This window comes from Neobacillus sp. 19 (assembly GCF_049463095.1).
Taxonomy (GTDB): Bacteria; Bacillota; Bacilli; order Bacillales; family Cytobacillaceae; genus Neobacillus.
This window is the reverse complement of sequence record NZ_JBMPZU010000030.1, coordinates 1-57,671: the sequence shown is the minus strand read 5'-3', so window position 1 is coordinate 57,671 and position 57,671 is coordinate 1. Positions and strand designations below refer to the sequence as shown.

The 57,671-nt window shown below is 40.9% G+C and carries 56 protein-coding genes, 3 pseudogenes and 2 riboswitches (1 of these 61 running past the window's edge); of the genes and pseudogenes, 49 read left to right on the top strand and 10 right to left on the bottom strand.

The window, feature by feature from the left end:
* The 4 genes in view from ACO1D1_RS07740 to ACO1D1_RS07725 are tightly spaced (at most 16 nt apart) and all read left to right on the top strand, a layout consistent with a single transcriptional unit that may run on beyond the window.
* Positions 1 to 235: the end of a GerAB/ArcD/ProY family transporter gene (locus ACO1D1_RS07740; RefSeq protein ID WP_423335483.1), read on the top strand. It extends 839 nt beyond the left edge of the window; the window shows 235 of its 1,074 coding nt (coding positions 840-1,074); the start codon falls outside the window, past its left edge; its stop codon occupies positions 233 to 235.
* Positions 232 to 390, top strand: a complete 159-nt coding sequence (locus tag ACO1D1_RS07735) for a hypothetical protein (protein ID WP_423335482.1) — start codon at positions 232 to 234, stop codon at positions 388 to 390. Before ACO1D1_RS07740 ends, ACO1D1_RS07735 begins: the two co-directional genes overlap by 4 nt.
* On the top strand, positions 345 to 1,331 hold the full coding sequence (locus ACO1D1_RS07730) for a Ger(x)C family spore germination protein (RefSeq protein WP_423335481.1): 987 nt from the start codon (positions 345 to 347) through the stop codon (positions 1,329 to 1,331). Before ACO1D1_RS07735 ends, ACO1D1_RS07730 begins: the two co-directional genes overlap by 46 nt.
* 16 nt (positions 1,332 to 1,347) lie before the next feature.
* Complete coding sequence (locus ACO1D1_RS07725) at positions 1,348 to 2,043, top strand: DUF421 domain-containing protein (protein WP_423335480.1); 696 nt, start codon at positions 1,348 to 1,350, stop codon at positions 2,041 to 2,043.
* Between the two features lie 106 nt (positions 2,044 to 2,149).
* On the opposite strand, the gene ACO1D1_RS07720 is transcribed toward ACO1D1_RS07725, so the two are convergent.
* Positions 2,150 to 3,331: a TIGR04053 family radical SAM/SPASM domain-containing protein gene (locus ACO1D1_RS07720; protein ID WP_423335649.1), complete on the bottom strand. Its 1,182-nt coding sequence runs from the start codon at positions 3,329 to 3,331 to the stop codon at positions 2,150 to 2,152.
* 285 nt (positions 3,332 to 3,616) lie between these two features.
* Here ACO1D1_RS07720 and ACO1D1_RS07715 point away from each other — a divergent pair, with 285 nt between their 5' ends.
* Together ACO1D1_RS07715 and ACO1D1_RS07710 are read left to right on the top strand one after the other, a co-directional pair.
* On the top strand, positions 3,617 to 4,705 hold the full coding sequence (locus ACO1D1_RS07715; RefSeq protein WP_423335479.1) for an ATP-binding protein: 1,089 nt from the start codon (positions 3,617 to 3,619) through the stop codon (positions 4,703 to 4,705).
* Between the two features lie 88 nt (positions 4,706 to 4,793).
* Positions 4,794 to 5,423, top strand: a complete 630-nt coding sequence (locus ACO1D1_RS07710; RefSeq protein WP_423335478.1) for a TVP38/TMEM64 family protein — start codon at positions 4,794 to 4,796, stop codon at positions 5,421 to 5,423.
* Positions 5,424 to 5,512: 89 nt separating this feature from the next.
* On the opposite strand, the gene ACO1D1_RS07705 is transcribed toward ACO1D1_RS07710, so the two are convergent.
* Entirely contained in the window at positions 5,513 to 5,863 is a 351-nt protein-coding gene (locus tag ACO1D1_RS07705; RefSeq protein WP_423335477.1) for a hypothetical protein, read from the bottom strand.
* Positions 5,864 to 5,959: 96 nt separating this feature from the next.
* Between ACO1D1_RS07705 and ACO1D1_RS07700 the strand changes: the two genes are divergently transcribed.
* Together ACO1D1_RS07700 and trhA are read left to right on the top strand one after the other, a co-directional pair.
* Positions 5,960 to 6,565, top strand: coding sequence for a LysE/ArgO family amino acid transporter (locus ACO1D1_RS07700; RefSeq protein ID WP_423335476.1), 606 nt, complete (start codon positions 5,960 to 5,962; stop codon positions 6,563 to 6,565).
* 302 nt (positions 6,566 to 6,867) lie between these two features.
* Positions 6,868 to 7,515, top strand: a complete 648-nt coding sequence (trhA, locus tag ACO1D1_RS07695; RefSeq protein ID WP_423335475.1) for a PAQR family membrane homeostasis protein TrhA — start codon at positions 6,868 to 6,870, stop codon at positions 7,513 to 7,515.
* Between the two features lie 56 nt (positions 7,516 to 7,571).
* Here trhA and ACO1D1_RS07690 read toward each other — a convergent pair whose 3' ends face one another.
* From ACO1D1_RS07690 to ACO1D1_RS07675, 4 genes are all read right to left on the bottom strand, one after another.
* Positions 7,572 to 8,951 (bottom strand): MFS transporter, encoded by a 1,380-nt coding sequence (locus tag ACO1D1_RS07690; RefSeq protein WP_423335474.1) that lies wholly within the window; start codon positions 8,949 to 8,951, stop codon positions 7,572 to 7,574.
* Positions 8,952 to 8,965: 14 nt separating this feature from the next.
* The gene (locus ACO1D1_RS07685; protein WP_423335473.1) at positions 8,966 to 9,451 is read right to left on the bottom strand and encodes a hypothetical protein; all 486 of its coding nucleotides are present in this window, start codon (positions 9,449 to 9,451) and stop codon (positions 8,966 to 8,968) included.
* Positions 9,432 to 9,920, bottom strand: coding sequence for a hypothetical protein (locus ACO1D1_RS07680; RefSeq protein WP_423335472.1), 489 nt, complete (start codon positions 9,918 to 9,920; stop codon positions 9,432 to 9,434). Before ACO1D1_RS07680 ends, ACO1D1_RS07685 begins: the two co-directional genes overlap by 20 nt.
* A gap of 67 nt (positions 9,921 to 9,987) precedes the next feature.
* Entirely contained in the window at positions 9,988 to 11,529 is a 1,542-nt protein-coding gene (locus ACO1D1_RS07675; RefSeq protein ID WP_423335471.1) for a multicopper oxidase family protein, read from the bottom strand.
* Between the two features lie 131 nt (positions 11,530 to 11,660).
* Here ACO1D1_RS07675 and ACO1D1_RS07670 point away from each other — a divergent pair, with 131 nt between their 5' ends.
* From ACO1D1_RS07670 to ACO1D1_RS07655, 4 genes and pseudogenes are all read left to right on the top strand, one after another.
* Complete coding sequence (locus ACO1D1_RS07670; RefSeq protein WP_423335470.1) at positions 11,661 to 12,674, top strand: XdhC family protein; 1,014 nt, start codon at positions 11,661 to 11,663, stop codon at positions 12,672 to 12,674.
* A 54-nt stretch (positions 12,675 to 12,728) separates the two neighbouring features.
* Positions 12,729 to 15,048, top strand: a pseudogene (locus tag ACO1D1_RS07665) (xanthine dehydrogenase family protein molybdopterin-binding subunit).
* Entirely contained in the window at positions 15,048 to 15,881 is an 834-nt protein-coding gene (locus ACO1D1_RS07660; RefSeq protein ID WP_423335469.1) for an FAD binding domain-containing protein, read from the top strand. The pseudogene ACO1D1_RS07665 and the gene ACO1D1_RS07660 overlap by 1 nt, the downstream one beginning before the upstream one ends.
* Positions 15,882 to 15,924: 43 nt before the next feature.
* Positions 15,925 to 16,356, top strand: a complete 432-nt coding sequence (locus ACO1D1_RS07655; RefSeq protein ID WP_149872661.1) for a (2Fe-2S)-binding protein — start codon at positions 15,925 to 15,927, stop codon at positions 16,354 to 16,356.
* Between the two features lie 54 nt (positions 16,357 to 16,410).
* On the opposite strand, the gene ACO1D1_RS07650 is transcribed toward ACO1D1_RS07655, so the two are convergent.
* Positions 16,411 to 18,480, bottom strand: a complete 2,070-nt coding sequence (locus ACO1D1_RS07650; protein WP_423335468.1) for a peptidoglycan D,D-transpeptidase FtsI family protein — start codon at positions 18,478 to 18,480, stop codon at positions 16,411 to 16,413.
* Between the two features lie 90 nt (positions 18,481 to 18,570).
* On the opposite strand from ACO1D1_RS07650, the gene ACO1D1_RS07645 reads away from it, so the two are divergent.
* Positions 18,571 to 18,963: a hypothetical protein gene (locus tag ACO1D1_RS07645; RefSeq protein ID WP_149869837.1), complete on the top strand. Its 393-nt coding sequence runs from the start codon at positions 18,571 to 18,573 to the stop codon at positions 18,961 to 18,963.
* 49 nt (positions 18,964 to 19,012) lie between these two features.
* Here ACO1D1_RS07645 and ACO1D1_RS07640 read toward each other — a convergent pair whose 3' ends face one another.
* The 3 genes from ACO1D1_RS07640 to ACO1D1_RS07630 are packed head-to-tail and all read right to left on the bottom strand — an operon-like array spanning position 19,013 to position 22,669.
* Positions 19,013 to 19,492 carry a (2Fe-2S)-binding protein gene (locus ACO1D1_RS07640; protein WP_423335467.1) on the bottom strand — a complete coding sequence of 160 codons (480 nt, stop codon included), beginning with the start codon at positions 19,490 to 19,492 and terminating at the stop codon, positions 19,013 to 19,015.
* On the bottom strand, positions 19,489 to 20,328 hold the full coding sequence (locus ACO1D1_RS07635) for an FAD binding domain-containing protein (protein ID WP_423335466.1): 840 nt from the start codon (positions 20,326 to 20,328) through the stop codon (positions 19,489 to 19,491). The genes ACO1D1_RS07640 and ACO1D1_RS07635 overlap by 4 nt, the downstream gene beginning before the upstream one ends.
* Entirely contained in the window at positions 20,315 to 22,669 is a 2,355-nt protein-coding gene (locus tag ACO1D1_RS07630; RefSeq protein ID WP_423335465.1) for a xanthine dehydrogenase family protein molybdopterin-binding subunit, read from the bottom strand. The genes ACO1D1_RS07635 and ACO1D1_RS07630 overlap by 14 nt, the downstream gene beginning before the upstream one ends.
* 244 nt (positions 22,670 to 22,913) lie before the next feature.
* Between ACO1D1_RS07630 and ACO1D1_RS07625 the strand changes: the two genes are divergently transcribed.
* From ACO1D1_RS07625 to ACO1D1_RS07450, 36 genes and pseudogenes are all read left to right on the top strand, one after another.
* On the top strand, positions 22,914 to 24,458 hold the full coding sequence (locus ACO1D1_RS07625) for a carboxypeptidase M32 (RefSeq protein WP_423335464.1): 1,545 nt from the start codon (positions 22,914 to 22,916) through the stop codon (positions 24,456 to 24,458).
* A gap of 269 nt (positions 24,459 to 24,727) precedes the next feature.
* Positions 24,728 to 25,510 carry a TerC family protein gene (locus tag ACO1D1_RS07620; RefSeq protein WP_149869842.1) on the top strand — a complete coding sequence of 261 codons (783 nt, stop codon included), beginning with the start codon at positions 24,728 to 24,730 and terminating at the stop codon, positions 25,508 to 25,510.
* Positions 25,511 to 25,640: 130 nt separating this feature from the next.
* A complete protein-coding gene (locus ACO1D1_RS07615; RefSeq protein WP_423335463.1) occupies positions 25,641 to 26,312 on the top strand; it encodes a phosphatase PAP2 family protein in 672 nt (223 codons plus the stop codon).
* Positions 26,313 to 26,336: 24 nt separating this feature from the next.
* Positions 26,337 to 27,038 (top strand): CDP-diacylglycerol--serine O-phosphatidyltransferase, encoded by a 702-nt coding sequence (gene pssA, locus ACO1D1_RS07610; RefSeq protein ID WP_190284864.1) that lies wholly within the window; start codon positions 26,337 to 26,339, stop codon positions 27,036 to 27,038.
* Between the two features lie 104 nt (positions 27,039 to 27,142).
* Complete coding sequence (locus tag ACO1D1_RS07605; protein WP_149869844.1) at positions 27,143 to 27,445, top strand: iron-sulfur cluster assembly accessory protein; 303 nt, start codon at positions 27,143 to 27,145, stop codon at positions 27,443 to 27,445.
* A gap of 152 nt (positions 27,446 to 27,597) precedes the next feature.
* The gene (locus ACO1D1_RS07600) at positions 27,598 to 29,316 is read left to right on the top strand and encodes an ABC transporter ATP-binding protein (RefSeq protein ID WP_149869845.1); all 1,719 of its coding nucleotides are present in this window, start codon (positions 27,598 to 27,600) and stop codon (positions 29,314 to 29,316) included.
* 153 nt (positions 29,317 to 29,469) lie between these two features.
* On the top strand, positions 29,470 to 30,219 hold the full coding sequence (locus ACO1D1_RS07595; protein ID WP_149869846.1) for a Cof-type HAD-IIB family hydrolase: 750 nt from the start codon (positions 29,470 to 29,472) through the stop codon (positions 30,217 to 30,219).
* A 133-nt stretch (positions 30,220 to 30,352) separates the two neighbouring features.
* Positions 30,353 to 30,554 (top strand): annotated as a pseudogene (locus tag ACO1D1_RS07590) (cold-shock protein).
* Positions 30,555 to 30,798: 244 nt separating this feature from the next.
* A complete protein-coding gene (katA, locus tag ACO1D1_RS07585) occupies positions 30,799 to 32,259 on the top strand; it encodes a catalase KatA (RefSeq protein WP_149869848.1) in 1,461 nt (486 codons plus the stop codon).
* Between the two features lie 116 nt (positions 32,260 to 32,375).
* Positions 32,376 to 32,762: a CBO0543 family protein gene (locus ACO1D1_RS07580; protein ID WP_149869849.1), complete on the top strand. Its 387-nt coding sequence runs from the start codon at positions 32,376 to 32,378 to the stop codon at positions 32,760 to 32,762.
* A 287-nt stretch (positions 32,763 to 33,049) separates the two neighbouring features.
* Entirely contained in the window at positions 33,050 to 33,517 is a 468-nt protein-coding gene (locus ACO1D1_RS07575; protein ID WP_190284865.1) for a GyrI-like domain-containing protein, read from the top strand.
* Between the two features lie 96 nt (positions 33,518 to 33,613).
* A riboswitch (FMN riboswitch) is annotated at positions 33,614 to 33,761 on the top strand.
* Positions 33,762 to 33,891: 130 nt separating this feature from the next.
* The gene (gene ribE / locus ACO1D1_RS07570; protein WP_149869851.1) at positions 33,892 to 34,551 is read left to right on the top strand and encodes a riboflavin synthase; all 660 of its coding nucleotides are present in this window, start codon (positions 33,892 to 33,894) and stop codon (positions 34,549 to 34,551) included.
* Positions 34,552 to 34,594: 43 nt separating this feature from the next.
* Complete coding sequence (locus ACO1D1_RS07565; RefSeq protein ID WP_149869852.1) at positions 34,595 to 35,788, top strand: bifunctional 3,4-dihydroxy-2-butanone-4-phosphate synthase/GTP cyclohydrolase II; 1,194 nt, start codon at positions 34,595 to 34,597, stop codon at positions 35,786 to 35,788.
* 39 nt (positions 35,789 to 35,827) lie between these two features.
* Positions 35,828 to 36,295 carry a 6,7-dimethyl-8-ribityllumazine synthase gene (ribE, locus tag ACO1D1_RS07560; RefSeq protein ID WP_149869853.1) on the top strand — a complete coding sequence of 156 codons (468 nt, stop codon included), beginning with the start codon at positions 35,828 to 35,830 and terminating at the stop codon, positions 36,293 to 36,295.
* Positions 36,296 to 36,571: 276 nt separating this feature from the next.
* Positions 36,572 to 37,735, top strand: coding sequence for a M24 family metallopeptidase (locus ACO1D1_RS07555; RefSeq protein WP_423335462.1), 1,164 nt, complete (start codon positions 36,572 to 36,574; stop codon positions 37,733 to 37,735).
* Between the two features lie 357 nt (positions 37,736 to 38,092).
* Entirely contained in the window at positions 38,093 to 39,397 is a 1,305-nt protein-coding gene (locus ACO1D1_RS07550) for an MFS transporter (RefSeq protein ID WP_149869855.1), read from the top strand.
* Positions 39,398 to 39,514: 117 nt separating this feature from the next.
* Entirely contained in the window at positions 39,515 to 40,270 is a 756-nt protein-coding gene (locus ACO1D1_RS07545; protein ID WP_149869856.1) for a sigma-70 family RNA polymerase sigma factor, read from the top strand.
* A gap of 57 nt (positions 40,271 to 40,327) precedes the next feature.
* Positions 40,328 to 41,038, top strand: a complete 711-nt coding sequence (locus ACO1D1_RS07540) for a FadR/GntR family transcriptional regulator (RefSeq protein ID WP_149869857.1) — start codon at positions 40,328 to 40,330, stop codon at positions 41,036 to 41,038.
* A gap of 32 nt (positions 41,039 to 41,070) precedes the next feature.
* The gene (gene meaB, locus ACO1D1_RS07535; protein ID WP_149869858.1) at positions 41,071 to 42,003 is read left to right on the top strand and encodes a methylmalonyl Co-A mutase-associated GTPase MeaB; all 933 of its coding nucleotides are present in this window, start codon (positions 41,071 to 41,073) and stop codon (positions 42,001 to 42,003) included.
* A gap of 23 nt (positions 42,004 to 42,026) precedes the next feature.
* Positions 42,027 to 43,736, top strand: a complete 1,710-nt coding sequence (locus tag ACO1D1_RS07530) for an acyl-CoA mutase large subunit family protein (protein ID WP_149869859.1) — start codon at positions 42,027 to 42,029, stop codon at positions 43,734 to 43,736.
* Between the two features lie 40 nt (positions 43,737 to 43,776).
* Positions 43,777 to 44,169: a cobalamin B12-binding domain-containing protein gene (locus tag ACO1D1_RS07525; RefSeq protein ID WP_149869860.1), complete on the top strand. Its 393-nt coding sequence runs from the start codon at positions 43,777 to 43,779 to the stop codon at positions 44,167 to 44,169.
* A gap of 113 nt (positions 44,170 to 44,282) precedes the next feature.
* On the top strand, positions 44,283 to 45,677 hold the full coding sequence (locus ACO1D1_RS07520; RefSeq protein ID WP_149869861.1) for a phenylacetate--CoA ligase family protein: 1,395 nt from the start codon (positions 44,283 to 44,285) through the stop codon (positions 45,675 to 45,677).
* A 62-nt stretch (positions 45,678 to 45,739) separates the two neighbouring features.
* Complete coding sequence (fabG, locus tag ACO1D1_RS07515) at positions 45,740 to 46,477, top strand: 3-oxoacyl-ACP reductase FabG (protein ID WP_149869862.1); 738 nt, start codon at positions 45,740 to 45,742, stop codon at positions 46,475 to 46,477.
* A gap of 67 nt (positions 46,478 to 46,544) precedes the next feature.
* Positions 46,545 to 46,736, top strand: a riboswitch (cobalamin riboswitch).
* 176 nt (positions 46,737 to 46,912) lie between these two features.
* On the top strand, positions 46,913 to 47,878 hold the full coding sequence (locus tag ACO1D1_RS07510) for an ABC transporter substrate-binding protein (RefSeq protein WP_149869863.1): 966 nt from the start codon (positions 46,913 to 46,915) through the stop codon (positions 47,876 to 47,878).
* Positions 47,844 to 48,903: pseudogene (locus ACO1D1_RS07505) on the top strand (FecCD family ABC transporter permease). Before ACO1D1_RS07510 ends, ACO1D1_RS07505 begins: the two are co-directional and overlap by 35 nt.
* Positions 48,904 to 48,909: 6 nt before the next feature.
* A complete protein-coding gene (locus ACO1D1_RS07500) occupies positions 48,910 to 50,376 on the top strand; it encodes an adenosylcobinamide amidohydrolase (RefSeq protein WP_423335461.1) in 1,467 nt (488 codons plus the stop codon).
* Positions 50,373 to 51,338 (top strand): adenosylcobinamide-phosphate synthase CbiB, encoded by a 966-nt coding sequence (gene cbiB / locus ACO1D1_RS07495; RefSeq protein WP_423335460.1) that lies wholly within the window; start codon positions 50,373 to 50,375, stop codon positions 51,336 to 51,338. The genes ACO1D1_RS07500 and cbiB overlap by 4 nt, the downstream gene beginning before the upstream one ends.
* The gene (locus ACO1D1_RS07490; protein WP_423335459.1) at positions 51,313 to 51,894 is read left to right on the top strand and encodes a bifunctional adenosylcobinamide kinase/adenosylcobinamide-phosphate guanylyltransferase; all 582 of its coding nucleotides are present in this window, start codon (positions 51,313 to 51,315) and stop codon (positions 51,892 to 51,894) included. The genes cbiB and ACO1D1_RS07490 overlap by 26 nt, the downstream gene beginning before the upstream one ends.
* A 43-nt stretch (positions 51,895 to 51,937) precedes the next feature.
* Positions 51,938 to 52,783 (top strand): cobyric acid synthase, encoded by an 846-nt coding sequence (locus tag ACO1D1_RS07485; protein ID WP_423335458.1) that lies wholly within the window; start codon positions 51,938 to 51,940, stop codon positions 52,781 to 52,783.
* Positions 52,783 to 53,574 (top strand): adenosylcobinamide-GDP ribazoletransferase, encoded by a 792-nt coding sequence (gene cobS / locus ACO1D1_RS07480; RefSeq protein ID WP_423335457.1) that lies wholly within the window; start codon positions 52,783 to 52,785, stop codon positions 53,572 to 53,574. Before ACO1D1_RS07485 ends, cobS begins: the two co-directional genes overlap by 1 nt.
* Positions 53,532 to 54,122 (top strand): histidine phosphatase family protein, encoded by a 591-nt coding sequence (locus ACO1D1_RS07475; protein ID WP_423335456.1) that lies wholly within the window; start codon positions 53,532 to 53,534, stop codon positions 54,120 to 54,122. The genes cobS and ACO1D1_RS07475 overlap by 43 nt, the downstream gene beginning before the upstream one ends.
* Positions 54,094 to 54,528, top strand: a complete 435-nt coding sequence (locus tag ACO1D1_RS07470; RefSeq protein WP_423335455.1) for a bifunctional adenosylcobinamide kinase/adenosylcobinamide-phosphate guanylyltransferase — start codon at positions 54,094 to 54,096, stop codon at positions 54,526 to 54,528. The genes ACO1D1_RS07475 and ACO1D1_RS07470 overlap by 29 nt, the downstream gene beginning before the upstream one ends.
* A gap of 13 nt (positions 54,529 to 54,541) precedes the next feature.
* On the top strand, positions 54,542 to 55,126 hold the full coding sequence (locus ACO1D1_RS07465) for a cob(I)yrinic acid a,c-diamide adenosyltransferase (protein WP_423335648.1): 585 nt from the start codon (positions 54,542 to 54,544) through the stop codon (positions 55,124 to 55,126).
* The gene (locus ACO1D1_RS07460; RefSeq protein WP_423335454.1) at positions 55,127 to 55,621 is read left to right on the top strand and encodes an ECF transporter S component; all 495 of its coding nucleotides are present in this window, start codon (positions 55,127 to 55,129) and stop codon (positions 55,619 to 55,621) included.
* The gene (locus tag ACO1D1_RS07455) at positions 55,618 to 56,331 is read left to right on the top strand and encodes an ATP-binding protein (RefSeq protein ID WP_423335453.1); all 714 of its coding nucleotides are present in this window, start codon (positions 55,618 to 55,620) and stop codon (positions 56,329 to 56,331) included. Before ACO1D1_RS07460 ends, ACO1D1_RS07455 begins: the two co-directional genes overlap by 4 nt.
* 128 nt (positions 56,332 to 56,459) lie before the next feature.
* Positions 56,460 to 57,671 (top strand): IS1182 family transposase (locus ACO1D1_RS07450; protein WP_423335452.1); only part of this gene is annotated, 1,212 nt, incomplete at its 3' end.

The window sequence follows — 57,671 nt, the reverse complement described above, 5'->3', positions numbered from 1 at the left end:
AGTTCATTGGCATGTCACCTATGAATTAATTAAGGGAACCTTTAAGGGGAAAATGAGTAAAAAAATGAATTGGACTATTCTTGCTTTCTTTACGTTATTTTCGGTCGCAGGAGTTATTTATCTAAATACAGTTTTATTAAACAAGGTGACTGTCTATTGGATGATGCTGCGTCTAGGCTTGGAAATCATGATAGTTGCGATATTTTTCATTTGGACTAGGAGGCGGAATGCTTGAAATCCTTTATCAAATGGGAATACTTAATCATTGTTCTTTTATCAGTATCATTGTTAAGCGGCTGTGGTTTCAAAGATATTGATAAACGCTTTTTGTTGTCAGCATCGGTGTGGATCCTGCCAAAAACAGCTCGAAGAAATATCTCGTCAGCCTGAAATTTGCGGTACCAAGTGAGTCAAAGGGAACCAATACTGATTTCATCATTGTTTCGGAAAAAGCGGACTCAATGTCTGAAGCAGTAAGAATTATTAAAACCAAAGTAGAAAAAGAGATTGATTTCAGTCATGCAAAAGCCGTTGTGTTCGGGGAAGATATTGTAAAACAAAATGGGAATGCCGGGATCAATTATTGGTTTACGAGAAGAAGGGATATCCAAGGGATTGCATGGGGGGCGATTGGGAAACCAAGCGCATTGGATGTACTGAAGGTTAAGCCAAAATCGGAGCGTATCCCATCGAATGCCATGTTCTTAGCATTGGGGAAGGATGGATCCGAGACCCCGTATGTTATTTCGGAGTTCCTCTTTGATTACAAGTATCGCTTAATAGAACGGGGAATAGATCCGATGCTGCCGATCATTGAAGCAAAAAAGGACTTATTAGAAATTAATACGGTCGGGCTTTTTAACAAAAGTCAAATGAAGCTGACTCTAACTCCTGAAGAAACAAAAATTCTTAATTTCATCCGAAAACGTGAGGAAAAAAGTGCAAACAAAATCAAGAAGGGAAAGACGACAATCGTCATTGACACACACAAAGTGAAGACAAAATATAAAATTTATACGCCTAAAGGAAAAACTCCCTATATTAAAGTGAAAGTTTCGCTTGAGGGAACCTTGGAAGAGACAACCAGACGTGTTTCAAACGCACAATTATCGTACTATGAAAAAGCGGCTGAAAAATCTTTAAACAAGGAAATCGAAGAAGTACTGGTGAAAATTCAAAAAGCAAATCTAGACCCTGTGGGGTTCGGCCTTCGCTACCGTTCCCGTCATTTTAATAAAGATGATTGGGAGGAGTGGCAGCGGATATACCCTCAGATTCAATTTAAGGTCCAATCGAAAATGCAAATCGAAGATACTGGTTTAATTGAATAAGAGAGGAGTCAATTACATGAATGTAATGGAAGTTTTCAGCAGGGCCGTTGGCGCCTTTATTGTTCTCTTTCTCCTAACAAGGATCATGGGAAGAAAACAGATTTCGCAGTTGACTTTTTTTAATTATATCACCGGGATTTCGATTGGCACGATTGCAGGTGCTGTAACTATCGATCCGAGTTTGAAGCTGTCTGCAGGTTTTGTCAGCCTTTTAACATGGTCCGGCTTAACATTGCTGGTTGCCTATTTTGATTTAAAATCGCGGAAGGCACGTAAGTGGATGGAAGGCGAACCCGTCATTTTGATTAGACAAGGGAAGATTTTAGAACAGCAATTGAAAAAACAGCGATTGGATATGGATGAATTACAGTTGCTCCTTCGCAGTAAAGATGTGTTTTCGATTGTAGATGTGGAATATGCAATTTTAGAAACGAATGGTGAATTATCGGTTCTCCTAAAAGAAGGGAAGCAGCCGTTAAAGCAGGAAGCTTTCCTAACTTCGAAGAAGCCCAAGCAAACGCCGATACCGCTCCAGCTTATTGCCGACGGGAAAATTATCAATGAAAATTTGCAACAGCTGAACGTAAATCGAAGCTGGGTTGAGGACCAGTTAAGGGTGTCAGGCACGAATCTGTCTGAAGTGTTTTATGCTGAACTTCAACAAGATGGTTCCTTGTATATTGATAAACGTTCAGATTATTTACTTCATTAAGAAAAGCGCAAGCTCCCTGGAACTGGACAATTCTCGAAGTCGAATTTATAAATTCTTATAGTATAAGAAAGGCATTCCTTCGCCGGAATGCCTTTTTTAAACCATTTTATATTGTTGGCGCCGTTTCTTTATTGCGCATTGCCTGCGGAATATAGACGCAGAATGGTTCGCTTTCCAAATAGTCGCCGGTCACAGCATAGGTTCTGGATCGTGAACCGCCGCAAATTTTGTTGTATTCGCAGACACCGCATTTCCCTTTGTAGTTATCAGGCTGGCGAAGCTCCTTGAATACCTTAGAGTCTCGATAAATTTCTGCCAGCGGTGTGTTACGAACGTTTCCGCCGACAATTGGCAGCAAGCCGCTAGGCATGACATCCCCAATATGGGAAACGAACGCAAACCCGTTCCCGTCATTTACCCCTTTTGGGGCACGCTTTAAGCCATCATGCATCGAGGCAAAATCTGTTGTTATCGTATCTTCGTAATGGATTTCACCTTTATCGATTAAATGGTCACGAGATTTCTGCTGCAGGACCACCCGGCGATAATGCTGTGCCGCAGTTGTTTTGATGTCGTACGGTGCTGTTTTACTTAGCTCATATAACCAGCGAAACACTTTTTCATGTTCTGCAGGTGTTATACATGCGTCCAACTGTCCACGGCCTGTCGGCACAAGCAGGAAGATGTACCACATCACTGCACCGAGCTCTGCTACAAGCTTTGACATTTCCTCAAGTGAGTCATAATTATAGCGAGAAATAACCGTATTGATTTGCAGCGGCATATGAAGCTCATTTAAATACTTAATTTTTTCAAGTGTTAAATGAAAAGAACCAGGCGTTCCGCGGAAATGGTCATGTATTTCCGGTGTGGGCCCGTCGAGACTGAATCCCCAGCGTGATAGCCCTACCTCTTTTGCACGTTTCATTTTCTCTATGGTTACATTAGGTGTTGCACTCGGCGTCATCGACACGCGCATTCCTTTTTTGATTGCATACTCGGCAAGCTCGAAAAGGTCCTCCCTCATCATACAATCTCCGCCTGTGAAAACAAGCATCGGATTATCCATTTCATAGATTTGATCAATAAGATGAATCCCTTCCTCATGTGAAAGCTCGCGCGGGTCAGGTGTCAGCTGGGCATCAGCGCGACAGTGCACACACTTTAGCTGGCAGGCTCTCGTTACCTCCCAAATAACAATGAATGGATTTTCGTCATAATTAATTTCTTTACCCGCTCCATACGGATGGCCCATTGTATACGGATGACCTTTACTAATTCCCTGCATCTTCATCACCAAATTCTTTATTATTTTTTAACCATAAAAATTGTTTCTATAGGTTCATTATAATTTTGTGAGGAGGATGTGCATGGAGGGTTTGTTACAATATTTCTACATTCCATTTAAATCATGGTGTTTTTGATGGTTTGAGTGGTTATTTTACATTTTGAGAAATCAGAAAATTAATACTTTAAGAAATGGTGTTTAACCTTTATACTTAATAAGGCAACTTCTTTTAATACAATGATGACCCCATGATTAGCAAACAGATGTAAATTTTTGGAGGCTCAAATGTTTAATCTAACACTTTTTAAAGAGCTATTCTATCAATCTAGAATTCCACAATTAATTAGTTCTACTGATTTCTCAACCATACAATACAATCCCGCTTTTGGTGAATTTCTTGGCTACGCCATAGAGGAATTAACAACCTTGTCTGTTGAGTCTATCTCTCATCCGGAAGACATGCAAAAAGACGCACAACTTTTTGGGGAATTACTAAATGGAAAAAGGGATGAATATCAGCTTGAAAAAAGGTATTTTCACAAATCCGGTGATCTTAAAACAGGTTTGCTAACGGTCTCCAGGATTAGGGAGAAGTCTTCGGGTGATGAGTTTTTACTCGGACAAGTTCTTGATATCACCGAAAAGAAACTAATTGAGGATGCATTAAAGCATCGAGAAATACGGCTGCGGAAATCAGAAAAGCTGGCAGTTGTAGGTCAAATGGCAGCAGCGGTTGCGCATGAGATTCGTAATCCATTAACTCCAATAAAAGGATTCATGCAGCTTTTACATGCAGAAAAAGAGATTAACCCCATTTATTTAGGGATTGTGCTGGACGAATTGCATCGGGTCGAGACGATTATTTCTGAATTTTTATCGATCGCTAAGCCGCATATGAAAATGACTGGGATTGTTCATGTTGACAGCTTAATGCGGCAAGTCATCCAATTATTACAGTCTGAGGCTTTAATGGATAATAAAAAATTAAAATTCCATTTTACCCCGCCCATACATGGGATTATGGGTGACCCTAACTCTTTAAAGCAAGTGTTCATGAATGTAATCCAAAATGCCCTCGAAGCCATATCCAATAAGGGGCATATTGATGTAAGCATCTTTTCAGATCAAACGGGAGTGATTGTCAAGTTTACCGATAATGGATGCGGGATTCCGAAGGACAGATTGTCAAAGCTCGGTGAACCATTTTATTCTACGAAGGAAAAGGGGACTGGTCTTGGACTAATGACCAGTTACCGAATCATTGAAAGTCATAATGGGAAAATCAACATTGAGAGTGTTGAAAAGGTAGGAACGACGGTGACCATCTGGCTTCCTTTCGAAACCAAGGAGGAACAAAAATCCGCTGCTGATTAGCGGATTTTTTGAATGGAAAGCTTTTCCCTGCCAAAATTAGAAAAGTTTAGTATGATGGTTTCATAACAAGGTATGAAAGGAGCTTCCGATGATGAAACGAATCATAAGTGTAGGGATCCTCCTTTTCATAATAACGGCAGGCATTATTCAAAAGGATGAATTACTGCACATTGTCAAAGAAGGCGGCACCTTATCCATTTTCATCAGCATGTTGTTGGCAGCTATTTGTGTCTTCTTTCCAATCATTCCCTTTTCGGTTTTAGCAGGTGTGTTGGGTGCAGCATTTGGTGCTTTCCAAGGGGTTTGGATCTCATTGGCAGGTGCCATGGCCGGAACAATGGGATTTTTCTTCTTAAGCAGATATGGTTTTCGTGATTGGGCAGAGGAGAAACTAACCAAATACCCTAAAGTCAGGGAGTATGAGCGTTTTTTATATCGAAACTCATTCGCAGCGATTCTCACCTGCCGTTTAATCCCGATTATTCCGTCACCTGTCGTTAATATTGTTTGTGGTTTAAGTTATGTTCAATGGTTTACTTTTTTTATCGCTTCGACACTAGGGAAGATCCCCAATATTCTAATCTTGTCCTATGCAGGTTCTAAATTTAGTGACAATAAGCTTTATTCAATTGGAATCTATGTCTGTTACCTATTTGTCATTTTCCTGATTAATATTATCATCATCTATCGAAAAAGGTCGCAGAAGTTTAGTGAATAAACCGTGATAAAATCATTGTTAATTTTATAACAGAGTTGATTTGAGCGGAAATCAACATCCGAAGTCTAATGATTAAATCACTCTAATGTTTAAATCACTTTTTGGACATTGAAATCGTTTTGTTTTTCAACGATGATGATCTCTTTAAAATAGCTTTTTAAGATAAGCCATTTAGCAGGATAGGTATAGATAAAATCTTCAATCGTTTGAAGTGAGTAATAAATAAAACAATCAAAAGCGCTTTTTTCTTTTTTTAAATCATACAATAGTGCATGGGGAATAGTGTAATACTCTTGTAGCTGATATGGGTTCAGTTTAACAATCTGGATATTTTGATCCGAGATATAGTTTTTGATCGATTGTTCCTGCAATGCAATACTCTCATCCTGGGAGAGCCCATTTAAACTGATACGATCATTAATAAAATACATTCCCTTCATATCATAACACCCTCTCATAAAACGTTAATTGCTATTGTTATTGACAGTGTTGCAGAGAAGTATACTTGTAATGGAGAAATGGTTAAGGAGAGAAATATGATTAGTGCTGCAATTCATGGATTTATTTTAGCCTTTGGGCTGATTCTGCCTTTGGGCGTTCAAAATGTGTTTGTATTTAATCAGGGGGCAATGCATAAGAGGTGGGTGTCTGCGCTTCCAGTGGTTTTAACGGCTTCCATTTGTGATTCGCTATTGATTTCGTTGGCCGTTTTTGGTGTTTCGGCCGTTGTGTTAGGTGTGGCCTGGGTAAAAGTTACGTTGCTTTCAGTCGGCATTCTTTTTTTAATTTATATGGGGTACACGACTTGGAAAAGTAAGCCCGTGACAGGAGAATCAAAAGCAGTATCCCTTACACCGCGAAAGCAGATTGCCTTTGCAGCCTCCGTGTCATTATTAAATCCGCATGCCATTATGGACACAATCGGTGTCATTGGGACAAGCTCATTATCCTATTCAGGCTCAGCGAAAATAACCTTTTTGGTTGTCTGTATCCTTGTCTCATGGATGTGGTTTTTTGGACTTTCGTTTGCTGGAAGATTAATCGGGAAACTGGATCAGTCTGGAAGATTTCTACTTTACCTAAATAAAATTTCGGCATTGATTATGTGGGGGACAGCCCTCTATCTTCTTTTTTCACTATAAAAAAAATTACCCGGCAAGTATGCCGGGCATTTTCCAAATCTATATTAAAAGGGGGCGGAGGTTAAGGTTCTTCGTGAACCTATTTCTATAGTAACGGATAAATATGAACAAATTATGAAGGAATAATTAATAGTTTAAGAAAGGTGATCAATTCAAAATTTGGATTGTTTTTTTTCGTTTATATGATAAACATCCATTGTAGCCGTTTCATAATCATGCTAATTTGATGAATATCGTTAATCTTTTCTTGGCATTCTAGTTCATGGCAGAGTCCCTGCATTAATAGGAAGGAGAGGTATCATTTGGCGGCAACACATACATTTTCAAGGCAAGAAGAAGTAGCAAATTCGATTACACACGGGATCGGGGCATTGCTGAGTATTTCGGCATTAGTTATCTTAATTGTTTATTCATCCCTATACGGTACCGTCTGGCATGTGGTTAGCTTCACAATTTTTGGTGTAACGATGTTCATTTTATATATGTCTTCTACCTTGCTTCATAGCTTACCAGAAGGGAAGGCAAAAGATGTCTTTGAAATTTTAGACCATTCATCGATCTACTTTTTTATCGCTGGAACCTACACACCATTTTTATTAATCGTCATAAAAGGGACAGTGGGTTGGCTATTGTTCGGTATTGTTTGGGGACTGGCTGTAGCGGGTACCATTTTTAAATGTTTTTTTGTAAAAAAATATCTATTTAGCTCTACCATTCTCTATGTTGTCATGGGCTGGTTAATGGTGTTTGCTTGGAAACCGTTAGTAAACACTCTTTCCACAGAAGGCTTGATTTATTTAGTCATTGGCGGTGCCCTCTATACGCTTGGTGCCATTTTTTACGTTTGGCGTGGGTTTACATACCACCATGCAGTTTGGCATCTTTTTGTGATTGCCGGCAGTACAGCGCACTTCTTTGCAGTATTATTTTATGTATTGCCCATAAAATGAAGGGAGCAGCACCTCAAAAGGTGCTGCTTCCTTGCTGACAGTTTTGCCAAGGATTCTCAAACATGTTTGATCTTTCCGAGTTTGATCTCTTCCCGAGAAAACCACACGCTCATTAAGAAGCTAATGATTCCGGCTATGATTAAAACTCCGCCGATGATTTTCATGTTATCCGCGGAAATTTCCGATCCAAAAATTAACCCCAAAATAATAGAAGAAAAAATAGAGCCTAAAAATCTGCAGGTTTGGAACAAGCCCGATGTGGTCCCGATGATCTCTTTAGGACTCTCTTTCACCATTGCAACTTGAAGCACAACATTGCCAATCCCATAGCTTAAACCCATGATTGATAAAGTGATCCCGATGATTAAATAAGAGGCATTCACAAAAAACACTGTAAAAATCAGCGCTCCGATAATAGATATGAACGATCCAGCTAAAATTGGCTGGTAGACCCCCTTCCGATCAATCCATTTTCCTGTGACGGACGAAATAATAATACTGACCCCCGACATAAATAACATGAGTAAACCGCTATGCTCAACACTTAATTCCAATACTTCTTGAAAGTAGCTCGGGAGTCCGAAGAACAAACAATAGAAAAATATGTTCAAGAAAATAAATTGGAGATATACACTTGAAAGCTTTGGGTGTGATTTGAAGATTCGGATATCGATAAACGGTTCTTTCACTCTTAATTCCCTCCAGGCAAATAGAGCGAAAAATAGGATGCCCGCAATACCTGAAAGGTAATGAACCTTTGCTCCAAACGATAATAGAAACGATAAAAAGAAGACCATTCCCGCAGCAAATAAAACGATACCAAGAAAATCAAGCTGGAATAACAATGCCTTCATTTGTGCTTTATCCTGTTTAGTGTCCTTCGGAAACATGTACCAGCCAAGAAAAAAACTGATGATGATAAACGGAAAATTCACCCAAAAAATAGCCGGCCATCCACCCCAGACAATAGAGAACCCGCCAATGGTTGGTCCGAGTGCCACCATCGCCGAGGCAAATATCGAAAGGACCGCTAGCGCTGAAGCTTGCCGGTCTTTGATATTGTCCCGTATTAATGCCATCCCTGATGGATAGATGGCACTGCTGCCAATGGATTGGATCATTCTCATCACAAGTAACATAAGAAAGGTTGTAGAAAGTGGGGCCCCGATGGCGGACAGCGTAACAAGCACAAGTCCGATTAAAAAGGTTTTTTTTCGCCCGAAAATATCGCCAAGCTTTCCTGTCACCGGCTGTGCCACTGCACTAGCTAAATAAAAGCTTGATATCAGCCAGGATACGGTAGTAAATGAAAGCCCAAAATCCTTCTGAATACTATGTAATGCCAGTGCGATCATAGATGAGTTAAGCGGATTTAACATTGTGCCTGACGCAACTGCTGTTAGAAATAGGGATCGATTTTTTTTCATGTGTAACATCCTTTGGAAAATGTCTAACTATTTTTTTTTTGATAAAAATGTAGATATAACAGAAGAAGAAGGCTTTCTACAAAAAAGTAGACAGGAATGGAATAGAGAAGTTTATACCCGTTCTTGTAATGGAAAATGCCAACTTTTACACAAATCCATTCTAGAAGAATGGCCATTACAGCCCAAAAAAGGATATAAACTCCTCTTAACTGTCCCTTAATATGAAGCCGTTCATAAAAATATATAAAAATGTATCCAAACGGTGCATACATACTATAGGATAGTAAATCGAACAATGAGTACCCATGATCGTCACCGACATCATATAGGTCAAGGGGCGGTACAGCAATAGTATGATCAAAAATCAAACCTAAATAGGGGCCTATGAGCAGGCAGAATATCGTGGTTAACAGCGGTAATTTTTGGGGCAAAAAATAGATTAGACATAATCCCACCACAATCATACCGATAACAAACCATTCGTTTAGGTCAAATTGATGGACCATCATTGCTTTGGTTCTCCTTCAGGTATAGTTTCATTAATAAAACCTTGAAAAGAAACGAAAAAACCATCATACCTGCACAAAAAAGACCCATATACCAGATTGACCAGTGTTGTAGTCTTTCAATGCCAAAAACCGACAATAAATGGGCGGTTGCCACTAGAATAATCCAGATGCTTAAAGTGATAACGAATCTATTACCTGCCCGTTTTTCGCTATAAACTAAATTTATAAATAAAAGCAGCAACGAGGGCAGGATAATGTCACGATAAACGACCGAGGTAATAAATGCCACAGGGCTTTTATCCACTATAAACCACTCTAATTTAAACGAGAAAATAGTATAAAAATTAATATGCACGAGCTGGATCATGAGAAATAGAATAATGTTTAGCTTACTTGAAAGCCTTTGTTTTAACGAAAAAAACACGGCTAAAATCATCCAAGCAATGACAAAAAAAATAACAAGTCCCATCGGCTTCATCCTCATCCAAAATCATGTTAAATATATCATTCCCAAACATGAAAAATTTTAGTAATGGTTAGCGGGGAGGAAGTATTTGATACGGACGCATCATTTCATAATCCTCATGCTCCAGCATATGGCAATGCCAAACGTATTGGCCGGTGAAAGGGAAAAACGGGATAATGATGCTGGTAATATGTCCGGGCGGGCATCGGACGGTATCCTTCCAGCTTCGCTCACCCGCCTCCGGCCGAATCCCAGCACCTGTGTATCTCACTTGCTTCGTTTTTTTATAATAGCCCACATCGAACGGGCGTCTTTCAAGAATTTGAAATTGGACTAGATGAACGTGAATGGGGTGATCGTCCCCATTCGTATTAACAAAACTCCAAATTTCTACTGAGCCAAGATGCGGATTCTCAGAAATAGGATCATCCCACATTTTCTTATCCAGTAAAAATATGGATCTTCCATATTGGTCCTTTTCTTCACTTAATTCGAGAAAACGATGCTTGCGGGAAGAATTTGCCGGCAGCCACTTGATGGGCCCTGAATTGGCCGGGATTGTGCTCGTATCAATCGACGATAGCGGCTTTGTTACTCGAAATTCCATAATGATTCCCGTGGTTTCAGGAGAAACACGCTCACCAATTGGAAAATGAGTTGGGGCATCATTTTTCAAAATAATAGAGGCGCCGCCCATATTCGAGAAATCAATGATAACATCCACGCGCTCAGCAGGTGCAATCAATATAGTGTTCACCCCAACCGGTCGTTCAAGGAATCCGCTATCGGTTCCGATTTGATAGAATAATTGTCCCGAATCCAAGGTTATCCGGAAAAAACGGGCATTTGCAGCATTTAGTATTCGAAACCGATATTTCCGCGGCTCAACCTCTAAATAGGGCCATACCTTGCCGTTGACGAGGATGGTATCCCCAAAAAAAGAGGTAATAATCGATGGCGTGATGCCGGAAGCATTATTTTCCGGCTGATTTGGATAGGCTAATGAGCCATCCTCATGAAAAGACCGATCCTGAAGCAGTAACGGAATTTCAAAGGGACCACTTGGAAGATTTAAAAGACGCTCGTGGCCGTCCCTTATAAAATAAAATCCGGCTAGTCCGGCATAAATATTTAATCGTGTCAGGCCGATCGCATGGTCATGGTACCAGAGTGCGCGTGAGCTTTGCTGATTCCCATATTCAAAAATTTCTTTTTGAAAAAAAGGACCTCGTGCTGCAAACCCATTTGTAAACCATGCATCAGGGTACCCGTCACTTGCGGGTTCCGTTCTGCCGCCATGTAGATGAACAACAGTCCGGACATCAGGTTTCTCTTTCTCCGCGCCATGGACAGTATGATCAATCGGCAGCAGATGCTTATCAGGCAATGCATTCATCCACTTTACCAATACTCTTTCACCTGTTTCCACATTGAACGTTGGCCCGGGATACATTCCTTCATAACCCCAAATGGTGGTTTGGGGCAAATGTCGATGGAGCGATTGCTTCGTTTCCTTCATGCTTACCTCATAATACGTATAGTCACTTGTTTTCCATTTTGGTTTTATAACGGGTGGAATCGGCAGCGGATCCTTAAATCTTTCAAGCTTCATGGTTAGCGCCCCTTTAAGTATTTTTATTAATTCATATGAAAATAGCAATTGAAAAATTAATCATTCTAGGAATAGCATCCGGCTTAATATAAATAAGATAGGAATTCATGTGTTTGAAGTGGGGGAGAAGCGTGGAGGATTTTTACCAAATTATATCCGGGCTTGATTACCCGGGGGAAAAGGTAGTAGCGACAATCGTTCATGTAAAGGGATCAGCTTATAAAAGAGAAGGATCTTCAATGCTGTTTTTTGCAGAAGGCACGCAGCTTGGCATGTTAACGGCAGGATGCCTGGAAACAGATTTGGCGAAGAAAGTAGAAGAAGTTTTTGAGAAACAAGAGGCTATTATCGTGCAATATGACTTGTCTCAAGAGGATGATTTAGGATGGGGGCAAGGTGCGGGCTGTAATGGGACGATTGATATCTTAATTGAGCCAGTGACGGAAAAGGTCAAAGAGGATTTTCAATTGGTTAAAACAATGCTCAATCGACATAAGCCTGTCATCTGCTTAAAAAAACTAGATGAATTGGGAGAGTATGTTTTTATTGAGGAAGACGGCGAACCGTTTGGGAACTGGTCCGGGCCAATTCCAGTCATTGCGTTTACATCGAAAAGCGGTGTCATGCCGGGGAATCCGGCTGTTTTTCAACATACGTTTCAGCCAAGACCCAGGCTGATTGTGTTTGGAGCTGGACCGGATGCGATCCCGCTTGTTTCTTTAGCAGCCGAAACAGGCTTTTCAGTTACGGTCTGTGATTGGCGGGAAGCATTTTGCCAGAAAAAATACTTTCCGGCTGCAGATGAGTTATTGCTGGGCTTCCCTGCAAAACTGGTTAAACAAATTACTTTTTCGCCCTACGATTTTGTTGTTGTGATGACACATCATTTTCAGAGAGACCAAGAGATTGTCATAAGGGTACGAAATAAGAATATAAAATACTTGGGTGTGCTTGGGCCAAGGGAGAGGACGAAAAGATTGTTTAGAAGTGAAGAGATCCCGGAATGGATTTCCTCACCATTGGGTACGGCGATTGGTGCAAAAGGACCTGTTGAAATTGCCGTAAGTATTATGGCGGAAATGATTAAAGTATGGAGAAAACCTGTGCATGAAAGAGTGGAGCTCTTATGGACCATACCGGATTAATCGTTTAAATGAATACCGTTTTCTTGCCATTTCGGTAGGTGAGGAGGGAAGATCGTGGAGGTTATAGGGAAAAGTGTCATTCGTAAGGAAGCGCTTGATAAAGTGACGGGACGGGCGAAATATACAAATGATTTTCATACGGTTCCAATGCTGTCAGGGCAAATGGTGATCAGTCCCTATGGACATGCGAAAATTGTCAGCATGGACCTTGGGGAGGCATGGCAGGTTCCTGGCGTCAGGGCAATTCTTGCCGGAGAACGGTTTCCACTCACGGGTGAGGCAATTCGCGACCGCCCGCCGCTTGCTGTTGATAAAGTCCGCTATCACGGTGAACCCGTGGCCCTTGTGGTTGCCGATACACCCGTGCAGGCAAAAAAAGCTGCCGACCTCATTCATGTCCAATATGAGTTGCTGCCAGTCGTAAATTCGCCCACTGAGGCGTTCCAAAAAGGAGCCCCCTTAGTACATGAGCACTTGGGTGAATATAAAAAAGAGGGAAGATTCACATCCTGTGCCTGGCACCAATATTGCGACACATATTAAGATTCGCAAAGGCAATATGGAGAAAGGCTGGGCGAACAGTGAGACAGTCGTTGAGGCCAGTTTCTCTTTTGCGCCTTCTGATCATGTCGCAATGGAAACACGGTGTGCGACGGCTGAGATTTTGCCGGATGGAAATATTATCATTATGACTTCTTCGCAAGCGCCGTTTATGGTCAAGAGGTTAATCTCTGATTATTTTGATGTGGATCTCGGTAAAGTCATTGTCCATACCCCGCTTGTTGGCGGAGCTTTTGGCGGGAAGGCAGCAGTTCAACTCGAGGTACTTGCCTATTTGGCATCCAAGGCTGTAGGCGGAAAACCCGTGAAGATTTTAAATACCAGGGAAGAAGATATAATTACTTCTCCTTGTCATATTGGCTTAGATGCGGTCGTTAAATTTGGAGCCGCCCGAAATGGGAAAATTCAAGCAGCGGAAATCCGCTACTTGTGGGATGGCGGGGCCTATTCCGATAAAGCCATTGATGTCACCAGGTCCGGTGCGGTTGATTGTACAGGACCATATCATATAGATAATGTCTGGTGTGATTCGTATTGCATGTATACGAATCATCCGTATGCTTCGCCTTTCAGGGGCTTTAGTCATTCAGAGCTCTCCTTTGCAATCGAACGGACAATGGATCTTCTTGCACAAAAATTAAATATCGATCCGCTTGAGCTCAGATACATTAATGCCATTATGCCGGGAAACACGACCCCGACAAGAGTTCCTTTAAATAAAAGTAATGTCGGAAATCTTAGGAAATGCATTGAAAAGGTCAGGGAACTCATTCATTGGAATGAGGGACCAGTTAAGGAAGTGAACAAGCGATTTGTTCGGGTAAAAGGAGTCAGCTGCAGCTGGAAGACGTCAACGATTGACACAGATGCCCCTTCCGGCGTCATCCTGACATTTAATCGGGACGGAACGATTAATTTAATGTCCGGTGTCATTGAAATTGGCACAGGAACCAAAACCGTGCTTGCTCAGATTCTCGCGGAACGATTAAAAATGGATGTGGATAACATCCATGTGAGGATGGAAGTCGATACGCAAACCACACCCGAGCATTGGAAGACAGTTGCCAGCAGAGGAACGTTTATGGGTGGAAGGGCTGTGTTAAGAGCGGCAGAGGATGTGATCCAGCAATTAACAGAAATTGCGGCATGTGTCTTAAGGGCTCCTATAGAGGATTTGGAAGTAGCCGGCAGCCGTGTTTTTTTAAGGGATGATCCAACTATTGGACTTCATTTTAAAGAAATTGCCAGTGGATACAAGTATCCAAATGGGCAAACGATTGGTCAGCAAATTATTGGCAGGGGCAGTTATATTTTACGGCAGCTTACCCATTTGGACCCTGAAACAGGTGCAGGTAAGCCTGGGCCGGAATGGACGGTCGCCGCCTATGGAGTTGAGATTGAGTTTGATCGAAGGGATTACACCTATCGGCTCATAAAAGCATGTACGGTGGTTGATATTGGAAGGGTCATGAATGAAAAAGCAGCCCGCGGACAGGTCATGGGTGCGATGGGCATGGGGCTTGCCTTCGCAGGCCGGGAAACTTTTTACTTTGATCAGCTTGGCCGGGTAATGAATCCGCAGCTTCGGACCTATCGACCCCTAAGGTACGGGGAAAATCCCGAATACTTGGTTGGATTTGTGGAAACACCACAGATTGATGGACCCTATGGGGCACGCGGGGTTGGTGAGCATGGCCTGATGGGGATGCCTGGTGCTCTTGGTAATGCTTTATCTGTAGCGGCAGGTGTTTCACTGCATAAATTGCCGTTGATTCCGGAGTTAATTTGGAAAACAAAGGAGGCGGGCAGGTAATGCTTCCCTTTGATTTTGATTATTATCGGCCGGAAACACTTCAAGAGGCTGTAGAATTATTTCAGTATTTGGACCAGCAGGGGAAACAGCCGTTTATTTTTTCAGGCGGAACGGAATTAATCACACTTGGCAGGATTGATTTGGCCATTACTGAAGCAGTAATTGATATTAAAGACATTGCCGAATTCAATGTCATACAGGTGGGCGGGGAGCATCTAGTTCTTGGCAGTACGCTTTCGCTCTCCAAGGTTGAAGAGGCGAATCCTTTTCCATTATTAACAAAAACAGCGAGTGAGGTTGCCGATCATACGGCACGAGAAAAAATAACGCTGGGCGGGAATATTTGTGCGCGAATATTTTACCGGGAAACGGTTCTTCCGTTTTTATTGGCGGATAGCCAAGTTTTAATCATCGGACCTAATGGAAAAAAAATCGTCCCCATTAATGATATTTTTCAAGAAGAATTGAGGTTAGAAAAAGGCGAGTTTCTGGTTCAAATTGCGACTGAGAACCGGTTTATTAGAGCCCCGTTTTACACTGTCAAACGCCGCCAGCAATGGGAGACCGGCTATCCATTGATTACGATAGCGGCGGTAAATATAGAAGGGAGGATTCGTGTTGCCATTAGCGGGTTATGTCCATTTCCATTCCGCTCGATAGGGGTAGAGGAAGCCTTAAATAATAGAGGACAATCGTGGGAAGCACGGGTGGATGCGGCGATTTCCGTTTTACCGCAGCCGATTTTGGATGATGTCGAGGGTTCTAGTGAATACCGTCTCTTTGTATTACGAAATTTGTTTTCCGATCTATTGGCTGCTCTAGACAGGGTATAAAAAGGAGGGGAACGGGGGGTTGAAAACACATGCCATTACATTAATGATAAATGGGGAAAGCAGGATGGTAACAGTCAGGTCTGCAGATACCCTTTTATATCTAATAAGGGGGAAGCTTGGCCTGACAGGAGCAAAACCGGGTTGTTTAAACGGTGACTGCGGAGCCTGCACCGTGAACGTCAATGGCAGGCCTATGAAATCTTGTTTGATGCTTGCTGTTGAGGCAGTTGGGAAGAATGTCACTACTATCGAGGGGCTGAATGAAACACCGATTCAGCAGGCCTTTGTCGAGAATTTCGCTTTTCAATGCGGCTATTGCACTCCAGGGTTTATTATGAATTGTCACTCGTTGATTGGGCAGCATCCGGATGCTGATGACCGCACCATTAAGGAGTGGCTGGAATCCAATATTTGCCGCTGCACAAGCTATATCGAAATCGAGCAGGCCGTGAAATCCGTGTTAAAAAAGAAATGAAAAACGCCAGTTGGCGTTTTTCTCTTTTTGCGACTAAAAAACCGTATTCTTCTCTTATTTATTCTTGCTCTGGAAATATGTGTCCAGCACCCTTCGCCCTATCTTAAGGCTAGCACGGTTGTCAACTTTTCCCTCGTAAGCCCAAGGCACTAAGACGGCCATCGCCACTTCCGGATTTGAGCTTGGCGCATAGCTAACGAGGCTTAAGTTCATAACCGGAGGAGGTACCTTTCCATAATTACTGCGTAAGGGACCATCATAAAAGGCTTCGGCAGTTCCTGTTTTACCGGCAGGTGAATAGGAAACACCTTGAAAGAAATTATAGGCCGTACCGCCGGGCTCTTGCATGACCTTTGTAAAGCCAGTCTGGACACGATTCATCCATTCCTTTTTCACATCTATTGTATTTAGAACAGTTGGATTGATTTCTTGTAGTACGGGTCCAAGTTCATTTGACGCTTCGGCAGGTTCACGAATTTCTTTCACCACATGCGGCTGCATCCGGTTGCCGCCATTAGCAATCGTGGAAACGTATTGGGCCAGCTGCATGGCAGAATAGGTATCATATTGGCCAATTACAAGGTCAAGTAAATACCCAGGGAGCTTGCTTGGCCCTTTAAATCCAGATTGTTCATTTGGTAAATCAATACCGGTTCTTGTTCCTAGACCGAATGAGGCGAAAGAATTCCGAATCGTTTCAAAAGCCATCTTATTTGTAAAATTTAATGGCTGGTCATATTCATAATGTCCTTTTCCGATTCTTATCGCTGTATGGAACATGTAGACATTGGAAGATTTCTTTATCGCTTCAACTTCATTTAACCTGCCCAAATAGGCGTAAGATTTTTTTATCGGAGTATCTTTAATCTTGATTCCGGTATCATCGAAGAATGTACCCGCAGTAATCGCTCCTGTTTTATAACCGGTTAAAATCGTCGCCCCTTTTACCGTAGAGCCAACGTTATAAGTTGTGGTAAACGTTCCTAGGGCATCATCAATCATGTGGACCATTCCGCTTTCGTTGTCTTTGATGATCTTTTTCCCTGACATTGTCAGTACCTCTCCCGTTCTAGGATCCATTAAGACAACATATGCACGGTCGGTTAACGTTGTCCCAGGCAATTTCTTCGCAGCCCAAAGTTCCTCCTCAAGAATCTTATCAACGGCCATTTGTAAATCCATATTGATTGTTAGGACAAGATCTTTTCCTTTTTTTCCGGCTAAAACAGATTGGGTCTCGATTACATTGCCCGTTTTATCGGTAATGTTTTTCACTTTTGATTTGGTGCCGTGCAAAACATCCTCATATTGCATTTCTAACTGACTTTTACCGACACGGTCATTACGGCTGTAGCCCCTTGCTAAAAAATAATCTAATTGATCAGCAGGTAGCCCTTCACCGGATTTTGTTACGTTTCCCAACACAGATCGTAAGGTATTTTCGAAAGGATACGCACGATCCCAATCGGTAGTCGTTTCGACCCCGGGAAGGGATTGTAGATTTTCGCTAACAACAGCAAATTCTTTTTCGGAAACGGCATCGTTTTTTACCATTTGCGAGGTAAATTTATACCCGCTCGTAAACTCCCGATAGATTGCCAACATTTCAAGCTCATCGGCTGTTATTTCTTTCAGCTCATCCCCTGTGATGCGATCTAATTTCAATTTATACATTTCTCTATCTGTTAATTTCTTTGCATGATATAAGTCTTTTTCTTTCATCGTGATTTTGGCATCTGCCCGCCTCGGATTCTTTATTAACCAGAAATCCTGCTTGTATCGTTCAGTGACCTTATCTGTATTTTTATGTATCAAATTGGCTAATTTTCCTGCTGTTTCTAGCATTTCCTTTTGACTAAATCCTTCGTTGGTGAAAGTAATGGCACTTTTCGGAACATTATCGACAATCACTCGGTAATGACGGTCGAACAGTTTTCCGCGAGGCACTGGATTACTAACAGTAATATCTTCTTTTCTATCTAAATCCCGTTTGAAATTTTCCCCATATACAATTTGAACAAACCCAAGACGAAGGATCAGGACAGAAAATAATAAAAAGACGCTAAAAAAAAGTAAATTTAAGCGAATAGGAAAATGGGATTTTTTCTTTTTCTGTTGCTCCAAATGGTTACACTTCCTTTTATTCCATTCATAATGATTTATTGGATAAAAAAGATTGAATGAATAAAAACTAACCCAAAAAGGGGGAATACCATGAGTAAGCAAAATAAGCAGCAAACTCAGTCACAAACCTTTCAACAACAGCAAATGCAACAAAAACAGCAGCAGCTTCAAGAAAATCAGTCCATGATGGAACAGCAATTTCAAACCCAAAAGCAGCAAGCCTTACAAACGATGCAGCAGGCTGAGCAAACAATTCAGCAAAATGCTTCGATGACTAATCCTCAGGCGGTGCAGCAAGCAGGACAGCAGCTGCAACAAGCTGTTCAGCAGCTGAACCAGTTGCAAGGGATCGCTGTGACACAAGCAACAACGGCTACTCAGCAGCAATTGGAACAAGTTCAGCAGCAAATTGAGCAGGCTGCTCAAACGCTAAGTTTAATTGAATCACTTAGCGAAGAGAATAACAGCTTTAAAAAAGGGTAAAAGGATGACAACCCAGCTTTCGAACGGAAGCTGGGTTTTTCCGTGGAACCTAGGCTTGAGCCTTCGCTTGGAGAACCGCCTTCACGGCATCTTTTATTTCTTGATAACCGGTACAGCGGCATAGGTTGGATTGCATCCATTCTTCAATGACTTCATCATCAGCATTTGGGTGTTTATTTGCTAGGGCATGACAATTTAAGATAAAACCCGGGGTACAAAAGCCGCACTGGATCGCCCATTTATCAACAAATATTTTTTGGATTTCCGCACCCATAAGGCTTTCAATCGTTGTAACCGGCTGGTCGATTGTTTCAATCGCAAGAGAAAGACAGGCATGCATCGGCTCTCCGTTTACTAAGACGGTACAAGCCCCGCAGTCCCCATTTTCACATGCCCGCTTTGCGCCTGTTAAACCTAACTGGTCCCGCAGTGTTTGTAAAAGAGTGTCAGCTGACCGGATCATTATCTCTTTGGATTCTCCATTTACATGCAGTGTAACGACTGTTTTCGATGTACCATTTGATATCATGCGAGTGCCGCCTCCAAACTATCATATATTTCAAGTAAGGCATTTTTTAAAACAAATTCCCGATATTCCCTGGATGCCTGGATATCATCGATAATTTCAGAGGGAATTAGTGTAACAGCCTTATCGATTCGTTCGGTTTTGGAGAGGGATGATTCATTTAAGGCTGCCTCCATTTGCTTTGACCTAAATGGATACTGACACACACCGCTGAAAGCGGCTCGAATTTGTTGATCTTTCACTAATGCTCCGATTGAAACAACGGGATAACTAACTTTAGAGATTTTGGTTTTTTTGATGCTGACAAACGGAAGTGCTGTGTAATTCTTATCAATTATTATTTGCACTAGGAATTGTCCGGCATCAAGTTTTAATTCTTCAGTAAACACATTTTCCAATGGGAGAACCAATTCTCCTTCAATTCCCGCTATTTTTACTTTGGCATCTGATAATAGAAGTGGTAAAATGCCTTCACGATAGATTAACTGGCTATTCAAATTTCCCCCAAGTGTGATCTTGTTCCTCGATGTATGGTCAGCAACTTTTTTAACGGTTTTCCCAAGCAAAGGAAATAAATTAGACTCAGAAATTTGGTTTAGAGAAACAGCAGAGCCGATAACCAGTTGATCCCCTTGAAATTCCAATACATGACAATCGGCAATTCCTTTTAGATCAATCACAGCATCTGCTTTCAATTGATTGATGCGAGAAAAAGTAATAAATTCAGTACCGCCGCTATAATAAATAACTAGTTTTCCTTGATTTTGAAGGTCATGGAATGTGTTAACCGCTTCTGAAATTGTGTCTGGTTTATAGTATTCAAAGTCAAACGGGATCATTTCCAAGCTCCTTCCGTGTCCTCCATATTAATTCCGGTAACAGCGGCAAACGGTTTAAATCTACCTGTGCAGCAGTAGAGAGACTATTTGCCAGTGCCCCTGCCATGCCAATCACACCATATTCACCAATGCCCCTTGCACCGTATGGTCCGTCAGCTGCAGGTGATTCTATAAAGTCTACCAAATATTCTATTGGCTGTTCTCCAAACCTCATCATCTGATAGGTTCTTAATTGGGGATTGAGGACTCTAGCCTCCTTATCAAAAATAAACGATTCCCTGCTTGCAAAGCTCAGTCCAAGATACATGCCGCCCCGCATTTGCTGGGTGGCGGTTGCCGGGTTAATGATGGTACCGCCGTCAAGAACTGTTATGGCTTTTAAAATTTTGTACGTAAAATCATGAGTGTCATATTCTATTTCGACTGCTTGGGTTCCGACAGACCACCATGGCCCGGGCTTTCCAAATCCTGTTTCTTTGTCCATCGGGGTTAAATGGCGCTGAATATATTTTCCGTGTCCGACAACTTGTCCTTCTACAGCATGGCCATTTGGGTATTTATAGCCTAAGGCAATGTCTTCAATTTTTATGCCATATTCAGGACTTGGTTTAAGGTAAACACGGCCGCCGCCAACCTCTAAATCCTCCATCGAACACTGCAGTGCGATGGAAGCCGTTCGCTTTAGTTGCGAAATAGCATCATCGGCTGCAGCCATCACCGCTCTCCCTGCCAAGTACGTGGTACTGCTGGCAACCGTCCGCCATTGGTGTGGGTCGTATTGGGTATTTATCTCCATTGTGACATGGATTTTTTTAATATCCATTTTTAACCTTTCTGCAACTAGTTGGGCTAAAATGGTTTTCGTTCCTTGACCTAACTCAATTGCCGCACAGTTCAAATTTATACTGCCATCTGCCTCAAATTTAAGAACGGCGCCAGATTGTGCATTAGTAGATGTGGTTGATGTTTTCCAAAACGTACTTATTCCCTTGGCTTTAATTTTATTTCTCGAGACTTCAATCCGCTGTCCTTCGTCCCACTGGATTAGCTCTTTGGCGCGTTCGATGCATTTCTCCACATCACCGATGTTATTTGTGTTTAAGACTGTCTGCGTCGGTGAGGTGTTTCCCGGTTTAATCGCATTTATTTTTCGCAGTTCAATTGGATCCATGTTTAATTTTTGAGCTAGTTGATCCATGGTTCGCTCGACCGCAAAGGTGAGTTCCGGGTGCGCATATCCCCGGAAAGAGGTAGCAAAAGGATGATTGGTATACATGCAATAAGAATCACACCAAACATTTGGAATATCATAAGGACCTGTACAATCAATGGCCATCGCCCTTGTAATACCGGCAGCTTGATCCGTGTAGGCCCCGGAATCAATCAGGAAAGTATATTGACCAGCTATAAGCCTCCCATTTGCATCTGTGCCAAGAGAAATGGTGGCATCAAGTCCAATGTGGCAAGGCGCTGTGATCAAATCCTCTTCCCGATCATATTCCAATTTCACCATTTTTCCACCGACTGCTTTTGATGCTAAATAGGCAAGCGGTTCTAACTGAACCGTTCCTTTCCCGCCAAACGCACCGCCAATTAACGGTACATGAACGATGATATTTCCCACATCGATATTAAAAAATTGATTCAACACCTTTTTTATTGTAAAGGGGGACTGCGTGTTGGAATGAACAACCACCTTGCCAGCAGGGTTTATCTCAACTCTGGTACTGCGGGTCTCCAGTGCTGCGTGATCGGATAAATTAAAAGAATAGGAAGCTTTTATTTTGGTATCACAATGTTCCCATGTCTTAATGAAATCCCCTTTGCGAATTTTAATATGACTGCCAATATTCGTTCCCTGGACAGGATAGACATTGCTAATAATTTTCATATACTGACCGGAATTTTCGTGGACTAATGGCGCTCCGGTTTTAAATGCTTCCTGAACAGAACGAACAATAGGCAAGGGTTCATAATCGACCTTTACCAGCTGTACAGCCTTTTTTGCCTGGTGTTCATGGTCTGCGACAACAATGGCAATGGGCTCACCGTAATAACGTACTTTTTCAAATGCCAATGGGGGACGGTCTGCAAGAATGGGACCGATATGAAACGGGAACATTTCTCCGGTAACAATAGCGCGAACCCCCGGCACCTTCCATGCTTCAGTCACATTAATCCCGTTAATTTTTGCGTGGGCATGTGTGCTTGTCACCAATTTTGCATGAACTAAGCCAGGAATAGAAAAATCTCCAATGTATCTGATTGCCCCAGATGCTTTTTCGACTGCATCCAGTCTTTGTTCCGGCTTTCCAACTGATTTCCATAGGTTGTCTAGCATAATCCGAAATCCTCCTAACTATTGTTTAGTCCCAGTATGTATCATTTATTTCAGTACGTTGTTTTACTTACCAAATAGTATTTTTCCCTTTCGAATGTAAAATTTATACAGAAGTTATGATAGAAGTGTTGATATGTAAAATAAGAATATTATAAATTTTTCCCATATTTATATTTTTCATTTATAATGGATGGGGATGTTATTGGTTGCATCCTTAGAAAATAGAATATTAGGGGGTCTACATATGGAACAGAAAGTAGCTGATCCAACATTTCAGAAAGCATTAGAGGACTTTAAAGCGTTAGATGAAAAAATTACTCATTTTTCAAGTATTATTGGGTTAGCGGATTGGGATCAAAAGGTTATGGCCCCGAAGAAAGGCAGAAGTGTTTTCGCTAAAGCAACTGGGACGTTACGCACCGAAGTATTCAAGCTGTCAGTATCTACAGAAATGGGTAAATTATTGGAAACGCTTACTTCTGAAGGGGTTAGGGCAAAATTAGATGAAGTGACGAAGGCAAGGGTAAGGGAGTACCATGATTATTACCGGAAATCAAAAAGTATTCCGGCAGACCTTTTTCAGGAATACAGTATCCTTACCGCGCAAGCGAATGATGCCTGGGAAGAGGCAAGGGAAACCAATGACTTTGCCCGTTACCTGCCTTCTTTAGAGAAAATTATTGAATTCAAACGAAAATTTGCTGAAATTTATGGCTATGAAGAGCATCCATATGATGCATTGCTTGATGAATTTGAGCCGGGATTAACAGTGAAAATCCTAGATCCGTTATTTGCTAAACTAAGAGAATCCAGTGTAAATTTATTGGAACGAATTAAGAAACACGGCAAGCCAACAATGGCAAATGTGTTTGAACAATCATTTGACATTGACAAACAAAAGGAATTTAATCGCTTTATTCTGCCAATCATTGGCTTTGATCTAGAAGCAGGTCGCCTGGATGAAACCGTTCATCCATTTGCCCAAACAGTGAACATTGGAGATGTTCGCTTAACGACCAGATATTTAGAAAAAAATGTTCGTTCGGCTCTATTTGGCACCATTCATGAAGCGGGACATGGTATTTATGAGCAGCAAGTGAATCCGGTGTTTGAAGAATCAGTTCTTCAGAGCGGTACTTCATTTGGAATCCATGAATCCCAATCGCGGTTTTTAGAAAACATGGTTGGCCGGAGTAAGGAGTTCTGGAAGTTCTTTTTCCCTAAGCTTCAAGAATATTTCCCGGCACAATTATCCCATATGTCCGTTGAGGAGTTTTATCGCGCGGTAAATACAGTAGAGCCATCGTTTATTCGTGTTGAGGCAGACGAATTAACTTACAACCTGCACATCATGCTTCGATATGAAATTGAAAAAGCCTTAATCGGCGGTGAGATTGAGGCAAAAGATTTACCGGCGATTTGGAACCAGAAAATGCAGGACTATCTTGGAGTTACACCAAGTACAGATACAGAAGGGGTGCTTCAAGATGTACACTGGTCCTTTGGCGGCATCGGTTATTTTCCGTCTTATTCATTAGGAAATCTATATGCAGCCCAAATTCTTCGCACCATTCAACAGGAACTGCCTGATTTCTATCATCACATTGAAAATGGTCAGTTTAATCTGATTCAAACATGGTTAAAGGATAAGATCCATCAATATGGAAAGCTTTATACACCGAACGAATTAATTGTTAAGGTAACGGGTGAAGAATTAAACGCGGATTATCTGGTCGAGTACCTTGAGAAGAAATATTCCGAGGTATATGAATTAAATCTGTCAAACTAACATTGACATCTGATTAAAAGTATAATATAGTATTAGTAATTAAATATTTCCTTTTTAAAGGGGAGTAGCTGCTACAATAAAGTCGTCATTTCGAGAATGGTATTCTCCGGCTTTATTGGCAACATGGACGTTGTTAGCAAGACCTTTACTTTACTGTAAAGGTCTTTTTGTATGCATTTTTTGACCTTTGCTGTGAACAGTAAGGGCCTTTTTTATGGAATTAGGGAGTATTTGTTGAAAAAACTGACATTTAATTGGGGGAATGGTTAATGGATTTTACTCTTTTACTGGAATACGGATGGGTTTTATTGATTTTAGTAGCGTTGGAAGGTTTGTTGGCAGCGGATAACGCCTTGGTGCTGGCGATTATGGTGAAACATTTACCTGAAGAGGAACGGAAAAAGGCGTTGTTTTATGGTCTTGCCGGTGCCTTTATCTTCCGTTTTGCCTCATTGTTCGCGATTTCGTTTCTCGTTGATGTATGGCAGGTTCAAGCAATTGGTGCACTTTATTTATTATTCATGGCGGGTAATCATATTTTCCGTAAGGTTATAAAAGGGAAGGCAGAGGAAAAAGACGAAAAAGAAGGACGTAAAGCTGGCGGCTTTTGGACGACGGTTTTTAAAGTGGAACTAGCTGATATTGCCTTTGCCGTGGACTCAATCCTTGCTGCCGTTGCAATGGCGGTTGTTCTTCCGGACACGAAGCTTCCGAATATTGGTGGTCTTGATGGCGGTAAATTCTTAGTAATCTTCGCCGGTGGTATTATTGGATTAATTATCATGCGATTTGCGGCAAATCAGTTTGTGAAACTGCTGGAAAGAAGACCTGGGCTAGAAATTGCTGCCTTTGCAATTGTTGGCTGGGTCGGTGTGAAGCTTGCTGTTTATACCCTTTCACACCCAGCTCTTGGAATTCTGAGTGAGGAATTTGCTCATTCGACCGAATGGAAGTTTAGTTTTTACCTTGTCCTTGTTGGAATAGCGGCAGGTGGCTGGTTTTTCTCAAAAGATAAGACAGATAAATCAACGAAAAAAGTAAATGTTTCCTAGAGGACTCGCCAAATGGCGAGTTTTCCTTTATCCTGTAAGAAAGTGTTAAATTTTTTAAATGTCATAGTAATGATGGTAAATGAGATATTAAAGATATGCTTATTCTTTATTTCTGGGAAAGGATGTCAAAATGAATTTAAAATTCCATTTAATTATTGCCTTCTTCATCAGTTTTATCTCTATTATTGGTTTTGGGTTAGTATCCCTTTTTATTACTGACCAAAAGATTGTTCATTTTGACCGGACCGTTATTGACCATATTCAAGGAATGGAATCTACTAACCTCACCCTGTTTATGAAATTTTTTACCTTTATTGGTTCTGGTCAGTTTACTGTTATACTCGGCCTTTTTATATTATTTTTTCTTTATAAGGTCTTGCGCCATCGATCGGAATTAATCTTATTTACTGCTGCTGTTTTGGGTTCTGCCGTATTAAACGGAATTTTGAAGCATTTCTTTCATAGAATGCGGCCCGATTTTCATCGTTTAATTGAGATTGGCGGCTACAGTTTCCCGAGTGGTCACGCGATGAATGCTTTTACTGTTTATTCCATTCTTTCTTTCCTTCTATGGCGTCATATTACCAGCAAATGGGGAAGAGGTGTTTTAATTTTCGGAAGTATCGTGATGATTTTAGCGATTGGGATCAGCCGAATTTACCTAGGTGTCCATTATCCAAGCGACATTATCGGAGGATATTTTGCCAGCGGCTTTTGGATTACCACCGCAATTTTGTCTTTCCAAATTTATAAAGAAAAGCAGTATAATAAGAAACATAAACGTTCAAAAGATGTAGCGTAATATTTTTTTATTTTAATTTTTGGAGTGATACATATTATTAGAAACAGTATTCCTAACCTTTTTACTCTTGCAAATCTATTTTTTGGCTTTTTATCCGTGATGTATTCGGCGCAGGGGGATTACAAAAACGCTGCTATTCTGATTTTAATTGGCATGATGCTCGACAGCATGGATGGCCGTATTGCCAGAATGCTCCGTGTGGAAAGCGAATTGGGGAAAGAATTGGATTCTTTAGCGGATATCGTAACCTTTGGGGTCGCCCCTGCGATGATGGCCTATTATTCCTATTTTGCTTCATTTGGAAAAGTCGGGATGGCGGTAGCTGGACTTTTTCCATTATTCGGGGCCTATCGCTTGGCAAGATTTAATATAAATGCTGTGAAATCTTCATTAAAATATTTTACTGGTGTACCCATTACAGCTGCAGGAGGTTTGTTAACACTTCTAACATTGTTTCATGGCAAAATGCCCGATTTCATCTTTGTCATTGCCTTCTTTGCACTTTGCTATTTGATGGTTAGTACGATCAAGATCCCAAGTCTTAAGGATATTCCTTTGCCGAAATATGGAATTATCATTACATTATTTTTAGGATATGCCATATACATTGTCTTTAAAAAAGAACAATATCGATTTCCATATTTCATATACGTCGCCATCCCGCTTTATGTCGCCTTTATCGGCTACCAATTGGTTAAAACAAAAAGAAAAAATAATCCTAAGTAAAAAAGGACAAATTGTGACATTTCTGGTTTTGTCTGTTTAAAACTGTCTATTATTGCATAATCGTGGGATAATATTACGGAATACATATGCAGAGGAGAGGCAAAATGAAGGTTAAACTTAATCGAAATGCTGCAAAAGCATTGAAAAAAATGCTGGAACAAGAAGAAGCGCAAGGAAAACTGTTCCGTATTTATGTTACAAGCATTCACGGAGATCATGCACACTATGACTTGAAGCTTGATACTCCGACAGATAAAGACGCAGTGGTTACATCTGATAAGGAAATTGACTTTATTATTGAGAAAAATAATGAATATCTTGAAGATGTCTGGATTCAATTTTTCCATGTCCCAAAAGAGGAATGGCTGATCATTAATCCATCAAAAGGCGGACATCACCATCATTGAGAAAAGCGCAAATATCTCATATCTTTTAAAAGATCATGCACTTGCAGCGAGCAAGTGTTTTTTTATCTTATATATTTTCAAAATACTTGAAATTGTTCACATATTTTTCATATAATCCTATTACTGCTATCTTAGAAAAAAGGAGATTACATATGATTCGGCGTTTCTTTTCTTATTATCGCCCGCATAAAAAGCTGTTCATTTTAGATTTTTCCAGCGCAGTGGTCGTTGCTGTTCTTGAATTAGCATTTCCGCTTGCTGTTAGCTGGTTTATTGATGATTTACTTCCTGGGGGAGATTGGAAAGCGATTGTCACTGTCAGTATTGGACTATTTCTTGTTTACTTATTAAGTACCTTTTTACAATTTATTGTAAATTATTGGGGCCATAAACTCGGGATTAATATTGAAACGGATATGCGTCAAGAATTATTCGAGCATGTCCAGAAGCAATCGTTTCGTTTTTTTGACAATACGAAAACCGGCCATATCATGAGTAGAATAACGAATGATCTCTTTGACCTCGGTGAACTCGCCCACCACGGACCAGAGGATGTCTTTATCGCAATTATGACTTTTATCGGCGCATTTTGGATTATGTTGACAATCAATGTAAAACTATCGCTTGTCGCTATTATCATTCTGCCATTTTTAATGCTGCTTGTGGTTGTATGTAATTTAAAAATGAACAAGGCGTGGAGTCAAATGTATTCAAGCATCGCAGACGTAAACGCACGTGTTGAGGATAGCGTCTCAGGAAGCCGTGTGGTTCAATCGTTTACAAATGAAGAGTTTGAGATTGCTAGATTTAAAAAGAATAATCGAAAATACCGCGGTGCGAAGCTTGGCGGCTATCGTGTGATGTCCTACAGTCTGTCGGGGATCTATATGATGACAAGATTGATTACAATTATTGTACTTGTTTATGGTGCATTCTTAAGTTTTTCCGGGCAACTGTCATATGGTGAATTAGTTGGATTTATTCTCTATGTCAATGTCCTCTTTAAACCAATCGATAAAATCAGCGCGATTATGGAGCTGTATCCAAAAGGTATGGCTGGATTCAAGCGTTTCATAGAGATGATTGACAATGAGCCGGAGGTAAAGGATACAGAGGATGCGATTGAAGTGGCATCCCTGAAGGGTAATATCGTTTTCAATGAAGTCTCATTTTGTTACGACAGGCATAAATCGGTCTTGGAAAAGATTAATTTGGATATTCGTTCTGGTGAGACAGTGGCATTTGTCGGGCCATCCGGTGCAGGAAAAACAACGATTTGCTCCTTGATTCCGAGATTTTATGATGTGAATGAGGGTGCGATAACGATCGATGGACTTGATATCCGGAATATTACGAAAAAATCATTACGTTCACAAATTGGGATTGTGCAGCAGGATGTGTTTTTATTTACCGGAACACTTCGTGAAAATATCGCTTATGGAAAACAGCATGCAACAGATGAGGAAATTGCGAATGCTGCCAGACGAGCACACCTCGAAAAATTTATTGCATCCTTGCCGGACGGCTATGATACCCAAATTGGGGAGCGCGGCTTAAAGCTCTCCGGCGGTCAAAAACAGAGGATTGCTATCGCCCGAATGTTCTTAAAGAATCCACCCATTTTAATCTTAGACGAAGCAACATCCGCTCTTGATACGGAAACGGAGATGGTCATTCAAGAAGCGTTGGCAGAGCTGGCGCAAAACAGAACGACACTGATCATCGCCCATAGGCTGGCGACTATCCGTAATGCTGATCGGATTGTCGTCGTCACAGAGCAAGGAATTGCAGAAGAAGGCCGTCATGATGAATTAATCGAACAAGGCGGTATTTTTGCCAACCTTCACCGTGTTCAATTTCAGCAGCAATAATGGTTTTGAAAGGATTCTGCCTGGTGCAGGTCCTTTTTTTATTACCTATAAAAATATTATGTAAACTGAAATGAAAGTTGATATCTTTGAAAAACGGTATTCAAAAGTGTACGCTATGATAAGTGATCAAGTGAAAGGAGATATTTTTTACATATGGAGAATTTCAAAAATGATTATGACATCAAATTAGTCGCCCTTGATATGGATGGAACATTATTAAATAACAAAGGACAGATCTCTGAAGCGAATCGCCAGGCAATCAAAGCTGCCCAGGAAAAAGGAGTATTTGTCGTTCTTAGTACGGGCCGTTCATTAACGACCAGCCGGGAACATGCCGATGCATTGGAGCTGACATCATATTTAGTAACGGTAAATGGCAGTGAAATCTGGGATGAAAAACGTGAAATAGTCGAGAGGAATTTAGTGAAATCGGAATTAATCGAGTGGATGTGGGAGCTAACCAAACAGCATAAAACAAAGTTTTGGGCCATTAGTACAGAGCGAAACTTTCATGATGAAATGCCGGAAGATATCCATAAACTTGAATGGTTAAAATTTGGATTTAATATCGATGATGATGCAACCCGCGAACTCATCACAAAGGAGCTTGAGGCAAGGGGCGAATTCGAGCTCAGTAATTCGACGTTGAACAATATTGAAGTAAATCCGCTGGGTATTCATAAAGCAAAAGGGCTGAGCATTGTCTGCAGCCGTCTTGGAATCGAGATGAAAAATGTGATGGCCGTTGGCGACAGCAGGAACGATTTAATGATGATTAAAGAGGCAGGTCTTGGTGTTGCCATGGGAAATGCCCAAGATGTTGTGAAGGAGGCGGCAGATTGGATAACGGCCACAAATGAAGAGGATGGGGTGGCACAAGCCATCCATAAATGGGTGCTATGAAGAAGGTATTTTAAAGAAATATAAATTTTAAGAAATAAATTTAGTATATGCTTGAATCATATTGGCAAAAATAATTGGGCAAGTATATTTTGCAAAATCATGTAATTGTTACATGCTAGGAGGCTACAAAGAAATGGAACATGGTAAAGTAAAATGGTTTAACGGTGAAAAAGGGTTTGGATTCATTTGAGCGCGAAGGTGGAGATGACGTATTCGTTCATTTCTCAGCGATTCAAGGCGAAGGATATAAAACCCTGGATGAAGGTCAAGAGGTTACGTTTGAAATTGAAAATGGACAACGTGGACCACAAGCGGTAAACGTTCGCAAATCATAAGACCTGCCAATTAAAACAGACTCCGTTCAGGAGTTTGTTTTTTTTATGCTCAAAAATTTTTAGGACGTTATTTCTGATTTTAGGAATATCGTCCTTTCTTTTTTTATACCTATGTAATAGTGGGTACAGGTTATTCAGTTAACAATCAATATTAAATTAAAATTATTATAATTTAATATTGATTTTAATGAGATTTATATTATAATTTAGTTGAAGTTTTAAAAATAGTTTACGAGGTGATGAAATGAGTAATATCAACAAACATTTAACAACAGGAAACGGAGCCCCAGTTGGTGATAATCAAAATTCAATGACAGCGGGGTCAAGGGGCCCAACCTTAATCCAAGATGTTCATTTATTAGAAAAATTGGCGCACTTTAATCGTGAGCGTGTGCCGGAGCGGGTCGTGCACGCAAAAGGTGCCGGTGCACATGGATATTTCGAAGTGACGAATGATATGTCACAATATACAAAGGCAAAATTGTTTAATGGCGTTGGTAAACGCACTCCAATGTTTATTCGCTTCTCAACGGTTGCAGGGGAACTTGGATCGGCAGATACCGTCCGTGACCCACGCGGCTTTGCGGTAAAGTTCTATACGGAAGAAGGGAACTACGATTTAGTAGGTAACAACACACCAATATTCTTTATTCGTGATGCGATAAAGTTCCCTGATTTTATTCATACTCAAAAACGGGATCCAAAAACACATTTAAAGAATCCAACTGCTGTTTGGGATTTCTGGTCACTATCGCCTGAATCCTTGCATCAAGTTACTTATTTAATGGGTGATCGCGGCCTTCCGGCAACACTTCGGCATATGAACGGCTACGGCAGTCATACATTTAAATGGGTAAATGAAAATGGGGAAACTGTTTGGGTGAAGTATCATTTTAAAGCTGAACAAGGTGTCAAAAATATGTCACCTGATGTTGCTGCTAAATTAGCAGGTGATAATCCTGATTATCATACAGAAGATTTATTTAATGCCATCGAGAATGGAGATTTTCCGGCATGGAAGCTTCATGTGCAAATTATGCCATTCGAAGATGCTGAAACGTATCGTTTTGATCCATTTGATGTCACAAAGGTCTGGTCGCATAAGGATTACCCATTAATCGAGATAGGCCGAATGGTGCTTAACCGCAACCCTGAAAACTATTTTGCTGAGGTCGAGCAGGCAACCTTCTCACCTGGTACAATGGTACCTGGGGTCGAAGCATCACCGGATAAGATGCTTCAAGGTCGTATTTTTGCTTATGCCGATGCCCACCGTTACCGTGTAGGCACGAATCATAACCAGCTCCCGATTAACCGTCCAAAGGTTGAAGTGAATAATTATCAACGTGACGGCGCGATGCGTTCTGACAATAATGGCGGCGGTTCGGTTTACTATGAACCAAACAGCTTTGGCGGTCCGAAAGAAGCACCTGAACATAAACAAACTGCCTTTCAGGTTACAGGTGTTGCAGAGCAGGTTTCATATGACCAACACGATCATTACACACAAGCGGGCGACCTATACCGTCTAATGACAGAGGAAGAAAGGTCTCGATTGGTAGAGACAATCGTTGGAGCAATGAAGCCGGTTGAACGGGAGGATATTAAGCTGCGTCAAATTCAGCATTTCTACAAAGCAGACCCGGAATATGGCGAGCGAGTAGCCAAAGGTTTGAATTTGGCATTGCCACAAAAAGTGAAATAAGATTGTTTACGGCCGTTTGAGAATATCAAACGGTCTATTGGTTTTTCTTAAATTTGTAATAAATTTACAATTAATTGGAAAAAATACAGGTAAGAAGGATGTGAAGGAGCCTGCAAGTGAGTCTGAATGTTGTCTACGGCGCGGTTTTTATCATTTTAGCAATAAAATGGGGGGATTGGAAAAATTGGAAAGCCTATTATCCAACTTTCTTATTCTTAATGGTAGGGGATCTTGTTTATCAATTTATGTTTTTTAAGCACAGTATGTGGGAGTATGTTCCAATTGGCAGTGATACAAAATGGGCTAAACATACTCATATTGCCATCCTGATTATGTTAATTAAATATCCTGTTACAATTAGCATTTTTCTTGGGCATATGCCGAAGGACATGTGGAAAAAAATCCTGCATATTTTCTTTTGGACGATGATCTATACAATAAATGAATTTTCTGATTTAAAATTAGGGGCATTGGTCCATAAACATGGATGGAATTTGGGCTGATCCGCTTTATTTAGTTTTGTTATGTTTTCTGTACTGGCTGTCCATTATAAGTATCCGCTGCTGGCTTGGGTTTTTTCCGCTATTTTTGCAACCTTCTTATGGAATGTCTTTGATGTGCAGCAAAGTATTTTAAAATAACGTAAGATAGGTATACTAAACGTAAGATTGCCTTTTTTTTACAGTATAAAACTATTGAAGAATAAAAATTTAGTCGAATTTTATTAGCAGGAATTTAAGGGATATTATTAGAATAATAGAAATATGATTGTATTAAAGGGGGGATTTGCTTGGGTATCCAAGTGATAAAAAGAGAAGAAACAAAAGTGGTCGGTATTTCGTGGAACGGTACATACTCGGAAATGAGCACGATTCCAGAGCTTTTTACTAAAATGAGGGAACGTCTGAATGAGGTTTCACATCAGACGAGGGAACCTTTCTTAATCGCTCCATTTCATAGCAGGGAAACAGAATTCACGTATTACGTAACAAAGCCTGTTGAAAAACTTGACGAGATCCCGGAAGGTATGATTGGTTTTACGATTCCTGGTAAAAACTATGTTAACACGGTTCATAAAGGCAGTCTTGAGAATGTGTTGGAAACGTACAACCGATTGTTTGCCTGGATGGAGGAGTATGGTTATGAACGGGATCATTATGCATTATGTTTGGAAATTTTTAAGGAAGAGCATAAACTGCAAAATGGCTTAGACGATCTTCATTTTGAAATTTATGTACCTGTTAAAACCTATAAATAATAGGAATAGGTAATATGAAATGTGAACAAAATCAAATAAATGCAGTTTTCTTTACTGTTAAGAAGAATTGTACTAAGATGTAATCATATATTTAATAATTTCCTTCGGGGTCAGGTGAAATTCCTAACCGGCGGTGATGAAGCTTTTGCTTCTTAGTCCGTGACCCGTTTAACATGTATGGTAAACGGTGGATCTGGTGAAACTCCAGGGCCGACAGTTAAAGTCTGGATGGGAGAAGGAATACAAGGATTAAGGGTAGGGCGAAAAATATCTATCTTTAAGCCTCTATTTCCTATTGCCATTTTTTAAGACCCTAAAGAGACGATTTCTTTAGGGTCTTTATTATTCCTTTTTAAAGGAGAGAAAAAACTATTATGTTTACCGGGATCATTGAAGAAATTGGCGTGCTCTCGAATATCCAGCGGACTGGGGCATCGTTTGTTCTCACCATTGAAGCGAAAAAGATTCTTAAAGATGTTCATCTAGGAGACAGTATTGCCGTTAATGGGGTTTGCCTGACGGTTACTTCTTTTTCGGCTAAGCACTTCACTGTTGATGTGATGCCTGAAACCGTTAAAGCATCCAGTTTGCAAACTGTTAAACGGGGGTCACAGGTTAATTTAGAAAGAGCGATGGCAGCTGGCGGGAGATTTGGCGGTCACTTTGTTTCAGGACATATTGATGGAACAGGAATCATTAAACGGAAACAGGCATTGGAAAATGCGGTTTATTACGAAATTGAGGCGGTTCCTGAAATTTTACGATATGTCATTTTGAAGGGATCCGTTACGGTAGATGGGACAAGCCTGACTGTTTTCGAAGTAACAGAGAATAGCTTTACTATCTCTTTAATCCCACACACCATGTCGGAAACGATATTGGGGAAAAAGGGTTCAGGGGATATCGTTAACTTGGAATGCGATATGATTGGAAAATATGTAGGTCATTTTATCAACAACCTTACAGGTGAATCGCAGCAAAAAAGAAAATCTGGAATAACGGAAAAATTTTTAGAAGACAATGGATTTTATTAATGCGGGTTACTGGCAAATAAACCAATAAAAAGGAGTGATAGCGGTGTTTGATACCATTGATGATGCCTTGAATGATTTAAAGGATGGTAAGGTGGTTATTGTTTGCGATGACGAGGATCGCGAAAATGAAGGGGATTTTATCGCTCTAGCTGAAAAGACTACCCCGGAAGTGATTAATTTAATGGTGACACATGGCAGAGGACTAGTATGTGTTCCGATTGAAGAAGAATTAGCGCAAAAGTTAGATTTAATGCCGATGGTTTCGAATAACACGGATTCTCATGGGACAGCGTTTACCGTCACGATTGACCATAAATTTTCAACCACAGGGATTTCTGCATTTGAACGGTCAGCAACGATTTTAAGTTTACTGGATCCGGAGTCAAAAGCGGCAGATTTCAAACGGCCCGGACATGTATTTCCGCTCGTTGCCAAAAAGGGCGGGGTCCTAAGAAGAACAGGGCATACAGAAGCCGCTGTGGACCTTGCCAGATTATGCGATGCCAAACCGGCCGGTGTTATTTGTGAAATTATGAATGAGGACGGAACAATGGCACGGGTCCCACAGCTGCGAAAAATTGCCGACGAACTCAACATTAAAATGATTACCATTAAAGACTTGATTGAATATCGGAACAAAACAGAAAACCTGATTAAACGTGAAGTAGAAATCGATTTACCTACAGAATTCGGCACGTTTAAGGCGGTCGGATATTCGAACCTAGTTGATGGGAAAGAGCATGTGGCATTAGTAAAGGGGAAGATTAATCCTGAAACTCCAGTCTTAGTCAGAGTTCACTCAGAATGTCTGACTGGTGATGTATTCGGATCATACCGATGTGATTGCGGACCACAGCTGCATGCCGCATTAAATCAAATCAATCAAGCCGAAAATGGAGTTCTGTTATATATGCGCCAGGAAGGACGCGGCATTGGGCTGCTCAATAAATTAAGGGCATATAAACTGCAAGAAGAAGGCTACGATACCGTTGAAGCCAATGAAAAACTTGGCTTTGGCGCTGATTTAAGAGAATATGGCATCGGTGCACAAATTTTGAAGGACTTAGGGATTAAAAAAATGATGTTATTAACAAATAATCCCAGAAAAATAAAAGGCTTAAAAGGGTATGATCTGGAGGTAGTCGAACGGGTGCCTCTGCAAATGGAAATGCGTAAGGAAAATGCCAATTATTTAAAAACGAAACACGACAAACTAGGGCATTTGTTACAATATTAGAAAATGAACACGCAAAATTAAGCGGATGGAGTGATCAACATGGGAAATATTTTTGAAGGAAATTTAGTTGGCACAGGATTAAAAGTTGGAATTGTTGTTGGCAGGTTTAACGAATTTATTACCAGTAAGTTATTGGGCGGTGCACAGGATGCTCTTAAAAGACATGGCGTAAATGACGCCGACGTGGATATCGCCTGGGTACCGGGTGCGTTCGAAATACCGCTAATCGCGCAAAAAATGGCAAATAGTAAAAAGTATGATGCGGTCATTACGCTTGGAACAGTCATCAGAGGCTCAACACCTCATTTTGACTATGTTTGTAACGAAGCAGCCAAAGGCGTTTCTGCAACAGCGTTAGCTAGCGGGATTCCTATTAGTTTCGGAGTGCTGACAACTGAATCCATCGAACAGGCAATCGAACGAGCTGGAACAAAGGCAGGAAATAAAGGCTGGGATGCAGCTGTTTCCGCTATTGAAATGGCTAATTTATGTAGGAATATGGAGTAACAAAACATCCCAGTTGAAAAGGCATCACAATTTTTCGGAAAGAAAACTTTCTGAAAGAATGTGATGCCTTTTCTTTTAAAGAAATTTTATTGGTATATTTACTGTAAGAACATAGATGGTATAATTGATTGAAAAATGAAATAATTATGAATAGAATGATAAAAAGGAGGAGTTAAATCTCTTACCTATTTTTTTGTTTGTCAGACAAACACACATGGAAAGGATGTAGTTATGGTGACAACTTTGAATTCAAATAAGCTTCTCTATCAAAATCGAGTGAAAGAACTTCAAGGGAAATTAAAATTTCATAATGTGGCTGCTGCCCTTATTATGAATCCGAGAGATCTTTTTTATTATGCAGGAACTGCACAGCCCACAAATCTATGGATTTCAGATGAAGGAAATCCGATTCTTTTTACAAGAAGAGCACATGAAATGACCAAAAAGGCCACATGGATTGACCAAACATTTGAAGCAAATAGTTTTAAAGATATGATTTCCATGTTGGGTGAGTTAAATAGTATGCCTCCAATAGGTAGTAAGCTAGGAGTGCAAACCGATGTATTGCCAACGAATATCGGTTTAAGTTTGCAAAAGAATTTAAACGGATATGAATTTATCAATATATCGAAGATCATAATGCAGCAAAGGCTTATCAAGGATTCCTTTGAGGTTGAGAGCATTAGAAACTCTATTGATTTATGGAAGCAAGGCCACAAGGCAATCTTATCAACATTAAAAACAGGTATTACCGAATATGAGCTGGCAGCCAGTATGGAGTATGCGGCAAGGAAAAATGGCGGGGACGGAGTGGTTTGGTTTCGACGCTGGGATGGATGCTTGCCTGGCGGCGGCATCGTGACATCGGGTCCAAATGCCTGGGAAGTTTCTGGGCATGCGATGACAGTAACAGGGGTTGGCATGAGCGAAAGCTTACCATGGGGTGCCTCTAAACGGAAAATTGAAAATGGGGATCTTGTTGTAGTTGACTATGGCATTTGCAAGGAAGGTTATCATGCCGATATGGCTCGTACTTATTGTTTAGGGAAACCATCTGATAAACAAATGGATTTATGGAATAGGTTAGTGGAGCTGCATTTAAGTGTAATTGATAAAATAAGACCTGATGTAACGGGAGAAGAACTCTATTTATTTGCCGAACAATTAGCAAAAGAACAGGGCCTGCTTGAAAATTTTATGGGTACAGGAAATAGCCGGGGCAGCTATATTGGTCATTCCATTGGCTTAGAAATTGATGAAGATCCCGTTTTAGGATTAGGTTTTACACAGCCATTACCAGAAGGTGCGGTGATAACGATCGAACCAAAATTTATGATACCAGGTCTAGGTTCGGTCATGATTGAAGATGACATATTAATTACCAAATCAGGTTATGAAATTTTGAGTACACTCAATCGAGAATTATTTTATGTTGATTAAGGAATGTTGCTGGTGACTAAAAATTTAGAATATTCAGTTGACAAATAATATTGAACCCTTTAATATGTAGAGTATAAATGGTCGTTTGTCTGACAAACGGATTAACCTACATAATTTTATCCGCATCTATTCCCATCACGAATCCTGCATCGTTCATCAAGACACTTCAAAAAACAAACCTTTTTATGATTCCTAGATCATCGTTTGTCGGCGCTTTCAATAATTATCATTTTCACAACCAATTGTCAGCGCTTTCAATATTTTTTAGTAAAGGAGGGAAATAGAACCATAAATTAAAAGAATAGTAGATTATTAAGAAGGCAAAGGATAATTGAATAAAGGAGATGGTACTTTTTTATGACAAGACCACTGTCAGGAAATACAGAGGTTAAAGTTCCTGGTCCGAAAATAAATAGGAAGATCAAGGCACGTTGGATTGTCATGTTTTTTATCTTTTTAAGCACAGTCCTTGCCTATACTGATCGCTCTAATATTTCAATTGTTGCCGTCACGATGATGGAGCAATTTGGCTGGAACGAACAACAATTTGGACTTCTTGCATCAGCCTTTTTTGTCGGCTATATTTTGCTGGGAATTCCGGCAGGGTGGATGTCGGACAAATGGGGCGGAGTCAAATTCCTTGCGATTGGGGTAGCACTTTGGTCAGTATTTACGATTCTTACACCTCTAGCCTGGAGTTTTGCATCCATCTTGGTTATTCGATTTTTACTCGGCGTGGGGGAAGCTGTCAATTTCCCATCCCATACCTCAGTCGTTTCCAAATGGTCGCCGATTCATTCAAGAGGACGCTGGCAGGGTCTCAATATGTCAGGGATGGCAATTGGAGTCATGATTACCGCACCGATTACTACATGGTTAACAACAAAATTTAATTGGCATGCATCCTTTTACTTTTTTGGTGCTTTAGGAATTATTTGGGCGATTATTTGGATGAAAATTGCCACCGATAATCCAAAAGACCATCCATTTATCACTCCTGAAGAATTAGAAGAGATGAAGGAAGACAGTCCGGCTAAAGAAACGAAGGATGTCAAAATACCATGGTCAAAACTATTTCGTGTAAAAGAAGTCTGGGGAATTACCTTGATCTATTTCTTTCAAAATTACAATTGGTACTTATATCTGACCTGGCTGCCGGCCTATTTCATGAAGGAAAGAGGCTTTACGATGCTGAAGGTGGGCATATATGGTGCGCTCCCATGGTTAGGCGCATTTATAGCGATGAACGTGGCCGGACTCTTATCTGATCGTTTGTCAAAAAAATATTCTCTTACACAATCAAGAAGAATCCCTATGTATATCTCCTTCTTAGGAACAGCTATTTTTATGGCATTAGGTGCCTATACACCGAATGAATGGGCTGCACTTGCGTATATTACTCTATCAGTAACATGCTTAGGGATTAACTTTACGATGTTTTGGACCTTGCCAATCGATATTGGCCCGAAAACAGCAGGAACTTTATCCGGTATCATGAATACTTCCGGAACAGTCGCAGGCATCATTGCCCCTGCATTAACAGGATTTTTAATTGTTTCTTTAGGATCCTGGCAATATGTTTTATTTTTAGGTGCGGCACTTGCCTTAATTGGTGCCATCTTAACACGTTTCATGGTCTCCGCAAACCAAGTGTTAGATTAAAAGTATAGCAGTTGGTTGGTCAAGAATCATGACAAGTACCGCTCCCCCTTTCATATTATCATAGTGGCGGGAAAATTTAAATTCTTGACCAACTTTTTACAAATAGGAGAGAAAATTATGTTTTTGCTAAATAAAAATATGTTGTCCTATGCAAAAGAAGATAAAAATTTCTTAAATGAATTCATACAGTCTGATGAAGCGAACAAGTTTGTAAAGTATGTCATAAAGGATTATACAAAGTCCCCAGCGAAATTTATGGCTGTTAATAAAGTGGAATGGGAAGATTTGCTGCAATCCGCCTATATTGGTCTTTTTAATGCAATCCGAAAGATGGATTTATCGCTTACTCCGAATGAATGGGTAAGCTATACCTACTTGTCTATTCAGGGGGAATTAAGAAATTATTCACGATCGAATAATTCAAACATGATCGTGATTCCGCAGCGGATTCGTGAGCTGTATCCAAAATATAAAAGCTTTCATAGTGATTATTGGATCAGCCATCAAACTGACCCGTCCATTTCAGAAACGATGAAACACTTTGACATTAGCAAGGACGATGCCTTTGCCCTTGTTTATGGGATGCAGGAATTAATTTATCAAGAATACAAAAAAAATCGCAGCAACTGGGAAAATGAACCATTCTTACAGTTAAGAACAAAAGCTCAAAGTGTAGAGGATCAGGCAATTAATAATATTTTGGTGAACATGTACATGGATTACTTGAATGAAAAACAACGTAAAGTCATCTATCTTCATTATTTTAGAGGATACAGTAAGACGGAGATTTCCAAGATGATCGGCTGTTCTCAGGCTATGGTACACAAACATCTCATGAATGCATTCCATCACATAAGAAAATGTTGTTCGTAAGTTTACTCCCTTTGTCTGACAATCCGACAATACATAAAAAAGGAGAGAGGGATCTGTATGTTTACTGTTATTAATAAAAAGAAAAAGTTTGAAGAAGTGTTAGATCAAATTAAGAAACTGTTAATTACAAAAAAGCTGAAAATCGGTCAGAAGCTGCCTAACGAAATTGAGCTTTCTGAATCGATGGGAATCAGCCGTTCCTCACTCAGAGAAGCGTTTAAGGTTTTGAGTGTTTTAGGGATCATCGAGGGAAAATCGGGTGAAGGAACGATTATTAAGCAGGCTGACCCGGAAAACCTAAAAAATATCATGTCATTAGTTGCCATTTCAAAGGGGCTAAATACGAATGAATTGTTTGAAGTTCGTACCATTTTGGAAATGGGAGCGGTTAAATTTACTGCTGAAAGAAGAAATGAAACGGATCTACAAAGAATCGAAACCATTTTGAAAGAGATGGATCAATTAAGTTACGAGGACGAAGAAGAACAGGCTAAATATGACTTTCTGTTCCATCAATCCATTGTGTCTGCCTCGCAAAATAAAATGCTGCAAATTTTGGTTGAGGTGATTTCAGATTTGCTAGGTGAACAAATCAAAACAACTAGAAGTGAATTATCAAGGTCACCGGAGATATTGAAACGTTTCCAGGAAGAGCATTGGTTAATCTACAAGGCAATTGTGAAAAAGGATTCTGGGGAAGCACAGCGAGTCATTTCTTCGCATTTAACTCGTGCACAAGCTGATATTATTCAAAAAAAGATTGAATAGTCCAATTCTAAATAAGGAGGGCTACTAGGAAAATGCCAAAATGGCTAGAGAAGAAAGACAATCTCACATTAGGGAAAATACTGAAGGAAGTAGAAAATCAAACTGGGCAAAGCACAGAAATACTTAAATCCTGCTACTCCATTGAAAGTAAGGCCCATATTGTTGGGATTACTGGTCCCCCTGGTGCTGGGAAAAGTACATTAGTCAGTAAACTTTGTAAACAATATGCTGCGCAAGGCTTAAAGATTGCTGTGGTTTGCGTGGATCCAACCAGTCCATTTACAAATGGAGCCCTGTTAGGAGATCGAATAAGAATGCAAGAACTTGCCAAACTTCCGAATGTATTTATTAAAAGCCTTGCAACAAGAGGAAATCTTGGTGGGTTAGCTGCTTCAACGGCTGATATTGTCCAGGTCTTTGGTGCATTTGATATGGACCTCATATTAATTGAAACAGTAGGAGTAGGGCAGATAGAGTTTGATGTTTTGGAAGTCTCTGACACTGTCATCCTCGTAAATGTTCCGGGTTTGGGGGATTCCTTACAGACATTAAAAGCCGGGATTATGGAGATTGCTGATATGTTTGTCATCAACCAAGCGGATCGGCCAGGGGCTGATGAAAGTGTGAAAGATTTAAAATTAATGGTAAGGGAATCTGCCAGAAAGGATTGGGATTTACCGATCCTTAAAACGGTAGCAACGAGAGAAGAAGGGATAAATGAATTAGTAGAGCAAATTTATCATCACCAATCCTTCTTGCTGCGTTCAGGCTCATGGAAAGAGAAGCGGCAAACAAGAAATCTAACAAGATTAAATCAAATGGTTTTACATTTGCTAACGACAAAAGTTGATGAACTGACTCAAACAGATGAATTCATCAAGAGCCAGATTCAGAATGTAAGAAGGGGAAATATTGATCCTTTCACGGTTTCACATAAGATTGTCAATCAATTAATCTCAAAATAAAACATTTCTATTTGGAGGTAGCTATGGCAAACAATACGACGGATATAAACCAAAAAAAACTTTTTGATCAAGAGGTCATTCAGGAAATTGAAGCTCAAAAAGAGCGCTGGCAAGAGAATACGGTAAAAGGAAAAGATGGGGAAGGGAACTATTATTCTGATTCTGGGATTCCTATTAATCTACTCTATACTCCCGAGGATATTAAAGATATCGATTACCTGAAGGATATTGGTTTTTCAGGAGAGGCACCATATGTTCGCGGTGTCTATCCAAATATGTACCGTGGAAGGCTGTTTACGGTAAGGCAAATTGCCGGCTTTGGAACACCCGAGGATACGAATGAACGCTTTAAATTCTTATTAAAAAATGGTGCTACAGGAACGAGTGTTGTGTTGGATCTTCCAACCATCCGCGGCTATGATTCAGATGATCCGGAAGCTGAGGGCCATGTTGGTGCTGCTGGGGTTGCGATAGACTCCATTGAGGATATTGAAGCGTTGTATGAGGGAATTCCTATTGATGAAATTTCGAGCAATATCGTCACCCATCTCCCAAGCACAACAGTCGTATTAATGGCAATGTTTGCGGCAATGGCGGAAAAGAAGGGAATCCCCTTAGAGAAACTTTCCGGAACCAATCAAAATGACTTCTTAATGGAAACAGCCATCGGGAGTTCGCTCGAAGTTCTGCCGCCGAAAGCTTCCTTCCGATTACAATGTGATGCCATCGAATATGCAAGTAAAAACCTGCCGAGATGGAATCCGGTCAGCTACAATGGCTACAATTTACGAGAGGCCGGAACAACTGCGGTTCAAGAAGTTGCCTGTGCCATAGCCAATGCCATTGCGACTTCGGAAGAGTTAATCAGAAGAGGAAATAAGATTGATGATTTTGCCAAACGGTTATCATTTTTCTGGAATCTATTTAATGATTTCTTTGAGGAAATTGCTAAATGCCGTGCTTCCAGGCTTGTATGGCATGAAGTGATGAAGGATCGATTTAATGCGCAGCACCCGAAATCCCATCTAATGCGATTCCATGTTCAGACAGCAGGAATTACCTTGACAAAGGTTGAACCGCTCAATAATATTGCCCGGTCTGCGATTCAAGGACTTGCTGCTGTATTAGGCGGTGCCCAGTCCTTACATGTTGACTCCTATGATGAGGCATATTCCGCTCCTACAGAGGAATCTGCCCTTATTTCAATAAGAACGCAACAGATTATCCAAGCAGAAACGAATGTGGTCAATACCGTAGATCCGCTGGCTGGTTCTTATTTTGTAGAAAAATTAACACAAGAAATGGCCCAGCGTATTCGCGATTATATTGCTGAGATCGAATCAAGGGGAGGCTTGGTTTCAGTTGTGGAAACAGGCTGGCTGCACCGTGAAATCTCTAATTTTGCCTATGAAATGCAGAAGGATATCGAGAGTGGCAAGCATAAAATAGTCGGGTTGAATTACTTCCCTACAGAACAAAGCAAAACAAAAGTAGAAGTGTTTAGGTACCCTGAATCAGCCGAGAAACGCCAAAAAGAAAAATTAGAAAAACTCCGTCAAAAAAGAGATCAAGAAAAAGTCGAGCATGCATTGAATGTACTGCGACAAAAATGCCATGAGGATGTAAATCTCATGCCATATATTAAGGCAGCTGTGATCGAATATGCTACTTTAGGGGAAATCGAAGAGGTGTTTCGCGAGGAATTTGGATTATGGCAGTTCCCATTAGCTTAAGTGCTCAGGTCAATCACAAAAGTAAAAGGAGGATTTCTATATGCAAATAAAAGTGGTAATGGCGAAATTAGGTTTGGATATCCATTGGCGCGGTGCGTTAGTCGTTTCTAGAATGCTGCGGGATGAGGGAATGGAAGTGGTGTATTTAGGCAACCAATTTCCTGAACAAATCGTTGATGCGGCGATTCAGGAAGGTGCAGATGTAATAGGATTGAGTACTCTCGGTGGAAACCATTTGACATTAGGACCAAAGGTTGTCCAAATAGCCAAAGAAAAGGGTGTTGATTCCTTAGTAATAATGGGTGGTGTCATTCCAGAAGACGATATTCCATTACTGAAAGATGCTGGTGTTGCAGAAGTATTTGGTCCTGAAACAAGAATTGAAAGTATTGCCGATTTTATCCGATTCAACGTAAAGCACGGCGTTTCCTAAGAATGGAAGGTGGTGAGACTATTCCTCACCACCTTTGGCAGCCAAGAATTTTATTTAGCTATTAAATTTTGAAGTTACGGAAGTCAAATTAAACGTAAAGGGTGAACAATAAAATGCAAAAAACTGCTCTACTGCAGCAATGGCCGCCAAAATATGATACTCAATATATCCCGGATGTGAATGAAAAATTTTGGTATAGAGACATAGAAACCGCTTCGAAAGAGGAACTTGATGAGTTGGTGTTTTATAAATTAAAAAATGTGATGGAGTATGCTTTAAAACATTCAGATTTCTACAAACGAAAGTGGAGTAAAGTAGATTTTCATCCAGATGATATTAAGAGTTTAAAAGAATTTGACCAAGTTCCAATTACGACAAAGGCAGAAGTACGACAAGATTTGCTGGAGAATCAGCCGTTTGGTTCAAATGTTTGTATTCCTTTTTCGGAAGTACATCGGATTCAAGGAACTTCAGGAACAACTGGAAAACCCACTGTCTTTTCCTTTGGCAAGGATGATTGGGAAAGGATTGCCCATCAGCATGCCCGGATTATGTGGAGCTTTGGAATGAGACCAAGTGACTTAGTGTTTATTGCCTCACCACTTAGTCTCTATATCGGAAGCTGGGGAGCTTTAATTGGTGCTGAAAGGCTTGGGGCAAAAACTTTTCCGTTTGGTGCAGGGCAAGCAGGGCAAACAGAGAAAGCTGTATCATGGCTAAGGGAAGTAAAGCCGACTGTGTTTTATGGCACACCTTCCTATGCCTTGTATCTAGCAGAAAAGGCTAAAGAGGCAGGGGTGGACCCTAAAGAATTTGGTTTTAGAATCTTGTTCTTTTCAGGCGAACCTGGAGCAGGAGTTGCCTCGACGAAGAAAAAAATCGAAGAAACCTTTGGCGCGATCTGTATAGACTCCGGGACAATGGCAGAAGTAACGCCATGGATGAGCAATACAGAGTGTGAGCATCGTAAAGGGGTTCATTTATGGCAGGATGTCGTCTATACAGAAGTAGTTGATCAACAGAGCAAAAAACTAGTTCCCTATGGGGAAGAAGGAGTACCCGTATATACTCCATTGGAAAGAACCTCGCAGCCTTTAATCCGCTATTGGTCCGGAGATCTAACGACCTGGACAGATGAGCCTTGTCCTTGTGGGCGTGTCTACCCAAGGTTACCGAAAGGAATTTATGGCCGAATTGATGATATGGTCACCGTACGTGGTGTGAATGTTTATGCAAGTCTATTAGAAAATGTGATTAGGAGAATTGACGGCCTTGGGGAAGAGTTTGTCATGATTGTAACCCGTGAAAATATTATGGATGACGTCACCATTCAGTGTGAGACCGCAGGAACGAGAAGCAACCAAGACCTGATAGAGCAGCTGTCGAAAGAGCTTAAGCGTGAAGTAGGAGTAACATTTAATATAGAATTGTTCCCTATTGGAACATTGGAACGAACTCAATTCAAAGCGAAGCGAGTAATTGACAAGCGTAATTTTAAAGAATCATAAGGTTTTAATAGAATTGTTGACAAATTACTGCTATTTTTCAAATGAACCATTAGGAGGCCATAATGAAACTCGAAGGAAAAGTTGCTATTATTACGGGTGGAGCAAATGGGATTGGCAAAATTACGGCTAAGAAATTTTTGCAAGAAGGTGCCGCTGTTGTCATCAGTGATGTGAATCCAGATGCGGGACTAACAGCAGCCAAGGAACTTGAAGAATATGGTTCGATTGCATTTATTCAATGTAATGTGACAGACTCTAAACAAATCCATTCGATGGTAAATGAAACGATCGATCGGTATGGAAAAATTGATATTTTAGTGAATAATGCTGGAATTACGATTGATGGATTGCTGACAAAAATGGATGAAGAATCATGGGAAAAGGTGATTTCCGTCAATTTATCCGGTGTGTTTAAATGTACAAAGGAAGTAGTTCCAAAGATGATAGAACAGGGATCGGGTGTGATTCTGAACGCATCCTCGGTAGTTGGAATTCACGGCAACATCGGTCAAACGAATTATGCAGCCACAAAGGCTGGTGTAATAGGCTTAACGAAAAGCTGGGCGAAAGAAATGGGACCAAAAGGCATAAGAGTGAATGCCGTTGCCCCCGGATTCATTGTCACTGACATGACGGCAAAAGTACCGGAAAAGATACTAGATCTAATGGAAAGTAAAACACCTTTACGCAGGTTGGGAAAACCTGAAGATATTGCCTCTGCCTATCTGTTTCTAGCTTCAGACGATGCGGGGTATATTAATGGAACTATCTTAAGTGTAGATGGCGGCCTTGTCGTTTAGAGAATCAACACTGTCAAACAAACTTATATACAAATAATATAATTTATATCATAATGAAGTTAACAAAAAATGAATAATGGAAATAGGTGCTAGTGAGTCAGTAACGACTTTTAGCTTAAAAGGGAAGTTGGTGAAAAACCAACGCGGTCCCGCCACTGTAAATGGGAGCAGCCTATATTTTGTCACTGTCTATTTGGATGGGAAGACATAGGATGCGATGATCATGAGCCAGGAAACCTGCCTAATTCTTGTGCGCCAATAAACCTACGAGGATAGGGAGGTGTTGAGGCTAGTGCCCTATTACTTTTTACGAGTAATGGAAATCTAATCGTACCCAACATCTTCATTAATATGGAGATGTTTTTTTATTGCCACAAGCAGAACTTCTTTTTTGTTGCTTACATAATAACTACACAGAAAGCAGGGAGAAGAAACATGAAGAAATGGTATTCACTATTGTTCGTCGTACTTTTAACATTAGGGGTCTTAGCAGGATGCGGGGAAAAGCAAGAGCAAGTTAAAGAGGACAAAACCGCGGGTGTTGAGAATAAAACAGAAGCAGCATTCCCAGTAACGATAAAGGATGCTGTAGGCAATGAAGTTGTCTTAGAAAAGAAGCCTGAAAAAATCGTCTCTTTGATCCCAAGTAATACAGAAATCGCCTACGCGTTAGGTGCTGAGAAAGAAATTGTCGGTGTTTCTGATTTTGATAATTATCCTGAAGAGGTAACGAAAAAAGAGAAAATTGGCGGTATGGAAGTGAATCTTGAAAAAATAATCTCTTTACAGCCTAATTTAGTATTAGCCCATGCCTCTACTGCACATAATTCGGAAGCTGGCCTACAGCAATTAAAAGATGCCGGAATAGCCGTTCTTGTTGTGAATGATGCACAAAATTTTGACCAAGTGTTTGATTCAATCAGTATGATTGGTAAAGCGACTGGAGAAACGAAGAAGGCGGACGAGCTTATACAAGGGATGAAGGACAAAATAGCGGATATTAAGGAAAAAGCAAAGAACATAAAAGAAAAGAAAACTGTCTTTATTGAAGTATCACCCGCTCCAGATATTTTTACAACTGGGAAAAATACGTTTATGAATGAAATGTTAACCATGATTAATGCCGAGAACCTCGCAAACGATCAAGAGGGCTGGATCAAGCTTGATCAAGAAGAAATCATTAAACGAAATCCGGATGTAATCATCACTACATATGGCGGCTATGAAGAGACAAAACCAGCTGAGCAAGTGTTAAGCAGAAAAGGCTGGGAAAATGTCAACGCCGTAAAAAATAAGCAAGTAATCGACGTAGATTCTGATCGGGTGACACGCTCAGGCCCTAGAATCGTTGAAGGAGTAGAAGATCTTGCGAAGGCTATTTATCCAGAAGTTTTTAAATAATAAATATGTAGCTTTTGCACTGGCAGGGATTTTCCTGTTAATTTCCGTACTGCTAGGAATCGCCATCGGAACTGTATCAGTTCCGATGGGGACGATTATTCACATTATTATAGCTAAGCTATTTGGATTACCATCACTTGACACAATCGACGCGATGCATACGAGTATTGTGTTGAATATTCGCCTGCCAAGGGTGATATTAGCGGGTCTTGTGGGGGCGTCCCTTGCCATTGCGGGGGCGGCATTTCAAGGGCTGTTAAGGAATCCGTTAGCAGATCCGTATACATTAGGGGTCTCATCCGGCGCTTCCGTCGGTGCCGTTCTGACGCTGTTCTTTAATCTATCTATCCCATTTATCGGGATATTCACCTTGCCATTACTCAGTATCCTATTTTCTTTTTTGACCATTTTCCTCGTTCTTGCTTTTGCCAGGAAAATTGAACGGTCCATGAGAGTAGAAACGATAATTTTAACAGGAATTATTTTTAGCTCCTTTTTAGGTGCATTTATTTCTCTTTTGATTGCACTAACCGGAGATGAGTTACGGCAAATTATTAGCTGGCTCTTAGGAAGTGTATCGATGAGAGGCTGGGAATACATAAAAATTATTTTACCGTTTTTTGTTATTGGGTCGGCCATCCTGATGCTTAATGCAAAGGAATTAAATGCGATGTCGTTTGGGGAAGAACGGGCACACCACCTTGGGGTCAATGTTCAAAAAAAGGAAGCTCATCATTTTATCAGCCGGTTCAATTTTAACAGGAGCTGCAGTTGCCGTTTCCGGAACGATTGGATTTGTTGGGCTGGTCATTCCCCATCTTTCAAGAATCTTGTGGGGGCCAGACCACCGTTACCTCCTTCCCTTATCGATTCTGACAGGAAGTGGGTTCTTAATTTTAGCCGACCTTCTGTCGCGGACCATTATTTCACCTACTGAATTACCAATTGGGGTGATAACGGCTTTAATTGGGGCACCGGTATTTGCGGTGATCCTGCTGCAGAGAAAAAGGATGGAAAGAAGTTGATAGAAAATGCTCAGTGTTCAGCACGTTTCAGGTGGATATGGAGATGAGTCTGTATTAAAGGACATTACGTTTGATGTAAATCAAGGGCAGTTGTTCGGGGTATTAGGGCCAAATGGCAGCGGAAAAACAACTCTGTTAAAAATGATTAGCGGGATCTTGCCGATTAAACAGGGTGAGATTTATATTAGTGGAAAAAAGCTGCAGGAATATGGCATTAAGCAGCTTGCGCAAATGGTGGCGGTTCTTTCCCAGCACTCTTCCCAAAGCTTCTCCTATACAGTTAAAGAAACCGTATCACTTGGGAGATATGCGCATCAAAAGGGCTGGTTTCAAACCTGGTCGGAGGAGGATGAAGCGGTCGTCCAAAGGGTAATGGACCAGACCGGCATTTCCTCCTTTCAACATAAAAATATACAGGCGTTATCAGGCGGTGAAAAGCAAAGGGTATTCCTTGCCCAGGCACTTGCCCAAGAACCGGAAATCCTGCTGTTGGATGAACCGACAAATCACTTAGACTTATCGTATCAAAAAGAATTGTTAGACCTTTTAAAGCGATGGACGATGGACAAAGGGTTAACGGTAATCTCGATTTTCCACGATTTAAATCTTGCTGGTTTATACTGCGACCGTTTGCTCCTGCTCGAAAAGGGGACCATCAATATCAATCATATTCCTAACGAAGTTCTGAAAGAGGACCGAATCAGGGACGTGTATCATACAAAAATTCAAAAGCATCCCCATCCAAAGGTGGCTGCGCCGCAAATGGTGTTACTGCCCGATGTAAAACAGGAAATGGAGCATCTTGAAATCACAGAAGCAATGGTAAGCGTTTCAAATGAGTTTATCGAGCTTGAATCTCCCGTACCTTTAAGAACCATGTCTTCGGGCGTGGTTGGCTCAGGGACGGGCTGGCACCAAACATTTGTCAATCGGCATGTGAGTAAGGACTATAATTGTGATGATCACCGGGCGGAGATGGCTGACTTTTTAACAGCAAACGGATTTGAACCGTCGGCAACGGTTGGCATGATGACAGCGGTGTTCCTTGAGGATGTGTGTTACCAGCGATTCGAACAGGAGGATTTCTCGATCTTTGTGGTCGTTACCGCCGGGGTGGGGAACGCAATTGATGCGTCGAAAAGTGAGCAGCATGACTATCTAATGGCCCCGGGAACGATTAATACGTGGATTTTCGTTAACGGAGAATTAACAGAGGAAGCCTTTATTCAAAGCATTATGACCGCAACGGAAGCAAAAGTAAAGGTAATGCATGATCTGGAGGTACTTGATAAAGTTACTGGGACCATTGCTACCGGAACTTCAACTGATAGTATTTTAATTGCAGCCACACAAACAGGTAAGGTGTTGGAATATGCCGGGACGATTTCCTCATTAGGAAAGGTAATCAGTAAAGCTGTGTATCAGTGTACGGCTGAGGCCATTCACAAATCGAGAAAAAGGAAACGAACATGATTGTCTATCACTTAGTAGCCATTACGATCGCTTATTTCATTGATTTGGTTGTTGGAGATCCTCCTGATTGGCCGCATCCGGTTAGATGGATAGGAATGATGATCTCCTCTTTGGAAAAGCGTTGGAATCACGGAAAGTCTAAACGATGGAAGGGCGTTTTGATGCTCCTTTTTGTCTTACTGTTCGTTTTTTCTATTGTGATGATTGTGGTTTTAATAGGATACAAGATTCATCCACTTGTAGGGGTTGGTGTGGAAAGTGTAGTCATAGTGACAACCATTGCACAAAAAAGTTTAAAGGAAGCAGCACTTGAAGTCTACCAGCCTTTAAAATCTGGGGACATAGTGGAAGCCAGAACGAAACTATCCTATATCGTCGGCCGTGATACGGATCAACTGGATGAAAGTGAAATCGCAAGGGGAACGATTGAAACGGTTGCAGAAAATACGAGTGACGGCGTGACAGCCCCTTTGTTTTGGGCCCTAATTGGCGGTGCACCGTTAGCGATTGTTTACCGTGCCACGAATACGTGTGACTCGATGGTAGGGCATATGAATGAAAGATATCAAGCGTTTGGCTGGGCATCCGCGAAATGGGATGATGTGATGAATTGGATTCCAAGCCGCCTGACAGGAATGATCATGCTGCTTGGAAAACGTCCGGAAAGAACAGACCACAAACAAGCATGGACGATTTTGTTCCGGGATGCGAAAAAGCACCCAAGTCCAAACAGCGGCTGGGGTGAAGCTGCGGTTGCCGCTCTACTAGGCATTCAACTCGGCGGCAGAAACTATTACAAAGGGATGGTCTCTAACCGGGCAAAAATGGGAGATCCGCTTGGTCCTATTCAGTCAGACCATATCTTAAAGACCAACGCTATTTTAGCGAGAACAGTTTTCTTATTTTTACTATTATTATGGCTTGGAGGGATGCTCGTTGAATGGGCCATATCACGATTCTAAAACTGTAAATGGCGACGTGGGGAGAATGGGAGCATCAACCTTCATTTTTATTACCGGGGGTGTACGAAGCGGAAAAAGCAGTCACGCTGAATGTCTGGCAATCGATATGGCTCGGAAAACAGGAGGGCAGCCCACCTATATAGCCACCGGTGTTCCGTCTGATCCGGAAATGCAGCACCGGGTTGCGATGCACCAGAGAAGCAGGGATTCCGGGGTATTTCGCTGGAAAACCATTGAAAAGCCTATTCAAATTGGAGCACTTGCCAATTCCATTTCTGACAAGGATATTGTTTTACTAGATTGTGTTACAACACTATTGAATAATGAACTTTTTTCTTCTGAACAAACGTGGAACGAGTCCTATTTAAAAACGATTAAACAAGATATTTTGACAGGGATTATGTCGATAAAAAGTCGTGCCGGCGCAATGATTGTCGTCAGTAATGAGGTATTAAACGAGCTCCCGATTGCTTCAGAACTTGTCTTTTCATATAGCCGCTTGCTGGGAAAGATCCATCAGGATTTAGTGAAGGAAGAACAGACAAGGCAATTTTAGTGGAAGCCGGGATTCCACTCGTAATGAAGGAGGTTGTGGCACGATGAAAGGAATCATGATACAAGGTACGGCTTCGGATGTGGGCAAAAGTTTAGTCGTTACGGCATTGTGTCGGATTCTTGCAAATGAGGGAGTGAAGGTCGCCCCGTTCAAATCACAAAATATGTCGAATTATTCGCATATCATGATTGATGGAATGGAGATGAGCCGGGCTCAAAGAATTCAAGCAGAAGCTGCTCGAATATGCCCGACAGTTTGGATGAATCCGATTTTATTAAAACCAAGGTCTAATCAAACTTCAGAGGTGGTTTTTCTTGGTAAAGTAATTGAAACCTTTTCCGGCAGGGAGTATCGCGAACAATTTTATGAAAAAGGGATCGAAATAATTAAGGAATCCCTCAATCAATTAGAAAGTGAATATGAAATGGTGGTAATTGAAGGGGCTGGCAGTCCAGTTGAACTTAATTTAAGCGATCGCGAAATAGTCAATATGAAGGTTGCTGAACTGGCGGATGTCCCGGTGGTACTTGTAGCAGATATCGACCGAGGTGGAGTGTTTGCCAGTATTATTGGCACACTTGAACTGTTAAAACCTGACGAGAGGCAAAGAGTTCGAGGTATCATCATAAATAAATTTCGTGGAGATCTTACGTTATTTGCGGAAGGAATTACACTGCTAGAAGAAAAAACAGGAATTCCTGTATTAGGTGTTTTGCCTTTTATCGAAAACCATATGATAGAAGTCGAGGATTCGCTATCGAGTGAAATAGAAATGACAGTTGAAGTAGGTGGCTCGGATGAAAAATATGAAAAACTTGCGGCTGAAATGAAACGCCACCTTAAATGGGATCAGCTGAAAGAAATCATCCATCATTGTGGGAATAAATAATGATTACATTCTTTAAAGGATTCTTGATCAACTGTCAATTTTTTACGGCTGTGCCCATTCCCATAGAACTCCCGATGGACCGGGACCATCTAAGGAAGGCCGTGCAAACTTTTCCACTATTAGGTTTATTTCAGGGAATCATCTATGCATGTCTATTTTATGCTTTTCATGAATGGACTCCTTTTTCTCATTTAGCAGTTACGTTTATCCTTTGGCTGGCGATGATACTTCTGACGGGGGGCATTCATTTAGATGGCTGGATGGATGCGAGTGACGCTTATTTTTCCTATCAGAATCCGGAAAAAAGATTAGAAATCATGAAGGATCCTAGAACAGGTGCATTTGGCGTCCTATCACTCGTCATTTTATTAAGCAGCAGGTTTTTATTTATTTATGAAAGTACTTTGAATGTTGAATACGTCACGTACATCTTAATCATGGGTATCCCCTTTTTAAGCAGGAGTGTCATGGGTGTCCTGCTGTTAACGGTAAGGTCAGCAAAAAATGAAGGATTGGGCTCATTATTTCAAAGTGCGGCAAAGCCAAAAAGTTTATCGATCTACCTGCTCTACATGTTTATTTTTCTCCTGGTCATACTGTTAGTGGAAAAAAGCAGTTATCTTTTTGCAGTATTAATTGCAGTTGCGGTGGCTTGTGTGTTCATTTTCCGCTGGAAAGCTGTGAAATGGTTTGGCGGGATTACCGGGGATGTAGTCGGAGCTTCTATTGAAGGGACGGAGGTAATTCTATGGATGACCGTGTGGTTATTGCATTATTTCGTCATGGTGTAACAGAAGAAAATAAGCGGAAAGCCTATTTAGGCTGGAATGATTCGCAACTATTGGCTGAAACTAGAAATCAGTCGCCGTTAAAAAGCTATGAGTCCTATTTTAGCAGTGATTTGCAAAGATGCCTTTCTACATTAAACCTATTTTTTCCTAATCAAAAGCCGATCATATTGGAAAATTTTCGCGAAATGAATTTCGGTGACTGGGAAGGGCTGACATATGAGGAATTGAAAGATAACGAGCATTATCGTCAATGGATTTCCGATCCGGTGAATATCTTTCCGCCAAAGGGTGAAGCGTTTCACGAGTTTACTAACAGGGTTCAGAATGGCTGGAATACGATGATTCACACGGTTCTTACTCAGCAGCTAAAAAACTGTGCTGTTATTACTCATGGCGGTGTTATAAGATACCTCTTATCCGAATATGCACCGGAAGAGAAGGAATTTTGGAGCTTTCAGGTTCGGCATGACCAGGGGTTTGAGCTAATTTTTACGAGAGAGGCCCTAAAAGGGGGAGACGATGCACTTCATTACTGGAGGTGCCTTTAATGGCAAACGATCATGGGTAAGCAAGAATTATGGTGTGAAAATAGAAGGACAATGGTTATCTGCATATAATGGCATTCGATTTCCAGTCAATTTATCGGATGTCAATCATGATGTGATTGTTTTAGAGGGAATCGAGTTATGGGTGAAAGAGTTAACGAAGCAATATGATTCCGGCCGCTGCCGGGAAATTTGGAACAGATATCTAGCTGATTGGCTTTCTTGGGAACAGGAAAAGGCTGAACGAAAAGTAATTGTGATTGGGACCGATATAACCAAAGGAATTGTTCCAATGGAAGAAGAAAATCGCGTATGGCGCGATGTAACGGGATGGGCCTATCAGGATCTTGCAGCGATATCAGCCAAAGTCGATGTAATCTGGTATGGATTAAACCAAACGATTAAATAAGGGGGAAATAATGATGAGAATTTATACAAGAACAGGCGACAAAGGGAAAACAAGTATTATTGGCGGCAGGGTAGATAAAGATGATACAAGGGTGGAAGCATACGGAACGGTTGATGAAGTAAACTGCTTTGTCGGGCAGGCCATTCAGGAACTCGATCAAGAAATTTTCAAAGATGTATTGAATGATCTTGAAAAAATACAACACGAATTATTCGACTGTGGCGGTGATCTTGCAAATGTGACGGAAAAGCGCGAGACAAAGCTTCATCAAGAATCAATTGATTACTTAGAACAAAAAATTGATGAATATATTGCAGAGGCACCGGAACTGGAACGATTTATTTTACCTGGCGGGACGAAGCCTTCAGCCTCCATTCATATTTCAAGGACGGTTACTCGGAGAGCGGAACGATTAGTGGTAAAACTGATGAAAGCAGATCCGAAAACACCTGAATTATCATTAATGTACTTAAACCGCCTTTCTGATTATTTCTTCGCTTTAGCCAGGGTCATAAATTGCCGGCTGCAAGTTCGAGATGTGGAATACGTACGTAGTGCAAAAGTATTCAGGGATGGGAAGCGCAAGGGGGACCGGTAGATGAAACGTAAACTGGTAAGCTGGCTGGCCATGTTTACGGCATTATCCGCTGTAGGGGCAGCGATAAAAATTCCTGCGATTGTTGGCAGTGTCGCATTGGATATTTTCCCGGCCCTTTTAGCAGCGGCCCTGCTTGGCGGGGGTGCTGGAGCCATCGTTGCTGCCTTTGGTCACTTATTATCTGCTCTTGCAGGTGGTTTTCCATTAGGTCCGATGCACTTTTTAATCGCAGGAGAAATGGCTGTGCTGGTCTGGTTGTTTGGTATGCTTTATCGAAAGAGCCATAAGATTTCGGCTATTGTGCTCTTTATCTTGGGAAATGCCATTGTTGCGCCGCTTCCGTTTATTTTATTAATGAATATCGGTTTTTATTTGGCCATCGTTCCATCCTTGCTTGTCGGTTCAATCATAAATACGGGATTCGCAATTTTAGTGATCCCGCGTCTTTCCTCCCTGTTCTCGGTTCAAGGTGTGAAGCATGAGGCAAAATTATGAGAGATATCATAACTGTCCCGCTTGCTGAGGATGCGCTAATTATTGCTTGTGATAATAGTGGTGCCATTGGCATGAAGGAACAGGATCTTGTTCATGTTCCATACGAAACGGTTGCCTATTATTCCTTTAGAGTTGCGGTAATGGAATGTATTGCAGCAGGGGGACAGCCGATTTCTGTTGTGCTTCAAAACTTTTGCGGAAATGAACCTTGGAAAGAGCTGGTTAGGGGCATCGAAAAAGGCGTAAATGAACTAGGATTACAGGATGTTTTCATTACAGGGAGCACGGAAAGTAATTTTTCCATGCTGCAATCGGCAGTTGGCTTGCTTGTTGTTGGCCGCAAGGTTCTGGATAAAAAAACAGAGCTGTTGTTTTCAGATCATCTGAAACTGGCGATTATTGGCTTACCTTTGATGGGAAATGAAGTGATTGCCCAGCATGATCAAATTGTGCCACTTTCCGTATTTCAGAAGATAAACAATCTGAAAGATGTGATGATTTGGCCGGTTGGTTCGAAAGGGATCTTATCCGAGTTGAATCAAATATTTGTTAATAAAAGGTTTGCAGCGGATAGGATCAGCAGCGATGTTGATCTGCTAAAGTCATCTGGTCCGGCAACATGCTGTATTGTTGTTTATTCGGATGATCAGGATGAAAATATCAGGAGCATAGCAGGGCGATTTTTCCATTCTATAGAATTAGTCTTTTAGACGGCACAAAAAAAGAAAAAGCACGCCGATAAGGCGTGCTCAGACTGTCGACAAATTCGAATAAATTCGGAGTTGTTGGCAGTCTTTTTTGTATAATTAAGATAATAAATTTTATTGGGGTGAATGAAATGCTAACTAAAAATACACAGATGAATCGTGACCAAATAGAAATGATAGCTTTAGAACAACTTGTACCTGCGGACCATTTGGTCCGAAAGATTGAGGCTGCTATCGATTTTTCTTTTATCTATTCTCTTGTTCAAGATATGTATTCATCTGAACGAGGACGTCCGAGTATTGACCCCGTTGTATTAATAAAGATGGCTTTTATCCAGTATACCTTCGGTATTCGCTCCATGCGTAAGACTATAGAAGAAATCGAAACCAATATTGCGTATCGTTGGTTCCTAGGCTTTGGTTTTTATGATAAGGTCCCTCACTTTTCAACGTTTGGTAAAAACTATGAGAGACGTTTTAAGGATACAGATTTATTTGAACAGATTTTCTATCGTATTTTGAAAGAAGCCACAGACAAGAAGCTGGTTAGTAGTGAACACGTATTTATTGATTCAACACACGTAAAAGCAAGCGCAAATAAGCGTAAATTTGAGAAGAAGATTGTTCGTAAAGAAACAAAAGCCTATGAATCTCGCCTTAAGGACGAAATTAATGGTGACCGTGAAGAACATGGTAAAAAGCCTTTCCCACCAGACAAATTTGAAAAAGAAGAACACAAGGAAATAAAAGAAAGTACCACGGATCCAGAGAGTGGCTACTACGTAAAGGACGAACGGACGAAGCAATTTGCCTATTCTTTTCATGCAGCAGCTGATAAAAATGGTTTTATCCTAGGGGCAATCGCAACTCCCGGTAATGTTCATGATAGTACGATGTTAGAACCTCTCCTTGAAAAGGTAATTGAAAACTGTGGTAAACCTGAAGCTGTTGCAGCAGACGCTGGATATAAAACACCCGCTATTGCCCAATACTTAATAGAAAGCGATATTCGCCCTGCATTACCTTATACACGCCCTCGTACGAAGGAAGGCTATTTGAAAAAACACGACTATGTTTATGATGAGCACTATGATTGCTACATATGTCCGGAAGGACAGGTTCTTAAATATAGAACCACTACTAAAGAAGGGTATCGTCAGTACATCTCCAATCCTATTCAATGTAAGGATTGCCCGCTTCTATCTCAATGTACTCAGAGTCAAAATCATCAAAAGCTCATTCAAAGACATGTCTGGGAAGAGTATCTTGAGGAAGCTGAACACCTTCGACACACAGAAGAGAATAAATCTGTTTATGCACGTCGTAAAGAAACGATTGAACGT

Excerpts from the sequence above, each read along its gene's own strand:
- ACO1D1_RS07725 (WP_423335480.1), top strand. The coding sequence starts at position 1,348 with ATGAATGTAATGGAAGTTTTCAGCAGGGCCGTTGGCGCCTTTATTGTT.
- ACO1D1_RS07720 (WP_423335649.1), bottom strand. The coding sequence starts at position 3,331 with ATGCAGGGAATTAGTAAAGGTCATCCGTATACAATGGGCCATCCGTAT.
- ACO1D1_RS07715 (WP_423335479.1), top strand. The coding sequence starts at position 3,617 with ATGTTTAATCTAACACTTTTTAAAGAGCTATTCTATCAATCTAGAATT.
- ACO1D1_RS07710 (WP_423335478.1), top strand. The coding sequence starts at position 4,794 with ATGATGAAACGAATCATAAGTGTAGGGATCCTCCTTTTCATAATAACG.
- ACO1D1_RS07705 (WP_423335477.1), bottom strand. The coding sequence starts at position 5,863 with ATGAAGGGAATGTATTTTATTAATGATCGTATCAGTTTAAATGGGCTC.
- ACO1D1_RS07700 (WP_423335476.1), top strand. The coding sequence starts at position 5,960 with ATGATTAGTGCTGCAATTCATGGATTTATTTTAGCCTTTGGGCTGATT.
- ACO1D1_RS07690 (WP_423335474.1), bottom strand. The coding sequence starts at position 8,951 with ATGTTACACATGAAAAAAAATCGATCCCTATTTCTAACAGCAGTTGCG.
- ACO1D1_RS07685 (WP_423335473.1), bottom strand. The coding sequence starts at position 9,451 with ATGATGGTCCATCAATTTGACCTAAACGAATGGTTTGTTATCGGTATG.
- ACO1D1_RS07680 (WP_423335472.1), bottom strand. The coding sequence starts at position 9,920 with ATGGGACTTGTTATTTTTTTTGTCATTGCTTGGATGATTTTAGCCGTG.
- ACO1D1_RS07675 (WP_423335471.1), bottom strand. The coding sequence starts at position 11,529 with ATGAAGCTTGAAAGATTTAAGGATCCGCTGCCGATTCCACCCGTTATA.
- ACO1D1_RS07660 (WP_423335469.1), top strand. The coding sequence starts at position 15,048 with ATGCTTCCCTTTGATTTTGATTATTATCGGCCGGAAACACTTCAAGAG.
- ACO1D1_RS07655 (WP_149872661.1), top strand. The coding sequence starts at position 15,925 with ATGATAAATGGGGAAAGCAGGATGGTAACAGTCAGGTCTGCAGATACC.
- ACO1D1_RS07645 (WP_149869837.1), top strand. The coding sequence starts at position 18,571 with ATGAGTAAGCAAAATAAGCAGCAAACTCAGTCACAAACCTTTCAACAA.
- ACO1D1_RS07640 (WP_423335467.1), bottom strand. The coding sequence starts at position 19,492 with ATGATATCAAATGGTACATCGAAAACAGTCGTTACACTGCATGTAAAT.
- ACO1D1_RS07635 (WP_423335466.1), bottom strand. The coding sequence starts at position 20,328 with ATGATCCCGTTTGACTTTGAATACTATAAACCAGACACAATTTCAGAA.
- ACO1D1_RS07630 (WP_423335465.1), bottom strand. The coding sequence starts at position 22,669 with ATGCTAGACAACCTATGGAAATCAGTTGGAAAGCCGGAACAAAGACTG.
- ACO1D1_RS07625 (WP_423335464.1), top strand. The coding sequence starts at position 22,914 with ATGGAACAGAAAGTAGCTGATCCAACATTTCAGAAAGCATTAGAGGAC.
- ACO1D1_RS07620 (WP_149869842.1), top strand. The coding sequence starts at position 24,728 with ATGGATTTTACTCTTTTACTGGAATACGGATGGGTTTTATTGATTTTA.
- ACO1D1_RS07615 (WP_423335463.1), top strand. The coding sequence starts at position 25,641 with ATGAATTTAAAATTCCATTTAATTATTGCCTTCTTCATCAGTTTTATC.
- ACO1D1_RS07605 (WP_149869844.1), top strand. The coding sequence starts at position 27,143 with ATGAAGGTTAAACTTAATCGAAATGCTGCAAAAGCATTGAAAAAAATG.
- ACO1D1_RS07600 (WP_149869845.1), top strand. The coding sequence starts at position 27,598 with ATGATTCGGCGTTTCTTTTCTTATTATCGCCCGCATAAAAAGCTGTTC.
- ACO1D1_RS07595 (WP_149869846.1), top strand. The coding sequence starts at position 29,470 with ATGGAGAATTTCAAAAATGATTATGACATCAAATTAGTCGCCCTTGAT.
- katA (WP_149869848.1), top strand. The coding sequence starts at position 30,799 with ATGAGTAATATCAACAAACATTTAACAACAGGAAACGGAGCCCCAGTT.
- ribE (WP_149869851.1), top strand. The coding sequence starts at position 33,892 with ATGTTTACCGGGATCATTGAAGAAATTGGCGTGCTCTCGAATATCCAG.
- ribE (WP_149869853.1), top strand. The coding sequence starts at position 35,828 with ATGGGAAATATTTTTGAAGGAAATTTAGTTGGCACAGGATTAAAAGTT.
- ACO1D1_RS07550 (WP_149869855.1), top strand. The coding sequence starts at position 38,093 with ATGACAAGACCACTGTCAGGAAATACAGAGGTTAAAGTTCCTGGTCCG.
- ACO1D1_RS07545 (WP_149869856.1), top strand. The coding sequence starts at position 39,515 with ATGTTTTTGCTAAATAAAAATATGTTGTCCTATGCAAAAGAAGATAAA.
- ACO1D1_RS07540 (WP_149869857.1), top strand. The coding sequence starts at position 40,328 with ATGTTTACTGTTATTAATAAAAAGAAAAAGTTTGAAGAAGTGTTAGAT.
- meaB (WP_149869858.1), top strand. The coding sequence starts at position 41,071 with ATGCCAAAATGGCTAGAGAAGAAAGACAATCTCACATTAGGGAAAATA.
- ACO1D1_RS07530 (WP_149869859.1), top strand. The coding sequence starts at position 42,027 with ATGGCAAACAATACGACGGATATAAACCAAAAAAAACTTTTTGATCAA.
- ACO1D1_RS07525 (WP_149869860.1), top strand. The coding sequence starts at position 43,777 with ATGCAAATAAAAGTGGTAATGGCGAAATTAGGTTTGGATATCCATTGG.
- ACO1D1_RS07520 (WP_149869861.1), top strand. The coding sequence starts at position 44,283 with ATGCAAAAAACTGCTCTACTGCAGCAATGGCCGCCAAAATATGATACT.
- fabG (WP_149869862.1), top strand. The coding sequence starts at position 45,740 with ATGAAACTCGAAGGAAAAGTTGCTATTATTACGGGTGGAGCAAATGGG.
- ACO1D1_RS07510 (WP_149869863.1), top strand. The coding sequence starts at position 46,913 with ATGAAGAAATGGTATTCACTATTGTTCGTCGTACTTTTAACATTAGGG.
- ACO1D1_RS07500 (WP_423335461.1), top strand. The coding sequence starts at position 48,910 with ATGCTCAGTGTTCAGCACGTTTCAGGTGGATATGGAGATGAGTCTGTA.
- cbiB (WP_423335460.1), top strand. The coding sequence starts at position 50,373 with ATGATTGTCTATCACTTAGTAGCCATTACGATCGCTTATTTCATTGAT.
- ACO1D1_RS07485 (WP_423335458.1), top strand. The coding sequence starts at position 51,938 with ATGAAAGGAATCATGATACAAGGTACGGCTTCGGATGTGGGCAAAAGT.
- cobS (WP_423335457.1), top strand. The coding sequence starts at position 52,783 with ATGATTACATTCTTTAAAGGATTCTTGATCAACTGTCAATTTTTTACG.
- ACO1D1_RS07475 (WP_423335456.1), top strand. The coding sequence starts at position 53,532 with ATGGATGACCGTGTGGTTATTGCATTATTTCGTCATGGTGTAACAGAA.
- ACO1D1_RS07470 (WP_423335455.1), top strand. The coding sequence starts at position 54,094 with ATGCACTTCATTACTGGAGGTGCCTTTAATGGCAAACGATCATGGGTA.
- ACO1D1_RS07465 (WP_423335648.1), top strand. The coding sequence starts at position 54,542 with ATGAGAATTTATACAAGAACAGGCGACAAAGGGAAAACAAGTATTATT.
- ACO1D1_RS07460 (WP_423335454.1), top strand. The coding sequence starts at position 55,127 with ATGAAACGTAAACTGGTAAGCTGGCTGGCCATGTTTACGGCATTATCC.
- ACO1D1_RS07455 (WP_423335453.1), top strand. The coding sequence starts at position 55,618 with ATGAGAGATATCATAACTGTCCCGCTTGCTGAGGATGCGCTAATTATT.